54 protein-coding genes and 1 riboswitch (2 of these 55 cut by a window edge) are annotated in these 52,157 nt (G+C 29.7%); of the genes, 27 read left to right on the forward strand and 27 right to left on the reverse strand.

The window, feature by feature from the left end:
* Both B6F84_RS12300 and B6F84_RS12305 read right to left on the reverse strand, forming a co-directional pair.
* Window positions 1–1,534 carry the 5' portion of an alpha/beta hydrolase family protein gene (locus B6F84_RS12300; RefSeq protein ID WP_148692507.1) on the reverse strand. It extends 89 nt beyond the left edge of the window, so the window shows 1,534 of its 1,623 coding nt (coding positions 1–1,534); the start codon lies at window positions 1,532–1,534; the stop codon falls past the left edge of the window.
* 80 nt (window positions 1,535–1,614) lie between these two features.
* The gene (locus B6F84_RS12305; RefSeq protein ID WP_236748968.1) at window positions 1,615–2,283 is read right to left on the reverse strand and encodes an HAD family hydrolase; all 669 of its coding nucleotides are present in this window, start codon (window positions 2,281–2,283) and stop codon (window positions 1,615–1,617) included.
* A gap of 198 nt (window positions 2,284–2,481) precedes the next feature.
* Here B6F84_RS12305 and B6F84_RS12310 point away from each other — a divergent pair, with 198 nt between their 5' ends.
* The 9 genes from B6F84_RS12310 (at window position 2,482) to B6F84_RS12350 (ending at window position 10,856) form a co-directional block, all read left to right on the forward strand.
* Window positions 2,482–3,456 (forward strand): NAD(P)/FAD-dependent oxidoreductase, encoded by a 975-nt coding sequence (locus B6F84_RS12310; protein WP_148692508.1) that lies wholly within the window; start codon window positions 2,482–2,484, stop codon window positions 3,454–3,456.
* Between the two features lie 274 nt (window positions 3,457–3,730).
* Window positions 3,731–4,525 carry a hypothetical protein gene (locus B6F84_RS12315; RefSeq protein WP_148692509.1) on the forward strand — a complete coding sequence of 265 codons (795 nt, stop codon included), beginning with the start codon at window positions 3,731–3,733 and terminating at the stop codon, window positions 4,523–4,525.
* Window positions 4,522–6,102 carry an ABC transporter ATP-binding protein gene (locus tag B6F84_RS12320; protein WP_148692510.1) on the forward strand — a complete coding sequence of 527 codons (1,581 nt, stop codon included), beginning with the start codon at window positions 4,522–4,524 and terminating at the stop codon, window positions 6,100–6,102. The genes B6F84_RS12315 and B6F84_RS12320 overlap by 4 nt, the downstream gene beginning before the upstream one ends.
* Window positions 6,077–7,066, forward strand: a complete 990-nt coding sequence (locus B6F84_RS12325; protein ID WP_148692511.1) for an energy-coupling factor transporter transmembrane component T family protein — start codon at window positions 6,077–6,079, stop codon at window positions 7,064–7,066. Before B6F84_RS12320 ends, B6F84_RS12325 begins: the two co-directional genes overlap by 26 nt.
* Window positions 7,067–7,088: 22 nt before the next feature.
* A complete protein-coding gene (locus B6F84_RS12330) occupies window positions 7,089–8,663 on the forward strand; it encodes a phospholipase C (RefSeq protein WP_148692512.1) in 1,575 nt (524 codons plus the stop codon).
* Between the two features lie 4 nt (window positions 8,664–8,667).
* Entirely contained in the window at window positions 8,668–9,195 is a 528-nt protein-coding gene (locus B6F84_RS12335) for a hypothetical protein (protein ID WP_148692513.1), read from the forward strand.
* Window positions 9,192–9,764 (forward strand): hypothetical protein, encoded by a 573-nt coding sequence (locus B6F84_RS12340; protein ID WP_148692514.1) that lies wholly within the window; start codon window positions 9,192–9,194, stop codon window positions 9,762–9,764. The genes B6F84_RS12335 and B6F84_RS12340 overlap by 4 nt, the downstream gene beginning before the upstream one ends.
* A gap of 54 nt (window positions 9,765–9,818) precedes the next feature.
* Window positions 9,819–10,526, forward strand: a complete 708-nt coding sequence (locus tag B6F84_RS12345) for a class II glutamine amidotransferase domain-containing protein (RefSeq protein WP_236748969.1) — start codon at window positions 9,819–9,821, stop codon at window positions 10,524–10,526.
* 87 nt (window positions 10,527–10,613) lie between these two features.
* On the forward strand, window positions 10,614–10,856 hold the full coding sequence (locus B6F84_RS12350) for a hypothetical protein (protein WP_148692515.1): 243 nt from the start codon (window positions 10,614–10,616) through the stop codon (window positions 10,854–10,856).
* Window positions 10,857–10,859: 3 nt separating this feature from the next.
* Here the strand turns inward: B6F84_RS12350 and B6F84_RS12355 are convergent, their stop codons facing one another.
* Window positions 10,860–11,846, reverse strand: a complete 987-nt coding sequence (locus B6F84_RS12355) for a hypothetical protein (RefSeq protein WP_148692516.1) — start codon at window positions 11,844–11,846, stop codon at window positions 10,860–10,862.
* 342 nt (window positions 11,847–12,188) lie between these two features.
* Window positions 12,189–12,270, forward strand: a riboswitch (Fluoride riboswitch).
* 16 nt (window positions 12,271–12,286) lie between these two features.
* Here B6F84_RS12355 and B6F84_RS12360 point away from each other — a divergent pair.
* From B6F84_RS12360 to B6F84_RS12385, 6 genes are read left to right on the forward strand one after another with little or no spacing between them, the layout of a single operon-like run.
* Window positions 12,287–13,600 carry a proton-conducting transporter transmembrane domain-containing protein gene (locus B6F84_RS12360; protein ID WP_187152697.1) on the forward strand — a complete coding sequence of 438 codons (1,314 nt, stop codon included), beginning with the start codon at window positions 12,287–12,289 and terminating at the stop codon, window positions 13,598–13,600.
* Window positions 13,597–14,727 carry an NADH-quinone oxidoreductase subunit D-related protein gene (locus B6F84_RS12365; protein WP_148692517.1) on the forward strand — a complete coding sequence of 377 codons (1,131 nt, stop codon included), beginning with the start codon at window positions 13,597–13,599 and terminating at the stop codon, window positions 14,725–14,727. The genes B6F84_RS12360 and B6F84_RS12365 overlap by 4 nt, the downstream gene beginning before the upstream one ends.
* Window positions 14,724–15,341 carry an NADH-quinone oxidoreductase subunit B family protein gene (locus B6F84_RS12370; RefSeq protein WP_148692518.1) on the forward strand — a complete coding sequence of 206 codons (618 nt, stop codon included), beginning with the start codon at window positions 14,724–14,726 and terminating at the stop codon, window positions 15,339–15,341. The genes B6F84_RS12365 and B6F84_RS12370 overlap by 4 nt, the downstream gene beginning before the upstream one ends.
* Window position 15,342: 1 nt before the next feature.
* Window positions 15,343–17,097 (forward strand): proton-conducting transporter transmembrane domain-containing protein, encoded by a 1,755-nt coding sequence (locus B6F84_RS12375; protein WP_148692519.1) that lies wholly within the window; start codon window positions 15,343–15,345, stop codon window positions 17,095–17,097.
* Window positions 17,094–18,035 (forward strand): respiratory chain complex I subunit 1 family protein, encoded by a 942-nt coding sequence (locus tag B6F84_RS12380; RefSeq protein ID WP_148692520.1) that lies wholly within the window; start codon window positions 17,094–17,096, stop codon window positions 18,033–18,035. The genes B6F84_RS12375 and B6F84_RS12380 overlap by 4 nt, the downstream gene beginning before the upstream one ends.
* Complete coding sequence (locus B6F84_RS12385) at window positions 18,028–18,654, forward strand: hydrogenase (RefSeq protein WP_148692521.1); 627 nt, start codon at window positions 18,028–18,030, stop codon at window positions 18,652–18,654. Before B6F84_RS12380 ends, B6F84_RS12385 begins: the two co-directional genes overlap by 8 nt.
* 7 nt (window positions 18,655–18,661) lie before the next feature.
* Here B6F84_RS12385 and B6F84_RS12390 read toward each other — a convergent pair whose 3' ends face one another.
* The 4 genes from B6F84_RS12390 to B6F84_RS12405 form a co-directional block, all read right to left on the reverse strand.
* A complete protein-coding gene (locus tag B6F84_RS12390) occupies window positions 18,662–19,123 on the reverse strand; it encodes a hypothetical protein (RefSeq protein WP_148692522.1) in 462 nt (153 codons plus the stop codon).
* 93 nt (window positions 19,124–19,216) lie between these two features.
* Window positions 19,217–20,863: an ABC transporter permease gene (locus B6F84_RS12395; protein WP_148692523.1), complete on the reverse strand. Its 1,647-nt coding sequence runs from the start codon at window positions 20,861–20,863 to the stop codon at window positions 19,217–19,219.
* Window positions 20,864–21,808 carry an ABC transporter ATP-binding protein gene (locus tag B6F84_RS12400; RefSeq protein ID WP_148692524.1) on the reverse strand — a complete coding sequence of 315 codons (945 nt, stop codon included), beginning with the start codon at window positions 21,806–21,808 and terminating at the stop codon, window positions 20,864–20,866.
* A 5-nt stretch (window positions 21,809–21,813) separates the two neighbouring features.
* Entirely contained in the window at window positions 21,814–23,229 is a 1,416-nt protein-coding gene (locus tag B6F84_RS12405; protein WP_148692525.1) for an ABC transporter substrate-binding protein, read from the reverse strand.
* Between the two features lie 220 nt (window positions 23,230–23,449).
* Between B6F84_RS12405 and B6F84_RS12410 the strand changes: the two genes are divergently transcribed.
* Window positions 23,450–24,397 (forward strand): alpha/beta hydrolase-fold protein, encoded by a 948-nt coding sequence (locus B6F84_RS12410; RefSeq protein ID WP_148692526.1) that lies wholly within the window; start codon window positions 23,450–23,452, stop codon window positions 24,395–24,397.
* 12 nt (window positions 24,398–24,409) lie between these two features.
* On the opposite strand, the gene B6F84_RS12415 is transcribed toward B6F84_RS12410, so the two are convergent.
* Entirely contained in the window at window positions 24,410–25,165 is a 756-nt protein-coding gene (locus B6F84_RS12415) for a sulfite exporter TauE/SafE family protein (protein ID WP_148692527.1), read from the reverse strand.
* A 23-nt stretch (window positions 25,166–25,188) separates the two neighbouring features.
* The gene (locus tag B6F84_RS12420) at window positions 25,189–25,884 is read right to left on the reverse strand and encodes a phosphorylase family protein (protein WP_148692528.1); all 696 of its coding nucleotides are present in this window, start codon (window positions 25,882–25,884) and stop codon (window positions 25,189–25,191) included.
* 253 nt (window positions 25,885–26,137) lie between these two features.
* On the opposite strand from B6F84_RS12420, the gene B6F84_RS12425 reads away from it, so the two are divergent.
* Window positions 26,138–27,163: an SLAC1 family transporter gene (locus B6F84_RS12425; RefSeq protein ID WP_187152698.1), complete on the forward strand. Its 1,026-nt coding sequence runs from the start codon at window positions 26,138–26,140 to the stop codon at window positions 27,161–27,163.
* Here the strand turns inward: B6F84_RS12425 and B6F84_RS12430 are convergent.
* Complete coding sequence (locus B6F84_RS12430) at window positions 27,160–28,335, reverse strand: MFS transporter (RefSeq protein ID WP_236748970.1); 1,176 nt, start codon at window positions 28,333–28,335, stop codon at window positions 27,160–27,162. The two genes, B6F84_RS12425 and B6F84_RS12430, sit on opposite strands and share 4 nt — an antisense overlap.
* A gap of 176 nt (window positions 28,336–28,511) precedes the next feature.
* Here B6F84_RS12430 and B6F84_RS12435 point away from each other — a divergent pair, with 176 nt between their 5' ends.
* Genes B6F84_RS12435 through B6F84_RS12445 form a run of 3 tightly spaced genes read left to right on the forward strand, consistent with a single transcriptional unit; the run spans window position 28,512 to window position 30,249 of the window.
* Window positions 28,512–29,294, forward strand: coding sequence for an aldose 1-epimerase (locus tag B6F84_RS12435; RefSeq protein WP_420807180.1), 783 nt, complete (start codon window positions 28,512–28,514; stop codon window positions 29,292–29,294).
* Between the two features lie 2 nt (window positions 29,295–29,296).
* Window positions 29,297–29,833, forward strand: a complete 537-nt coding sequence (locus B6F84_RS12440) for a hypothetical protein (protein WP_148692531.1) — start codon at window positions 29,297–29,299, stop codon at window positions 29,831–29,833.
* A 5-nt stretch (window positions 29,834–29,838) separates the two neighbouring features.
* Entirely contained in the window at window positions 29,839–30,249 is a 411-nt protein-coding gene (locus tag B6F84_RS12445; RefSeq protein ID WP_148692532.1) for a PaaI family thioesterase, read from the forward strand.
* Between the two features lie 16 nt (window positions 30,250–30,265).
* Here B6F84_RS12445 and B6F84_RS12450 read toward each other — a convergent pair whose 3' ends face one another.
* The 6 genes from B6F84_RS12450 to B6F84_RS12475 form a co-directional block, all read right to left on the reverse strand.
* Window positions 30,266–31,588, reverse strand: coding sequence for a glycosyltransferase family 2 protein (locus B6F84_RS12450; RefSeq protein ID WP_236749124.1), 1,323 nt, complete (start codon window positions 31,586–31,588; stop codon window positions 30,266–30,268).
* Between the two features lie 222 nt (window positions 31,589–31,810).
* A complete protein-coding gene (locus tag B6F84_RS12455; RefSeq protein WP_148692534.1) occupies window positions 31,811–32,155 on the reverse strand; it encodes a ferritin family protein in 345 nt (114 codons plus the stop codon).
* Window positions 32,156–32,206: 51 nt separating this feature from the next.
* Entirely contained in the window at window positions 32,207–32,488 is a 282-nt protein-coding gene (locus tag B6F84_RS12460) for a hypothetical protein (RefSeq protein WP_148692535.1), read from the reverse strand.
* A 180-nt stretch (window positions 32,489–32,668) separates the two neighbouring features.
* A complete protein-coding gene (locus tag B6F84_RS12465) occupies window positions 32,669–33,397 on the reverse strand; it encodes a TIGR00266 family protein (RefSeq protein WP_148692536.1) in 729 nt (242 codons plus the stop codon).
* Window positions 33,398–33,578: 181 nt separating this feature from the next.
* Window positions 33,579–33,797: a hypothetical protein gene (locus tag B6F84_RS12470; protein WP_148692537.1), complete on the reverse strand. Its 219-nt coding sequence runs from the start codon at window positions 33,795–33,797 to the stop codon at window positions 33,579–33,581.
* On the reverse strand, window positions 33,784–34,179 hold the full coding sequence (locus tag B6F84_RS12475) for a hypothetical protein (protein WP_148692538.1): 396 nt from the start codon (window positions 34,177–34,179) through the stop codon (window positions 33,784–33,786). The genes B6F84_RS12470 and B6F84_RS12475 overlap by 14 nt, the downstream gene beginning before the upstream one ends.
* 169 nt (window positions 34,180–34,348) lie before the next feature.
* Between B6F84_RS12475 and B6F84_RS12480 the strand changes: the two genes are divergently transcribed.
* From B6F84_RS12480 to B6F84_RS12490, 3 genes are read left to right on the forward strand one after another with little or no spacing between them, the layout of a single operon-like run.
* Window positions 34,349–35,158, forward strand: coding sequence for a hypothetical protein (locus B6F84_RS12480; protein WP_148692539.1), 810 nt, complete (start codon window positions 34,349–34,351; stop codon window positions 35,156–35,158).
* A 36-nt stretch (window positions 35,159–35,194) separates the two neighbouring features.
* Window positions 35,195–36,028 carry a hypothetical protein gene (locus B6F84_RS12485; protein ID WP_148692540.1) on the forward strand — a complete coding sequence of 278 codons (834 nt, stop codon included), beginning with the start codon at window positions 35,195–35,197 and terminating at the stop codon, window positions 36,026–36,028.
* A gap of 8 nt (window positions 36,029–36,036) precedes the next feature.
* Window positions 36,037–36,624, forward strand: a complete 588-nt coding sequence (locus B6F84_RS12490) for a ParA family protein (protein WP_148692541.1) — start codon at window positions 36,037–36,039, stop codon at window positions 36,622–36,624.
* A gap of 241 nt (window positions 36,625–36,865) precedes the next feature.
* Here the strand turns inward: B6F84_RS12490 and B6F84_RS12495 are convergent, their stop codons facing one another.
* The 10 genes from B6F84_RS12495 to B6F84_RS12540 form a co-directional block, all read right to left on the reverse strand.
* Entirely contained in the window at window positions 36,866–38,797 is a 1,932-nt protein-coding gene (locus B6F84_RS12495; protein WP_148692542.1) for a 4Fe-4S binding protein, read from the reverse strand.
* A 249-nt stretch (window positions 38,798–39,046) separates the two neighbouring features.
* Window positions 39,047–40,687: a proton pump complex cytochrome B SoxC gene (gene soxC, locus B6F84_RS12500; RefSeq protein WP_148692543.1), complete on the reverse strand. Its 1,641-nt coding sequence runs from the start codon at window positions 40,685–40,687 to the stop codon at window positions 39,047–39,049.
* A 45-nt stretch (window positions 40,688–40,732) separates the two neighbouring features.
* On the reverse strand, window positions 40,733–41,710 hold the full coding sequence (gene soxL2, locus B6F84_RS12505) for a Rieske iron-sulfur protein SoxL2 (RefSeq protein ID WP_148692544.1): 978 nt from the start codon (window positions 41,708–41,710) through the stop codon (window positions 40,733–40,735).
* Window positions 41,711–41,754: 44 nt separating this feature from the next.
* Window positions 41,755–42,708 carry a cytochrome b558/566 subunit B gene (cbsB, locus tag B6F84_RS12510; RefSeq protein ID WP_148692545.1) on the reverse strand — a complete coding sequence of 318 codons (954 nt, stop codon included), beginning with the start codon at window positions 42,706–42,708 and terminating at the stop codon, window positions 41,755–41,757.
* A gap of 94 nt (window positions 42,709–42,802) precedes the next feature.
* On the reverse strand, window positions 42,803–44,170 hold the full coding sequence (cbsA, locus tag B6F84_RS12515; RefSeq protein ID WP_148692546.1) for a cytochrome b558/566 subunit A: 1,368 nt from the start codon (window positions 44,168–44,170) through the stop codon (window positions 42,803–42,805).
* A 582-nt stretch (window positions 44,171–44,752) separates the two neighbouring features.
* Window positions 44,753–45,541, reverse strand: coding sequence for an aldo/keto reductase (locus tag B6F84_RS12520; RefSeq protein WP_148692547.1), 789 nt, complete (start codon window positions 45,539–45,541; stop codon window positions 44,753–44,755).
* A 2-nt stretch (window positions 45,542–45,543) separates the two neighbouring features.
* Window positions 45,544–46,812 carry a TldD/PmbA family protein gene (locus tag B6F84_RS12525; RefSeq protein WP_148692548.1) on the reverse strand — a complete coding sequence of 423 codons (1,269 nt, stop codon included), beginning with the start codon at window positions 46,810–46,812 and terminating at the stop codon, window positions 45,544–45,546.
* Window positions 46,813–48,192 (reverse strand): TldD/PmbA family protein, encoded by a 1,380-nt coding sequence (locus B6F84_RS12530; RefSeq protein WP_148692549.1) that lies wholly within the window; start codon window positions 48,190–48,192, stop codon window positions 46,813–46,815. It lies immediately after the preceding gene.
* Between the two features lie 127 nt (window positions 48,193–48,319).
* On the reverse strand, window positions 48,320–48,835 hold the full coding sequence (locus B6F84_RS12535) for a hypothetical protein (protein WP_148692550.1): 516 nt from the start codon (window positions 48,833–48,835) through the stop codon (window positions 48,320–48,322).
* Window positions 48,836–49,095: 260 nt separating this feature from the next.
* Window positions 49,096–49,614, reverse strand: a complete 519-nt coding sequence (locus B6F84_RS12540; protein WP_148692551.1) for a TRASH domain-containing protein — start codon at window positions 49,612–49,614, stop codon at window positions 49,096–49,098.
* A 92-nt stretch (window positions 49,615–49,706) separates the two neighbouring features.
* Between B6F84_RS12540 and B6F84_RS12545 the strand changes: the two genes are divergently transcribed.
* The 3 genes from B6F84_RS12545 (at window position 49,707) to lrs14 (ending at window position 51,012) form a co-directional block, all read left to right on the forward strand.
* The gene (locus B6F84_RS12545; RefSeq protein WP_187152787.1) at window positions 49,707–49,874 is read left to right on the forward strand and encodes a YHS domain-containing protein; all 168 of its coding nucleotides are present in this window, start codon (window positions 49,707–49,709) and stop codon (window positions 49,872–49,874) included.
* A gap of 352 nt (window positions 49,875–50,226) precedes the next feature.
* A complete protein-coding gene (locus B6F84_RS12550; protein ID WP_148692553.1) occupies window positions 50,227–50,580 on the forward strand; it encodes a hypothetical protein in 354 nt (117 codons plus the stop codon).
* Window positions 50,581–50,634: 54 nt separating this feature from the next.
* The gene (gene lrs14, locus B6F84_RS12555; RefSeq protein WP_148692554.1) at window positions 50,635–51,012 is read left to right on the forward strand and encodes an Lrs14 family HTH-type transcriptional regulator; all 378 of its coding nucleotides are present in this window, start codon (window positions 50,635–50,637) and stop codon (window positions 51,010–51,012) included.
* Here the strand turns inward: lrs14 and B6F84_RS12560 are convergent.
* Window positions 50,996–51,154 (reverse strand): YHS domain-containing protein, encoded by a 159-nt coding sequence (locus B6F84_RS12560; RefSeq protein WP_148692555.1) that lies wholly within the window; start codon window positions 51,152–51,154, stop codon window positions 50,996–50,998. The two genes, lrs14 and B6F84_RS12560, sit on opposite strands and share 17 nt — an antisense overlap.
* Window positions 51,155–51,375: 221 nt before the next feature.
* On the opposite strand from B6F84_RS12560, the gene B6F84_RS12565 reads away from it, so the two are divergent.
* Window positions 51,376–52,157: the 5' portion of a histone deacetylase family protein gene (locus tag B6F84_RS12565; protein WP_148692556.1), read on the forward strand. The gene runs 250 nt beyond the window's last position; only the first 782 of its 1,032 coding nucleotides appear in the window; it begins with the start codon at window positions 51,376–51,378; its stop codon lies off the right edge, out of view.

A 52,157-nucleotide genomic window follows, 5' to 3' on the forward strand; every position in this document is an offset into this window, starting at 1 on the left:
TATAAACCTTATATTTGACTTGCTTACCTAATTTTTCTAATTCTTTTACAATTTGTAATGTTTCTTCTACTGGGCATCTAGGATCGTTTTCTCCAGCCAATATCATTAATGGAGACTTTATTCTATCTATAAAGAATATGGGAGACCTATCTCTTAATAAATTTTCATCATCACCCATTTTAATCTCATCGTATTGCCTTAATACTTCTCTTTCAAACTTCTTTTCAGTAAACCAATTAACAAAAGGAACTACTGCTACTGCTGAACACCATAAATCTGGATATTTCGTTATAGCCATCATAGTCAGATATCCCCCATAGCTTCCTCCAGTTACGGCAACCTTTACATTACCTAATAACTTAACTGAATTTATTACATCTATTAAATCTCCACCGCCTAAATCTTTATCATTCAAATGATTGAATTTTCTACCGTAGCCTGTAGATCCTCTAAAATTTGGGCAAATAACTTTAAATCCATTTTGTACAAATAATTGTATCTCAGGATTAAAATAATCTATACATTCCCAATCTGGACCACCATGAATATATACAACTCCTTTTGAATCATTCTCTGATTTCTCATATAGTAACGCATGAATTTCTATACCATTACTATCATATTTCACTTTTTTAGGTTTTACGAAACCTCTGTTATCTATATTCTCCATAGAATTGGTTAATTTTTCTACTTTTTCTTTAAATCTAAAGATATCAAAGGAATGATTGTAACTGGAACCTAAAAAATATAGGTATCCATTATCGCTTTTTAGCTCAGAATTATAGCCTTCTGCTAAGATGATGTTGTTATTGTTTAAAATTTCATATTCTCCATTATTGTCTCTAATATAAGTTATTCCATTGTAAGGAATAGCTTCGTATATTTCATGGTTTTCTTCTATCAGTGTAGAAATCTGTTTAGTTCTTATGTTATATTTATATAGACTTAGATAATTTTTATGGTTAGATAAAAACATAAATTCTTCATCATTAATAAAGCATTGAGAGCTTGAAGGGTATTGTTCAGAGTTTGGAAAAGAGATTTTATCAATTATATTTCCGTATAAATCGGAAATGAATATATCATTATCATATATTCCTTGACTATACACTACATATTTTCCTGAAGAACAAAAATTTGATACCGGTAGCTTTCCTTTGCTTATCTTTATTATTTCTTCGTAATTTTTCATATAATATAAATGAATAGTATCGTCCTCTCTATTTGAAAGAAATAAGAATCCAGAATTTATAGGATAAGGAGAATTATTATCGAAAGAATCATCTAATATAGAGTTTATTTTACCACTTTCCCATAATAATATTTTTCTTTTTTCTTCACCTGTTGGATCCAAAGTTATCAATGCTTTATTTTTATTTATCCATTTTACTGAATCTGCATAACCATTTAAATTGATTTTTTCTCCATTAATTACAACTATAGGTTTATTTTCTCTTACTACATAAGCTAGATTTGAATTTAGAATATCGTACTCATATATAGGCTTTATTTTAAATAAATCATCGTATTCCATTTTTGATCGATAAATAAAATGATTGTGAATTAATAAACGTTGAAACAAACATGCATAGAGCTTTTATATTTTCTATGTATTTAGATTTCTAACGAATTTATTTTATTTTCTTCTCTTATTAATTCTTTTAAGCTTTTTACCTTATTTTCTCTTATGTCTGGATAAAAATTCTGTCTATCTATTAACATTCCTTGTATTCCCGCTCTTTTTGCTCCTATGTAATCTATTTCATAAATATCGCCCAAATGGAAGTCTGGATATTCTTTGGATTTTTCTAACGCTTTGAAAAATATTTTAGGATGAGGTTTAACTAGTTTTACTTCAAATGAAAGTACTAGTCCATCAAAATATTTCATTAATTCAAACTTATCTATTAGTTTGTAAATTCCTTTACTGGCATTACTTACTAAAATTATTTTATATCCAAGAGATTTATAGCTCTCTAAAAAGTCAATAGTATCGTCATATAGAAAAGGCTCTCCATCTCTTATTCTTGCTTTATCTAATTCTTTTAACAATTTTTCCCTAGGAGTAATGCCTAAATGGTAAAGGAAATCTTTTAGATCTACTACATCCCTTCCTTCTTCGTCAGGAAAGTTGTTTTTTGACATTGCTTTAACGTAAGCTCTAAATACTTTATCTAATGAGACATTATTATTGTAATCTTTTATAATATCATAAACTTTCTCATAGAATGATGGTTTAAATCCTACTAGTGTATATCCGAAGTCTACAAAGATGCTTGGCATAATCAATTTTTATTATTCTTTTTGATATTTAAGGTTTCTGATCTAGAAATTAAAATAAGTTTAATATGCTTATACTTTATGCTAAAGATAATGATAAAAACTTTCATTTTATAAAAATTTTTTTATCTATAATAAATGAAAAAGAAATTTATAAGTATAGTAAGAAATGCTTAAAAAATCTGAGTTGAATATAAACATATGAGGACAGTTATTTTAGGTGGAGGATTTGCAGGCCTTTCCGCATTTAAAACGCATGATTCAATACTGATAGATGATAAAGATTACTTTGTATTAACACACAGACTAGTTGACGTAGTAAAGACAGGAAATCCAGAAATAGCTAAAATTCCATACAAAAACGTTTTGAGAGCTACTGTAAAAAACATAGATTTTAAAAATAAAAAAGTAATAACATCAGGGGGAGAACTAAATTATGATAAGTTAATTATATCTTTAGGTTATACTCAAAAAATATTTCCTAACACGGATAAAATAGAAAATGTTGAAGATGCACTTTATCTCAGAGAAAAAATCATGAATGCGAGAAAAATTGCGATAATTGGTGGTGGTCCATTAGGAGTAGAATTAGCCAGTGTAAGTATACAATTAGGAAAGAAGAAGGACAAAGTATATCTAATTGAGGGACAAGATAGACTATTAAGTTTTATGAATTATAAGGCTTCTAATTATGCTTTGAATAAATTACAAGAACTTGGAGTAGATGTCATGCTAAAAACTAAAGTAGATTCTATTTCGCAGGGAGTAATAGAAACATCAGAAGGAAAAATAGATGCCGATATTATAATATCTTCAATAGGATTTAAAGGATCCCCACTTATATCTGAATTAGGCTTAAGTAATATAAATAGTAGAATGCTTGTTGACGAATATTTACAATCAGTAGATTACGAAGACGTTTATGGAGCAGGAGATTCAGCTACTACTAAATCATTTATTCCGATGTCAGCACAAGTGGCAGTACAAGCAGGTAGAAGAGCAATGCTTAACGCAATAGGTATAGAGGATAAATTCAGATTTAAGCAATACGCAATAATAGTTAGAATAGGAGAAGACTATTTCGGAGATTTACTTGGAACATTCGTTCAAGGAAAAATAGCTAAATTAGCAGAAGAATATGGAATACACAGAGCTGTGAGATTACTAAATCAATAAACATAATATAGACAATATTAATAAAATAATAATATATCTTTAAATAGTATTTCTATTATAATATCTATTCAATATATTTTGTTTTCTTATATAATTCGCTTCTTTATCTAGTCGTAAAATAAAATTGTAATTATAAAAAATGCACAACAATTTCGTTCTTAACATGAGTATTTTCAAAAATGAGTAATATTTAGTCTATATAGTATTTTATAATTGACAAGAACTATGTAAGAAATCCTTATTATCTGTTTTTAAAGTAGTAGGATAGATAATTATGGGTTTTAATGGTATAAGCGGAATAGTAAATGCCCCTGGAGAATTACCTTGGGAACTAGTTCTTTTGTATTTTGCTGTTGCAATAGCAATAGCATTTTTATTTGGTAAGAAAACTGGAGGACTTAGAGGATTTTCAACATTAGACTTAGTTTATATAGGAATTGGTGCAGCGTTTTCAGTAGTTTGGGAATTCTATATAGGTGCATTTCTAGGAAAATTTATTCCAAGTAATCCTTTTATTAATGTAGGATTTTTAGGCAGATTATTAATAGTATTTATAGTAGCTGGATTAGTAAGAAAAGTAGGAACAGGCATATTAAGTCTAGCTATTTTTGATATTTTAGGAGATTTATTCCATTATGGTTTTGGTGGAGAACCAATTTTTCTAATATACGAAAGTTTAACATATGGATTATTTGTAGATCTGTTAATAGCAGCTACAGGTGGACAACCATTTGGAATATCAAGTTTCAAGGGAATAAGTAGAGCACGAGGTAAAACAACGATAGCTAAAGCCTCATCAGGATCGGAAGAGGAAGAAGAGTATTCCGGAAACATGTATAAGCCTATAGCTTATGGTTTAGGTGCTATAGAAGGTGCTATAATTGGAGCGTTATGGGCGTTTCCTGATCCGTTATTTTATGATGGCTTCTTTAAGCCATTTTTATATGGTGGTTATGTGAACTGGGGTAAGATAATATTTACTATAGAGGCTTTCTTACCTGGAGATATAATAATGGGAATTATAGCTGGAGTACTTGCAATAATTATTGCAAGGGCGGTAGGGCAATGAAATTTATACAAATCAAGAATTTGGAGGTTTATTATCCAGGTAGGATGAAACCATCGCTAGTTATAGATGATTTAGAAATTGAGGATGGAGAATCAGTATTAATAGTTGGTAAATCAGGTTCAGGAAAATCTACTCTAATAAATTCAATTAATGGCGTAATTCCTAACATGATAACAGCTGAAGTTGATGGTGAAATATATGTTTATGGTAAAGATCCTAGAAAGCAGCCTATCTATGAAACTGCCAGGCTAGTAGGTACTTTATTGCAAGATCCCGAAACTCAAGTATTTAATTATACAGTAAAGGACGAAATAGCCTTTGGTCCTGAAAATTTTATGTTACCAAAAGATGAGATAGAAAAAAGAGTAGAACTTTCTGCTAAAATGACTGGTGTAACTGAGTTATTAGATAGAGATATAAGTAATTTGTCTGGAGGAGAATTACAGAGAACAGCTTTAGCTTCAGTATTAGCTATGCAACCAAAAGCATTAATTTTAGATGAACCAACATCTAACATTGATCCTAAAGGTACAGCTGAAATTTTTTCCTTAATAAAAACTTTTAGAAGTGAAAGAAGGAGCTTAATTATAGTTGAGCATAAGTTAGATAGAGTATTACCTTATGTTGATAGAGTTATATTAATAGATGGAGGAAGAATTCTATTTGATGTAGAGAAAAACGAGTTAATTGATAAGGCCGATTTATTATATTCAGCTGGAGTAGAAATTCCAGAATATTATTTATATTTAAAAAAGATAGGTGCAACTAAATTAGATCCTAAATATTTGAAAGATTTTAGATATTCTCCTCCTCCTAGGAAACAAGGAGCAGAAGAGATTCTTTACGCAAAGGCAAAAGTTTATACAAAAACTGGTGAAGTTTTAGTAGACACTGAATTAAAGTTAAGAAAAGGAGAAATTGTTGCATTGATGGGTAATAATGGAGCTGGCAAATCTACTTTATTAAAGGCAATTATGGGCTTGCTAGATAAGAAACTTAAATCAGATGTTACATTAATAGTTAAAGGGAAAGATCTAAGTAAGAAAGGATTAGCTGAGAGAGGATCATATATCGGTTATCTACCACAAAACTTTGATATTATGTTTGTAAAAAGATCAGTTGAAGGAGAAGTTTCATTTGCAATGAAGAATAGGAAGAATTTTAACCAAGAGAAACTAAATAATATTCTAAAAGAATTTTCTTTATATAAAATAAGGAAAGAAGATCCATTATTATTATCTATGGGACAAAGGAGAAGGGTAGCTATGGCATCAGTAATTTCTTCTGGTGCTGATATTGTTCTAATGGATGAACCTACGAGTGGCCAAGATTGGTATCATAGGCTTATGCTAGGGAAGGAAGTTCAAGAGATGAGAGAAAGAGGCTATACATTTCTAATAGTTACTCATGATTCTAGATTTGTTGATAAATTCTGTGATAGAGTATTAGTCATGAAAAAAGGAAAAATAGTTTTGGATGGAAAGCCAGAAGATGTTTTTTCTAGATCAGACCTTGATATTTATCCACCAACTGAATATTTGGTGACAAAAAATGGTGTTTTGGAGTTTTCTCTATGAGCAGTCTTTAACCCAAAACGTGTTAAGCTGGTTTTTGTTTTTCTATGGGGTAGTTTTTCCTATTCTTTTACTTCTCTCAGTATTAGGTTTGAAGGGATTTTTGGAAATAACTAGATATGAATCCGGCAAAACGTTTCTTTACAAACTTAACCCTTTAACTAAAATCATATTTGGCGTTGTAGTAATGATAGTAGCTTCTACTACTATTTGGTGGATAGGAGCTATTTTGACTTTAGCTGTTATGTTTCTTTACTTTACATTAACTAATGGAGTTAGAAAGTTTGTATACATTACAATATTAAACGCCATAACTATTATAGGAGGTACATGGGGAATAGCACCTTATACTCCAACAAGTATTTTGCAAATGGTTTTTCCTAATCCTTCATCTTATACTACGGTATGGGTATGGCCATCATATTTTACAATAATGGGATATGAACCAACATTAACTTTGCAGGCATTAATATATGGATTACAAATTTCTTTCAGAATAACAGCTGTATTAGATTCTGCTTTACTTCTAATATTAAGTACGACTACTTCAGACATATTTAGAATGTTTAGTAAGATAAAAGTACCATTAGCTGTAACTTTTTCAATCTTAGTAGGATTAAGGACAGTACCTAGAATATTTGAATTATTCGATACTTCAATAAAAATGCAATTTGCTAGAGGATTAGGTTATAATAAACCAAAAATTGTTAATGCATTTTACTTCTTATATGCAGGAATTTTAGCTATAGTTCCTACAATGGTTTATCTTCTAAGAGGAGCAAAGAATCTAGCAATATCAGCTGATACTAGAGGATTTAGAGCTTATAATAGTAGAACATCATTAGTTCATTTAAGTATAGGAAAAATGGATTATATAATGTTTGTAATTATAATTGGTCTTATTGTTTTAGACATTTTAGCAAATATTTATGGATTTGGAAGAAGCATTCCATACGTTGGGTTCTAAAATGAACTCATATAATTTCTGTATGATAAGTAAAATAAAAATAGATAAAAAAATATTATCCCTATTTTTTGTTCTTTTTCTTTTTGTTCTTCCTATTTATCATTCTCAGTCTACTCAAACTCCGATAAAGCATGTTGTTATAATAATAGAGGAAAATCATTCATTTGATAACATCTTTGGAACTTATCCATTTGGATGGCCTCCTAAGATAAATAATATAACACTTTCAGTTATGGAGCCAGAAGGGCTGTACAATAATTATACTCAGCTAGAGAATTCGAAGAATGGAGTTTTAGGTTATATAACTGTTCCTAATGTTCCATGGTTCCCACTATTTGGGAATTCTCATCCTTATTATGCAGATGCATGGGATACGGTAGATCCTTACGAAGGCTGGACATCATATCATGGAGATTATTGGTTTGATACTGAAGATGGTTTCGTTTATTATTCTGGTCCCCAAAGTATGGCATATTTCTCTTATCAACAAGTTGGTCTGTTATGGGACTATGCTGAAGAATATACATTAGCAGATAATTATTACTCTCCAGTTCTAGGATTAACAGAACCTAATAGGATAGCTTATATGATAGGACAACCACCAAACTTCTATAGTGATGACGTTTGTAATGCAATTCCATTTAAAGAAAGTATAATGTACCAATTACAAGAATATAATATAACCTGGGGATATTTTGCTTATGGCTATAGTGGTCAAATACCATGGCCAATAGGAGCATTCATAGGAATAAGTCAATATCAAAATCACTTCCATTCCCTAACTACATTTTATGAGGATTTACAAGATGGAAATCTTCCAGCAGTAAGTTGGGTAATGTACATAACTGGATATGACGATCAGTATGACATGCATCCTCCCTATAATATAACTGCAGGCGCAGTAGAGTTAACTCAAACTATTAATGCTATTATGGAGAGTCCTTATTGGAATTCTACTGTAATTTTCATAACTTTTGACGAAGGTGGCGGATATTATGATCAAATTACTCCTCCATCAATTAATCACTACGGATTAGGACAGAGGATTCCTTTACTTATTATATCTCCATATGCTAAAGAAGCATGGATTAATAATTATACATTAAGTGGATATACTTTATTAGGCTTCATAGACTATAATTGGCATTTACCATACTTTACAAAATGGGTAGAGGAAAGTGATGTTCAAGGTTTACTTAAATCCTTTAATTTTAGCAAACCTAGGCCACCAATAATTTTAGGACCAAACAATTGGACATATCCTATACCATTACAATATCCAGTACATTATGGATATATTGCTTTGGTTAATCCTCATGTAGGATTTGCTCAGGTATATTCTGCACCAGAATTAGATTTACTTCTGCCATTAGAAATTATAGCATTTGGATTGACTTTTGCATCATTCAAAATTAAAAAAGTGTTATTGCCAGGATTATTGCTTATGTTAATAACCTTAGGAATAGCAGGATTTCTAGATTATTCAAATAACATTTACTCTTTCGTAACAGAATATTACATGTATTCGTCTTTAATTGGATTTTTGATTTCCGGAATATTAGCATTAAAAAGATATAGAGTGTACTTAAAAAGGTAATAGCATGGATACTGTAGCATTTTTAGCATCTTTTTTGCCTTGTTCTTTTGAAGGATTTGAAATGTCTCTTTTTTCTTATTTAGGATATTCTTCAAATAGTAAAATGGGAAATTTAGGTACTATAGCTGGAATTATTGGTATACTTCTTTTAATTTATATAACGTATCTCTTATTACCGATATTAATTACCGATACAAGTGAATATATTATCAAAATGCTCCTAGGTTTTTTGCTTATAGCCATGGCTAGCATATTTTTCTTTAGGGATTATCCTGAACCTAAAGGAGCTTTTCTTACATCTTCTATTGGAATAATTGCGGAAGGTATAGAAGTTGATATTTTTACTGTAAGCGCATGGATAATGACTGGTGATGCATTAATGTCAATACTTGGTGGAATAACGGGATTTTTATGGACTCTAACACTTTTTAGACTTTTTACATTTAAATTTCCTAGAAAAATTATGAGAGGAATAGCAATAACACTATTATACACAGTGGGTTTTGTTATACTAACTAGTGGTTTGATTTGATTTCTAGATATTTATCTATCATTTTTCATCCATCAGTTTCAACATTTATAGGTTTTTTAATATTAATTTTGGGAAAAGGGTACAGATTGTATGATTTAATTGTACTTACGTTTTTCTTTTCAATATATCCATTTCTAGTGACTTTAGTTTTAAAGAAAATGGGTAAGTTATCAGATTTGCTTATACGAAGACGAGAAGAAAGATTTTTACCAATACTGCTTTCTTTAATAGGTTATATCCTTGGAATTATATTAGCTCTTCCTATAAATTTGATTTCATACATAGCTATTTCCTACGTTATAAATACTGTAATTATTCTTGGGATAACCACTAAATGTAAAATAAGTATTCACGTTGCTACGATAACTGGTATGGTAGTTGCGATTATAATGGTATTTTCAGACATCATTTTTCTGCCATTATTATCTTTGCCAATAATTGTTGGTTGGGCTAGAATAAAGGAAAAAGCTCATACTTTAAAACAAGTAATCATGGGAGGTATATTGTCATTCCTATTAACTTTTATCGAATTATCTTTATTCTTTGCTATATTTAATCACTTAAAATAAAAGAGTGGAGATCTTTGTTTTAAGATATAAATATTATTAAAATAAATTATACTTATGTGTAGAATGTTTGCTTATTACGGTTTTTCTAGTCAGAGAGTAAAAGAATTATTTGAATGTTTAAAGAAATCAGCATCAAACGATGTATATTATCCTAAGCCTCATGAAGATGGCTGGGGATTTATTCTTTTAACTAAAGATAAATTAATTCATTATAGAGATGTAAATCCAATATTTTTTGTTGATGATTTTCCTCTCAATCTTAAAGATGAAGAGATGATGATAATAGTTCATGCTAGACAAGCTTCTGACAAGAAACTAGTATCTTCCTTTTTCTCTCATCCATACTTAGAAACTAATGAAAAGTATATTTTCTACTTAGCTCATAATGGAAGTGTAGATAAGGAGAAAATTGCAAAAGAATTGAATATTGAATCTAATTACTTAGTAGATAGTGAGCTACTTCTTAAGTATTTAGTGCAAAGAGAAAATTATGACAAAATAAAAGAATATACTAAATCATCTTTAAACATAATTTTATTAAAAATAAAAAGAGAAAATAGAGAGGCAGAATTATCTTTTATGAATTATTATAATGAAGAATATATCAAAACTAAAAATGTTAATGAAAAATATTATGTAATGTTTTATAGTAATAAAAATGGTAATGCAGTATTTTCATCTACTTTAGCTCACTATTGTGGAGAAGGAAAGGAAGTGGAAAAAGGAAAAATGATAGAACTTGGTAAAATGTTTATCAGATAAGTTAGGCTATATATGAATATATATTCTACATAATTTATGAATAATATAGAGAAAAAATATATAGTTCAGGAAAAATTCTGTCAATTTATGAATAATTTTATTATAATAACTAGTTTAGCCTTAGTTGTAGAGCTAATTCTATTCTCTAGGTTATACTTTCCTTTTATTATAGTGCTACTATCGATTTTTCTATTAAGTCTTAAATTTAATAGGTATTCGATTCCTCTTGCAATATCGTCATTATTTATTCCCATGTTTTTGCATAATTTAATATATTTTGGATTATCATTAGAAGTATTTTTAGCTATAGTATGTAAAAAGAGGGATTGATAATTATTTTTTGAATTTTTTTACTAGATATTGAGCTTTCTTTATCATTTCTTCAACATCAAAATTCCATTTTCCTTCAATATATCGATTTTCTGGAATCGGAAAAGATTTTATATAATTATGCGGAATAATATTTAAATCTATTTGATCTTTCCTTTTTATTCTCGTAATGTATTCTATATATTTAAATAATATTTTATTTTGACCAATAATATGAGCTAAATATCCATTTCTGGTTTGATAAATTAAATAAAGCTCTGGGATTCTAGATATGTAACTTATAGTGTCCTTTTCTTCAAAATAAATAAGCAAAATAAATTCTGGCTTTTGTAAAGTTAATACATAAGATGAGATAATTCCATTAGGGATTATATGTTCCATAACGCGATTTTTAGCTTCTAAATAAGGAATTTCTAGTTCTTTTGATATTTCTTTTAATGTATATGATGGATACATTTGTTTTTCCTTTATAATTTTTAAGTCTTGACTCTCGATAGTCTTGGTTGGATCAAAGTTAAAGGAAAAATATTCTCTAGGCGTATCTCTTATTTGGAATTTCCTTTTTTCAAAATTAAACGAAGAATAATCTATCGGATACGTAAAATGATCGTATATTTTATCCATATTATAATAATATATTACGTCGTAATCTTGCAAATAATCAAGTGGTTTAGTAAAAAAATGTTCTTTTAATGGAGTAGAAAGAAGAATATTTACAGAATATGGATTTAACAGATTTCTATAAATAAATAAAACAGAACCTTCAAAAAGGTCATAAATATCGCTTGTATTTAAAATATAATTCGAATATATTGTTATAAAATATCTGTTTAATCCTATGGTTTCAGTTCTTAATATAGGATATGATGAATAATGAAATGTATTTCTCAATAGTAAAAAAGTATTTGAGATATCCTGCATATTGTCATATAATAAATCTCCTGATTTCTGCAATTCGTATAAGGTCTTGATTATGTCTGCATTAATCACTATTATCAGATAAGTTATTGTCTAACATAAATAAAAAATTAGATTATTGAATACTTAATAAGTATATAATTTAATCGTTTGGTTGAGTAGATATTTTTACTATGCTTAAATACTTATCTGAAAACAAGATATGAAGAATACCATTTACTATTACTTGGTACGTTAGTGAATTATTTTATTAAGAATATAAAACTTTGGTAAGATTACGAGTTAGAAGTTAATTTTTGGAAGAATATAAATATTGCTAATATTAGTAAATATCGTTAATAACTTTTGACCTCTACTTTTTGATATTAATTTGTAATTATGGTTATAGCAAAAACTTATAAATCATTTTATGAATTATCTTATGGGAATGGCGTCTCCCAGAGGGTAACTCCCTCAAACCGCCAGATTAATGATGGCTGATGACGCCTATCTCTATGAGATAGGTGAAGTCATTGGAATCAGATTTAATCATATGTTTAATTATTATACCATTAATAGCAAATGTATTTTTCTTTTTTAAATATATAAAATACTCTACAATAACAGCCAGTGTCTTTGATATATTTATTTCTCTATACTTATTGCTCTTTCACGTTACTGTTAGTAATTCTCTCTTTTTTATAAATGATATAACAATTTATTTTATAATAATGGTATCTTCAATATACCTATTATCTTCTCTCTTCTCAATAAACTATCTTAAAGGGATTAAAACAAAGATAAGTGAAAGAGAATATTTTCTTTTATTAAATTTCTTTACTTCATCAATGTTTTTTGCATTAAGTATAAACAATATAGGCTTAATGTGGGTAGGGATAGAAGCAACCACAATTTCTACTATACTTTTAGTAGTTACAGAGGGAACTGAAGCTTCTTTGGAGGCCGGATGGAGATATACTATTCTCGTGTCTGCAGGAGTTACTTTTGCTTTTATTTCAGTTATTTTAATTTACTATTCTTTCCATACATTATCTATTTCTACTCTATTAGAAGAGAGAAATTCTAGCTTAATTTTGAAGTTAGCATCAGCTATAGCATTAGTAGGTTTTGGAACTAAAGTTGGAGTATTTCCAGTAAATACTTGGTTACCAGATGCTCACAGTGAAGCTCCTGCTCCGATAAGTGCTATGTTTTCAGGTGTACTTTTACCCGTTGCTCTATACGTACTTTATATAATTTATCTAATTTCTCCCTTACCAATATTATATTCTTGGTTTGCTATTATTTCAATAATAGTAGCATCTATAATGATGGCAAGTCAGACGAATTTCAAAAGATTATTTGCTTACTCAACAATAGAAAATATGAATTTAGCATTATTAGGTTTCACTTATGGTTCTTTAACTGGGGCAATAATTCTTCTTATTTCTCATGCATTCGGAAAAGCTGGAGCATTTTACTCATCTGGATCAATATTTAAGATGGTAGGAGATAAGAAAATTGATGAATATGGTTTATGGAGACTAAAGTTTATTCCTCATTCTCTACTTTTATCATCTTTAGCAGTAACTGGTACTCCGCCATTTGGAACTTTTATAGGAGAATTTCTTATACTTTCAAGAATTTTAGCTTTTTCTACTCTACAATTTATATTACTAATAATATTTTTGGCTATAGTATTTATATCAATTAATTTTCATATTAGTAAAATGATTTTTAAAGGTCAAAGAAATTTATCGGAAGATAAAGTAATGGGAATTATTTCTCTTGTTTCCTCTGTTATATCCCTTGGAATAGGAATCTACATTTTATGGTGGGTAATATGAGGATAATAGGAAAACTAGGTAAATATTGCCTTTATTCAGATTCAGTAGTTGAAGGTGAATGCCCTGAAGAAAATAATGTTGAAAATAAAAACAAACCTTATGGTTCATTTTCCTTTACTTATGGACCTTCGGCAGGAGGATTATTTGAAGCTGTTGGTATAGAGTTAGATACTTATGGCGAATATATAAGAGGTATAAGAGTAGATCCTTATTTTAAACTTAGAGAAATAAAGGTAACAGGCAAGCAAGTAAATGACGCAATTTTACTTATCGAGAGGATAAATGCTTCATTTTCAGCATCTCATTCCATTGCTTTTATTTCTGCTATAGAAAAAATTTCAGATATTCAAGTCAATCCTAACATAGCTTATGCTAGAATTTTGGAGTTAGAATTAGAAAGAATAAGAAATAATCTATTTGTAATAGAAAGACTATCAGAGTCAGCAGGATTTCAAGTTCCTTTGAATCAGTTATTATATTTAATAGAGAAAGTAAATAGAAAGATTGGTAAAATATTTGGACACAGATATTTCTTTGGCGCAAATTCTCCAGATAAAGTTAGAATATTAGATGGAAGTATAAAATTCGATGATATTGAAAGAGAATATAGAGAAATTTATCATGATTTAATAGAAAATAGAATATTCATAGATAGATTACAAGGCAATGGAGTAATAAAAGATGCAAGAAGCATTGGTCCAGTAGCAAGAGCATCGGGATTCGAATATGATGCTAGAAAAGAAGATTCTCATTTACTTTATAAAGATTTTGATTTTTCAATTCCTAGGTATGATACTGGTGACGCTTTTGGTAGATTAATAGTTAGAGCAGAAGAAATATTCGAATCGTTAAGAATTATTTCTCAAATAAAATTAATAAAAGAAGAGCAGAATATAAAAATAAAAGATGGGGAAGGAATAGGAAGAGTTGAAAGTCCTTCTGGGGATTTAGCTTATAGAGTAGTAGTTAATTCAGGAAAGATAATTAGCTTGGATCTTTTATCACCTTCAATGATAAATATTAAATCATTTTCTAAATCAATGATTAAAAATATTTTTACAGATTTTCCCTTTAATTGGGAAAGTTTTGGAATTTGGGTTTCTGAAGTAGGGGTGAAGTTTACATGAATTGGTTTATAAAAGGAATAAAGAAAGGAATAAAAACTGAAAAATTTCCACAACAAAGTCCAGAAGATGTAAGTATATGGTCTACTAAAATAGTTAAAAACCAAGGAGGAACAGTAGAATGTCCAACTAAATCAATAGAAGAAGAAAAATGGAATCCAAGCAGATGCATATTTTGTGGCAGATGTTATCCTCAGTATTCCCCTAGTAATGATATTGGTATTTTTGAAATAAAACAAAATAATAAACTATTTAAAAGATCTTTCTATCTTTATCCAATAGATATAGGAACTTGCGGAGGCTGTAATTTTGAATTAAAATTATTAACTTCTCCACAATACGATATGAGTAGATTTGGTATATTTTTTACTAATACTCCAAGACATGCAGATGCATTGTTAGTAATGGGAGTAATAACAGAAAGAATGAAAGAAGTTTTAGAAAGGGCATATGATGCTATGCCCAATCCAAAATTAGTTATTGCATTAGGTACGTGTGCAATTTCCGGAGGATTAATAGGAAACAATCCTGAAATAAAGCCTGATGTAATAATCTATGGTTGTCCTCCTAATCCTTATACGATTTTGAAAGCATTGATAAAGGCAAAAGGTGAATGATATGTTACCTCAATTTTATCCTTATTATATTTACATTGGCTTTATTATCTCTATAGTAATCTCTATACTAAATAGGAAAGCTGGATACATACTTTCGTCAATTTTTTCTATAGTATTCTTAGGATATGGAATAATTGTTCGTAACATCTATACTGATTTCTTCATTATAGCTAGCTTAGTTTGGTTCTTTTCGTCAATTTTTTCCATTCTTTATGATAATTACGGAAAATGGCTTGCTCCATTATTTATTACATCAATTTTAGGCATGTCAATCGCTCTTACGTCAAATAATTATCTAGACTTTCTTGCAGGCTGGGAAATAATGACCATTCCCGCTTATGCAATAATAGGATTAAACAAGAAAATAGACTATCCTGCATTCACTTTTATGGGATTTGGAGAGTTAAGCACAGTTTTAGTTCTTTCAGGCTTTCTATATGCTTACGATACTACTGGTACTATAGAATTTGTTAAATTGTATACTATAATTCCATTAATAATCTCTACCTTTGGTTTTATAATAAAGATGGGCATTTTTCCATTTTTTGTTACTGAATGGCTACCAATAGCTCATGGTAATAGTCCTGCTAATTCTTCAGCTATATTAAGCGCTTCAATGACTTTAGTGGCATTATATGGTATAGTTAAGATGACTTTACTCTCCCCTATTTCGCCAATTTTTGGATATATAATCATGAGTATAGGAGGTTTCTCAGTATTTTTCGGGGCATTATATGCTTATGTTTCTAACCACGTAAAAGGATTGCCTGCGTTTAGTACTATAGAAAATAATGGAGCTATATTAGCGTCAATAGGAGCTTACATGATTGCTCCTAACAGTGTCATAGGAGACTTTGCATTATTTACTACAATAACTTATGCGTTCGCTCATTCTTTAGCTAAGACAGGAATTTTCCTAATATCAGGTAGCGTGGAAGGGGAAGATTTTGATTCTATTAAAGTAATAAGGAATAAAATAGGTGAAATAGGCGGGATTTTTCTTACATCATCTATGTCTGGATTATTACCTAACATAGGTGGCGTAGCTACTTGGAGCCTTTTAGAAACTCTGTTTATGGAGTCTTATGCTTTGCATTCAGTTCTTTCTTCAGTTCCTATAATAGCAGGATCTATAATAGCTATGGGAGAAGGCTTTGCTACTGCAGCAATGGTAAAATTTATTTCTTATACTCAAATATTCAAGGGATTTAGAGGAAATAATACAAAAATAGTTATTCCTTCTATAGTAGGTATTATAGTTCTTTTATTTGGTTCAATTACATACTTTCTTTACCCTGGATTTGTAGGGGGAGATGAAAGTTTAGGAATGCTTAATGGTTTTATAATTTTCTCAAAAATTTCTTCTACTCAAACTTTTGGAGGCATATCTCCATTTTACGTATTAGTACTTATTATTATCTTTAGTCTCGTTACTTTAGGTATTTTTGGAAAACCAAAAGTTAGAAGATCTGAAGTATGGAATAATGGAGTAAGACCAAAAGAACAGTATTCGTCATTTGCTTTTGCAAACAATATTAGAATGATGTTGGCTAAGCTTTTGAGGACGAAAATATCTCCTAATGGTTTAGAAGTATCCTCAGATATTTTCTGGGAAATAATGTACTTCATAGCAAAGCAATACACAAAATTCTCTAGATTATTTGCCATAACTTATATGAATAGTAACATTACTTGGTATATGATTTATATGATAATTGCTTTTCTAATAGTAACTATTTTAGTGGTGATTTTATGATTTCAGCCATAATAGAGGCAATAATTCAAGTTATTGGCGTTATACTACTTTCTCCATTATATGCAGGAATACTAGACAAGTGGAAAGCCAATGTGTCTTCGAGAAGAGGACAGAGCATATTTCAGCCTTACTATGATATTTTCAAATTAATTAGGAAAGAGACAGTAGTTTCCAATTACGCATCTTCCCTCTTTATTTATACTCCTTATGTGATATTTTCCGTATATATTGTTATATCTTTTGTTATTCCAGTAGTATACCCAATGCCAGTGTTCTTTACTCCTACTGTAGATTTCTTAGGTGGTGCTTTACTCTTTTCGTTAGCGTCTTTTCTGAAGATAACTTCTTCTATGGAATCTGGAAGCAATTTTGTTGCTTTAGGTTCTGCCAGAGCTACTTCATTCAGTTTTCTTGGAGAGTCAACATTGATTACTGTATTCTTTGCTGTAGCATTAATTACTGGGACAAATAATCCATACATAGAGCATGAATTTGCCGAAATACCTAAGTATTATTTAGCTATAGATCATATTTTAGCTACTATTGCTTTCTTTATGCTCTGGTTATTTGAAACTGGAAAATTACCAGTAGAGAGTTCTGGCCTAGCTGAAATGGGAATGATAGATGATGGTTTAATTTATGAATATAGTGGAAAGCCTTTGGCCTTACTTAAATGGGGAGGATACATGAAACAATACTTGTTAGGTTCAGTATTGCTGAATGTTTTCTTATTACCTTGGGGAATGCAATTAGGAATAATAGGAGCAATAGAAGATCTAGGAATAATGTTCCTAAAATGGATTTTTCTAATTTTTATCGCATTAATAATAGATACCAGCTTAGCTAAGTTGAGGTTATTCAAAGTTCAAGATTTTTTAGCTGTTGCTTTTGTTCTTTCTATTTTATCCCTATTACTTTCGGTGATTCAAAATGTCTGAAATAGAAAACGAGATAATAGAGTTAATTTCTGTAGGTATAATAGCAATAGCATTTTATATTCAAGGTCAAGCTTATTATAAGCCTTTAATAGAAGGTAGTGGATTTCAGTCAGTTATTATTGGTGGACTATCATTATTACTAGGAATAATGACTGGTAAAATTGATTATTATATATTAGCTATAATAATTATATTACTAAGAGGTTATATAATTCCTGCTGTCTTATTACGTACTGTTAAAAAATATGGAGAAAGAGAAAAAATTACTGGAGTTGCTTCATTACTTGTAATCGATTTAGCATTTTTCTTCACGGCTGTTATAATAATTTACGAGATCATTATAGCGAAAATTATACCAAATGGAATTTACTTAATATTTCCATTTTCCCTATTCTTCCAAGGTTTATTTTTAATTGCTTCAAGAAGAGCCACACCAGTTCAGATTATTGGATACATAGAAGAAGAAAACGCATTAGTTATTCTAGGTATTTTTCTCATACCAATTCCTTTATTAATTGAGGCTAGTGTATTTCTTGATGTATTAGGTTTAACTGTAATTTCTACAATCTTAATTCTAGAGAAAAAAGAACATTATCCAATAGATGAATTAAAAGGATGAAATCAGTTTATTTTTTCTTATTATTAGTCTTAATATTGGTTTTTGCTACTTTATCATAGATTACTAAAACTATTCCCGCTATTATGCTTGCCGGTCCTATTACAAACAAATACTCAGAGTATAATCCTAAACCACTAGATTCATACAATGAATAGTATAAGATTGAAGTTACATTATTTGGATTAAATACTTCTATTTTCCCTGGATCAGTTGAAAAGAAGCATATTACATAGATTTTACTATCGTTAGTAGTAGTTGCACTAGAAGGATATCCACTCACAGTTACTGGTTCAGAAAAATTATAACTAAAAATTATTTCTGAGCTACCATTGTAAGGAATTACAGACGTTTCATTTGAAGGCAATATTATAGTATTTTCATATTTAATTGAGTGAGAAGAAGTTACAGCTATAGAAATGAGAATTATTCCTAGAATTATAACTAGTACTCCAATTATAGTTTTACGCATAATGATGAATTAGAAGTTAAATTTAATAAAATTTTTTATTTTTAAAAATCTACGGCTCTATAGGAAATTGGTATTGAAACTCTAAATAAAAAATTAGACGAATTTTATTCCACTACCATATTCTCCCTTTAGTACTCTATCTAGAGAAATTATAGTTACAATCATCACTGGAAGTGCTGCTACTAGAGCAGAAGAGGCTAATAATCCCCAATTAACAGTTTCATTTCCTATTGCTAATAAAGCGAAAATAGTTATAGTCTGAGCGCCTTGAGGTGGAAAAGAGTAATTATAAGGTGTCATAGACAATATAAGCGGATAAAATAACAAATGCCAATTAAATATGAACGAAAGTAAGAATGCTGAAAATAACGCTGGTCTAGAGAGTGGCATAATTATTCTAGTTAGCTTGTTCTTAATATTAAATACTTCAGCTGCATCGTCATAAGCTTTAGGAAATCCTAGAAAATAATTATAAAATATCCATACAGCAAATGTAGCTGTAAAAATTGGTGTTGACAAAATTAACGCTTCCCATGTATTTAATAATCCTTCATTAGCGAAGAACAAGTATAATGGTATAATGAATGAAGAAGAAGGTAAAGAATAAAGATATATTGATAATGGTAGTATCCATTTACTTTTTCCTTTAGATATCTCATAAGAAGATGGAAGAGCTAAAAATATTGTTAATAAAGACGCTGATACTGCTATAACAGCACTAGAAATTAGATACGGTACTGCTGAAGATGCTGCAGATGCAAAATAGCTTCCAGTTAGATGTTCAGGCAAAAGAATTGGTGGATATTTAAAATCCAAGAAAGAACTTCTAAACGCTACTAAAAACATCCAATAAACTGGAAAATCTAAGAATACTAAGAATATGGCTAGCAAAGCAAACATTATTCCCTTAAATATTTTATCAGGAATTTTTATACTTATTGACTTTAAACCAGATTTTTTACTTTTAAGTAATAATAACAGAAAAATTGAAGGAATAGTTGCAAATACACTCAGAAGAGCAGCTGCCAAAGAACCGCCGGAAAATTTACCTAATTGAAATATTTCGTAATAAACTAGAAGTGGCAATGTAGTTGTAGAAAAACCTGGGCCACCTTGAGTTAATACATATGGCAGATCAAAATTTCCTAATGCTAATATAAATTCTAGGAGAAACGATAACCAAAATGCTTTTCCTATCATGGGAACGGCTATTTTTGAATAATATTCTGATAGTTTTATTCCGTCTACAGCAGCTGCTTCTTTTACATAATTTGGTATAGATCTTAGAGACGAGAGTATAATTAGAAAAGGTAATGGTATAGAACTCCAAACACTCACCATTGTTACAGCATATAATGCGGTAGAAGGGAAGTAAAGAGGATCATATTTAAGTCCAAGAAAGTAAGTAAACCATCCATATCCTCCGAAAAGACTTATTGCCCAAATTAACGCAGAGGATGTGAAAGGAATAGTATACGGTAACATCACTAGTAATGATAGTATTCTCTTTCCTCTACCTATAATATCTATCGCAATTGCTAACAAAAGCCCTATTAAGGAGGATAAAATAGCAGTAAAGACAGAAAAGAACAAAGTGTTATATATAATTTGATCTAAAGGAACTACTGTTAATCCTCTTATTGCAGAGTTATAATTAACACCAAATAGAACAAAAGTGAAAGCAAAAGGTAAGATCCCAAATCCTATGATATATGCTAAATAAGGAAAAGAATACTTCATTTACTCACCTATAATTTTATATTTAAAATCAAAATTAATTTCACCACCAATTTTAAATTTAACGTTAGAAAAAGCTCTAATTTCCTCATCATTAAAAGATATGTAAATTAAGTATCTATCTCCCCAGAACTCTACATCTTTAATTGTACCCTTAAACTTACCTTCACCTAACTTTACATCCTCAGCTCTTATACCAATTTTTCCTTTAATATCTAGCAATTTTCCATCTATGATACTCATAGGGGGATTTCCAAAGAAAGAAGCAATAAATAAGTTTGCAGGATTATCATAAATTTCTTCTGGAGTACCAACTTGAACTATTTTTCCGTTAGAGATTATACCTATTCTATCTGCAATAGCCATAGCTTCTGTCTGATCATGAGTAACATAGAGGGTAGTAATAGAATTTTCTAGCTGAATCTCCTTAATTAATTTTCTAGCGGAAATTCGCTGAGGAGCATCTAAATTTGACAAGGGTTCATCCATTAAAAATACTTTAGAGTTTTTTACTAATGCTCTAGCTAAAGCTACTCTTTGTTGCTGTCCCCCAGAAAGTTCACTAGGAAATCTATTTAGGAGTCCATCTATACCTAGTCTTTTTGATACACTTTCAATTAATTTCTCCCTATCTTCTTTTTTCATGTATTCTATAGGCATAGATAAATTTTCGAAAACTGTTTTATTTGGATATAATGCAAAATTCTGAAAAACCATTGCTACGTTTCTACTTGCAGGAGGTAAATTAGTTACATCTTGATTGTCAATAAATATTTTTCCTTCATCAATTTTTTCTAAACCTGCAACCGAACGCAAAATTGTGGTCTTTCCTGATCCGGAAGGACCTAAAATAACAAAAAATTCTCCTTTTTCAATTTTTAGGTTTATATCTTTTATAGCATAATTTTTTCCGAATTTTTTTCCAACAGATTTTAGTTCAATACTCATTCTATCTACCCGTAGTACGCAGATAGTTCAGTAAGCCAGTTGGATGCTGCAGTATTTAGTGCAGTCATAGGATTAGAAGTTGTCCCTTCTAAATAGTATAATACTTGAGTATTAAATGCTGAAACTAACTCAGTATCTGTTATTGGTATATTAGGAGGATTAGCCCAGGCATTTAATGATGCTATATATACTTCGCTTAACCACTGTCTTTCATATGCTGGTAATGATGTGTTGCTTTCTAATTCCTTAAATGCTGTTTTAGAAATTGGGAATTTTCCAAATAGTATAAATGCATTCTCTTGAGCTTGAGGAGATACTAAGAACTCTAAGAACTCTTCAGCCAATTGTTTGTGAGTTGAGTATTCATTTATTCCTAGAAAGTCGGTTCCAGTTTCCGCGTAGCCAGAAGGTAAAGGCGCTAAATATGTAGATGCTGCTTCAGTAGAGTTTAAGTATGATAATTGTGATGTAAATAAAAACATTCCAGCTGCTTGTGGATAATAATCGGCAATATTTCCATAGCATATTTGCACACTAGAAGGCGAAATTTCATAAGATACTAAACTCTTGTATGTCTCTAAAGCTTCTACTCCAGCAGTAGAATTAAATGAAGGCAAAGGATACTTATATCCAGGTAATATTTTTCCTTCAAACATTATATTAAATCCAGGAATTCCTCCTACTAATCCATTATTAAGGCTTGAATTTCTTTCATAATAATATCCGTATATTGCTGGAAATGCATCTATGATTCCGTGAGCTTCATGATCATCAATTAAGAACCCATATTTAGTAATTCCATGCGAAGTTAAAAATTGATCAACATCTATTACTACAGTCCAGTTTTGCCAAGTAGTAGGAGTGAAATTCATGTGATATTCATTATAAAATTCTGATTGAAGAGTTGAATTATCAAAGATCGAAGCTTTATATGCCATTAAGTATACTGCGGTTTCGTAAGCTATTCCTATTGTTTCATTTTCGTGAGTAGTAGTATTATAGATAGTTCCTCCAAAGGCTTCTTGTGGACCTATTAAATCGCTCATATTGAAGGCGGAAGTGTTTAATGGAACTAGATAAGGAGCTACTGCTTGAGCTGATGTTGACGTAAATCCTATCAAGTCGTACTCTGAAGAATGCGCTTTTAATGACGTTAATTCATCTGTTATGTAATCGCTAAATGGTTCTTGGATAACTTCCACTGTAACTCCAGGATGAGTTTTGGCGAATAGATTTCCTTCATATTGTATAAACTTAGCAGATTCTCCAGAAAATGTAATTACAGTTAACGTTACTGGAGTTGTTGTTGTAGTAGTAGTTGGTTTTTTAGTTATTTCGTAAGCAGCTATAGCAGCAATTATTACAATGACTACAATGATTATTGCCACTACAGTTTTTGATAAAGCTTTATTACTTTTCATTTGCATCAACTTTTTATATCGCATTATAAATGCTTATTTCTTTTATACATTGAAGATTATTTTAAAAGCTTAGAAAATAAATATTAAAATTAGACTGTTTCACTGTATTATTCTAGGATTATAACTTTGATATTCAATTGTATTTAAAATTCCGAATGCAAATATAAATTTACCTTTAAAAGATTAAAACTTTTTAAAGGATTTAGTTAATATAAAGTCTATGAAATACGAGATCATCAAGATTGAAAGCGAATCATTGAAAGATAACTATTTAGGAGATCCTTATACTAGAGAAGTTCTTATTTACACGCCAGATATTATAGATGATAATTTACCTCTTTTTATTGAATTAGCTGGGATAAATTGGTCTGGCAATGTTAATAATAGATTTCATCAAATAATGAAAAATATAATAGATAAAAAAGGAATAAGGGCAGTTTTTGCTAATCCTAACTTTAGAACACGCTATAGCCTTAATCAATATATTAATTCTCCTGCTGTTGGAAATTATGAAGATTTTATAATAAAAGAATTAATTCCTATATTGAAAGAAAAATATCACACAAGAGAAGTAGTTCTATTTGGAAAATCTTCTGGCGGATTTGGTGCATATACGTTAGCAGTCAATCATCCAGACGTTATACAAGCGTTTGCTGATCATTTTGGAGATAGTTGCTTCTATTTTATGTATGCATCAGATTTTATATTAACAATAAAGAATTTATATGGAAAAAGAATAGAAGATATATTAAATCTACTATTTACTAAAAAAGATTTGACTGATGACGATATAAAGATGCTGAATGTTTTTGGTAGTTCAGCATTCTATTCATATAATTTAGACTCAAAGGTTGGTTTTGATTTACCTTTTGATATAGAAACTGGAGAACTTATTGAAGATATTTGGAAAAAATGGCTATCTCATGATCCAGTTAGAAATGTAGAAAAGTTTAAAGATAATCTAAAGAAACTCAAAGCAATTTATTTAGACGTAGGAAAAGATGACGAGTTCAATCTTTTCATAGGTATGAAGAGTTTGCATAAGAAAATGAGTAATCTAGAAATAGATCACTATTATGAAGAATTTAAAGGAGGACATTTCGGAAATTCTAATAGGTACTGCAAATCAATACCATATATTTATAATAAGTTACAAAATTTTAAATAGATAAAAAAAGAGTTATACGACTTTGAAAAATTCGCTAATTGAAGTTATTACAAATACACTACCAAGGAACATGTAAATATAAGCAGGATTCATTTTATTCGCTAGCCTAGCGAAATAGTATCCAGAAATTAAAGCTATAATACCAATTACTAATGAGGCTAAAACATCAGTTCTACCAGCTAATAGGTAAGCTGACGCACCACTAGTAGCTGATAGTAACATAGCTAAAGTTGCTGTGCCTATCATTCTTTTTACGTCTATGGAAAATAGTAACATCATGACTGCGATAAACATTATCCCTCCACTAGCTCCTAAAACTCCCGTTACTATTCCTATTAGCATACTTAGAAGTACAGCAATTATAAAAGATATTTTGTTTAATTCTATACGCTTAATGTTTAGTTTAGGATTTTTAGATCTTTTGAAAGAAACGTAAGCCATATAAGCTGTAAAGATTGTGAAAACTGCTTCTAAAGCCCTTTCTGGAGTTATTAACGCAATTCTAGATCCTAACTGAGCTCCTATTATTGCACCCAATCCTAAAATTAAGGAAATTTTCAAATCCACATTTCCATGTCTAAAATATACAAAAATTACCGAAATAGTAGTAATTACATCAACTAATAAACTAGAGCCTATAGCATAATAATATGATAATCCTAGGTAGGATAATGCAGGGACTACTATTAGGACTCCACTAGAACCAGTTATTCCAGTCAAAGCTCCTACTGCAATACCTATAATTATTAAAATATAGATTGGAATCATATCTAAAAAACCAAAAAATGGATTTAAAGACTTTCTAAAATAGCTTCTCCTATTTTCTTCTCTTCTTCGTTAATCTTGTCTTGAGATATCGAATCTCCAGTTAATCCATTTCTATATATTAAATGAATTGATACTGCTTTAAATCCTAAGAGATTAGCTAAGAAGTATAGTCCAGCTCCCTCTAACTCCACTGCTAAATGATTTCTAGCTGATAATTTTTCTAAATACTCTTTAGAATGTGTCATAAGCGCATCACTAGTAAATACATTTCCTACTTTTACACTTAATGATTTATTTTTCAAATTCGCTACTACCTTATTTAATAACTCATAGTCAGGAGTTAATGCATAACTAGTAAATTCTCCTCCTAAGTATTGGTAGAATGTTCCTCCTAGATTATATGAATAACCTATTGGAACTACTACTTCTCCTGCTTTTACGCCCTTTAATCCGGTAGCTGATCCAAATCTTATTATTTCTCTTACTCCTAGGTTAAATAAGTCATGAGTTACTAGCGTTAGTGATGGTATTCCTATTCCGTGAAATACTACGCTAACTTTTTCTCCTTTATAAGTTCCTACATATGTAGTATATCCTGCAAATTCACTTACTAACTTAGGATTTTCCAACAGTTGCGTTACAGTTTTCATTCTTTGTATATTTCCTACAATAATTGACTTTGTGCCTAATTCTCCTTCTTTAGCCGTTATTAGAGCCATAAAGGCAGATAGGTAACAAAGTTATATATATCTAACTTACCTATTTAGCAATGTTAATCTTTTTATTAGATACGAGTATAGTAACTTATAAATTAAATTAGAAAAGTTTTACTCATTTTTAGTGTAGATAATAGTAAAAAATGAATTTATTAGATAATCATAATGTTGTTAATTTACGAAAAAATTATTTATAATGCTATTTTTCTCATATTATATAGATAAATTTTTAATATACAAAGTTTTAGTAAAAAGCATGAACATCAAAATAACTGCTGAATGGTTTCCTATAGTATTAGGTACAATGGTATTGTCTTTAATTTCATGGGAAAATTCAGTCATATGGAACAATTTGTACTTTTTTGATATAGGAAAAATCATATATTATATTGGACTATTCTTATTTATTATTTTTCTTATTCTCTTTTCTTATTCTTATTTATCAAATCCTCCAATGATTAAAGAGGATTTTAATAAGATAAATAGAGTTGCTTTTACAGCCTTTATCGGAGTTCTCCTATTTGTTTTTGGATTTTTCACAACAGTTTACATTAAATCTTCTCCGTTAATGATAAACTTTCTGTACTACGTATATATTTTTGCATTTCTATTTGTACTTTCTATAAATATAATTGTAAGTTATAAACTATTCTCACAATCAATAAAGCAAGAAGAATTAAACTATTCCGTATTAGTTCCTTCAATAGCTTTATCAGCAAACGTTATATTAGGCGCTCCAATACTTCCTCCATATTTTTCTTACTTAACAAAAGAAGAAGCAGAAATAGCTTACTTTATTATGCTATTTTCTGTTGGAATAACATTCTTTCAATTTATTTTTATAGGTACTGCTGCGTTCCTCTCTCACGTTTATACTAAATCTTATCAAACATCTCCTGCTATTATGATCCCATTAGGCGCATCAAGTATAATAGCAATTAATCTACTAACGTTTCCTTCATATAATTATTTGAATTTATTCTATTTTCCAACAAAATTCGCAATAACTATTTCCATAATATTGTGGGGATTCGAAGTATGGAACTTTATTGTGGCTGCAATATTGGCTATTAAAAACGTCAGAATGAAAATGCCATTAACAGTTTGGGCATATGTATTTCCAGTAGGTATTGCTTCCTTTGCAGACTTTATGCTCTATGAAGAAACAAAAATTGCCATATTCTTTGTTAGCATAGATATATTGTCTATTGCGATAATATTATTTTACATTTATGCAATGTATAATACAATAAATACTATAAGGAGTTTAAAGAGCAGTTAATTTTCCTTTATAGATATTTTTATCTTTTTATATTCTCTTAACATGAGGAAAAATAAGATTATACTCACAATAGCAAGCATACTAAAAGAATATCTTAATCCTATTTCCTCTACAGAATATCCCATAATTATTGGAATGACGCCAGCTAATCCTATAAGAATTCCAGAAAAGTAACTATTAGCAATACTTCTTTCTCCTTCATCCTTAAAATTTCTAGATAATAGAATAAGTGAAGATGGATAAGTTAATCCATGAGGTATGCCAAGAATTAGTAAAGAAAAAATGTACATATAAATGTTATAAGCTATAGACGCTAAAAATAGTCCTATTATTGTAATTCCTACGTTAAGAAAAATAATTCTTAAAATATTATTTGCAGGTCTAAATGTAAAAAGCCCTCTACTAATAAAAGAAGTCAAAAAGTATAGAGTAAAAAGTAAAGTTGACAACGAATAACTAGCATGAAACAAGCTTATAGCATAAATTCCTCCAAAAGTCTCTATCATCCCAAAAGGAATATCATACATCATGTTGTTAAATAAAGAAGTTAAAAAAGCTGGAGATTTTAAAATATTTTTAGTAACTAGATTTTTACTTTTATTTCCACTCCTTTCATTATCAAAATTTATTTGAAAAGAAACAATTGGAACTAACAGACTAAAAGCAGAGAAGAATAAGAACGCCTGAGTTAAGGAAAATCTAGATAAGATTAACGATTCTATACCAGGACCAACGATTAATGATAAACTCAAAGACGTAGTATATAGAGAGATCATTCTTTCTTTACTTCTTTGATCTCCAATAGATCCTGCAAATGTAATAATGTTAGGAAATATTATACCCATAGAAAATCCTGCAATAGCAGTAAATAGCCAGACTAACAAAGGATTTACTAAGTAAAACAAAGGGAATGTTATAGCGTAAAGTATAGAAGAAATTTTCATCATTTTATTTCTTGAAGTTACTGAAAGTTTAGAATTTATAAATATACTAGATAAAAAGGAAAATATTGATGTAATTGATGAAACTAATCCTACTAAAAATACGGAAAAATGAAAATAGTATTTGGCAATTAATGGAACAGTAGTTATTAACATATTATTTGAAGCTCTAATAGCAAAAGTAATTGAGAAAATAATAATAGCTAATATAGTAACTTCCCTCTTTTTCATACGATAATGCTATTAAACAAGTTTTTAAAATCGTTCTCTCATTCAAATGACTTAGTTATCTGAATATTTACTATACAATTTGCTTTAATTCGAAATAATGGATAAATATTTAATATAATCGTTAATTATATATTGAAAATAAGGTTTAAATTACATCTAATGCATTATACTTTATGATTCATATTGTTAATCAAGATATGGTAGCAGAAATAATGGAAAATGGAGCTTATCTCTACACATTCGCTAAAGATGGAAAAGAAATCATTTTGAAAGGAAAAGAAGAGAGAAAAACTCATGGAGGTATGGCGTTACTTATACCATTTGCAAATAGAGTAAAAGACGCCAAATATACATGGGAAGGTAAAGAATACTACTTACCTAAGAATAAAGAAGGAAACGCTATTCATGGACTAATAATGGATAAGCAATTTTCAGTTATTGATAAATCGGAAAATTATGTTGTATTACAATATACCTTAGATCATCCAGGCTACCCTACAAAATTACTTATAAAAGTAACATATTCACTTAATCAAGGATTAGAAACTAGAATAAACGTAAAAAATTTAGGAAATTTAAAAGCACCATTAGTAGTGGGAGCTCATCCTTATTTTATAGTAAAAGGAAAATGGTCAATAAAGCCATCGAAAGTAGAAAGGTGTATACTAGAAAAAAATATTCCTACTGGAAAAATAGAAGAATATACAATAACTCAAAAAGACTACGATGACTGTTTTATCATTCCTTCTGATGTAACTTTAGAATCAGAATATTCTAAGATAACAATAAAAAAGGATGAAACAATGAAGTATATCCAAATATACACTGGAGAGCCTAATGCAGTAGCTGTAGAACCTATGTCTGGAGCACCAGATGCCTATCACAATAACCTAGGTTTAGTCAGCATACAACCTAAAGAAATTAAAGAATTTTATTTTAAGATAGAAGTTAATATATAGCTATGCCTAGAAAATTTAGACTAAATCCAAAACCATACCAATTATTAAGGATAGCAGTACTATTCCTTTTATTTTATTCTTTTACATTTTCTTTTACTCAATTTCAAGGAATTTATGCTTATTTATCAGCTATAATATCTTCTTTGCTAATATTACTTTTTGGCAATTATACTAGAGTAGCATTCAACCAAATGAGCGAAGAATATTCCTTACTAACTAAGATATTTCCAATAATAATAGTAGGTCCAATACTTTATATTCTTGGAATTTTCCTAATTGCAACATATCCAATTCTCTACCTATTACAATATGCAGGAATGATTTTAGTATTAGCATACTTATTAGAATTTGCTATGGAAGTAATGAGATTAGGAACTCATTTTGCTAGGAAAGAAATAAAGATATCATCTTATATAATATTTGGATCACTGATAGCTTTTGTTATTCTTGGAGTTATACCATATGCATTTTTATTGACAATATCATCTGCTCTACTATACCTTGGAATAAATAATATTTTATATTATTTGAATAAATAGCTGATATGGACTATGATGCAACAAAAATAATTTCTGTAGAACCGGTTTTTTCATTATTAGGTGCTAAGATAATAGAATTAAAAGAAGGCTATGCTAAAATAGCGATAGAATATAAGTCAGAACTAACTAGAAGAGGAGGAGTTCTTAATGGAGGAATAATAATGACTACAATGGATTTTGCTGGAGGTTTAGCTACTCTTACGGTAAATGACGGTATAGACCAGGTTACACAAGAGTTAAAAACGAATTTTCTAGAACCTATGAGCAAAGGTCCATTCTACTGTGAAGGAAGAGTAGTAAGAAAAGGCAGGACTACAGTAGTAGTAGAAATCAAATTTTTTGACTCAGAAAATAAACTAGGAGCAATAGGATTAGGGACATGGTATATAATAAGAGATAGAAAAATTCAAAAATAAACATATAAATGTATTTTTATCTTGTCCTCCAACTATCTGGCATCCATAATGTAAAAATACTATAGAAAGCAGCAAATAATTGAACTGCTAAAGCGATAGAACCCAATACTAGAACTTTTGTCTTATCCCTTTCTATCATTCTAAACAATGCTATGACAAAAGGTAATGACGATAGAGAACTAGCTATACGAATACTCTTATCAAGATAATCTAAATGATGTGAATTTATTTTTGTGATAGATAAATGAGAAATATTGATATGAGCATGCACTATATGGCTGTTAGTATATAATAGGTGATTTATTCCTAAAATTGTAGGAATAATTAGCATATAATGAATAATTTTGAATATCATACCAAATAATATTTCTGGATATTCTAATATGGAATTAATGTCAAATATTCTAGTTCCACCAAGGCTTACTAAAGATAAAATTAAAAAGAAAAATGGTAAAACATTAGTATAAACAGAATTAAAGATATATAAGGGGCCTTTCTTTACTATTGTACCTTTTGCTATATCGTTTATAAAATATAGATAATTTGATTTAGTCCATCTTATAACTTGATTAGTGAATTTCTTAATATCATTAGGAGGTTCAGTAAACGCAATTACATCATAGTCTATAAAAGCCTTATATCCTTTATTTAAAATATAATTTGTTAATTGTCTATCATCGCCTATTATAAATTTCCTACCTAGAATCTTTGGTTCTTTAAAATCTCTAGATAATACAAGGTCTTTTATTACATTAGTCCTATATAAGGCACAGTGCCCATATAAAACTGCTGCCTTTCCATACTTACTTAATGCTCTTTGTAAGATTTCTGACATTCTTTCAAAAAACTCCGAATAATAATATGCAAATTTTCCATTATTTAGCATTAAAACTCTGGGACTCACTCCACCAGTTTTATCATCCATTACGCTTAGCATATGAGATAAAGATTGCTTTGGTAGTATAGTATCACTATCCAAAAACAGAACGAAAGGAGTCTTAACTAATTTTAAGCCTTCAGATAAAGCATTTCTCTTCCCTGATCTCTTACTTATGGCTATAAAAGTTCCATCATATTTTTTTGTTATAGAATTATAAGGCTCTACACATCCATCTCCTACTACGATGAATTTGATATATGATATTGTCTTAATAACTTGTTCAAATAATTTAGGATCCTCATTATAGACAGGGATAACAGCTGTAACATCCTTTAAACTATGCGAAGATTTAGAAGAAAATTTCGGCGTCGAAATAGCTAAATAGGAATTTATTAAAAAGTACAAGAAACCAATAAATAATGAAATAGTCAGAATAAAAATGTAATTCTCTTCATTCATCACGTTTTATATATATTGTAACTAGGTTAAAATGTTTACTATCATGCTTTTTTAGGTTATAACTAGGTTAAATAGAAGTTTAAATAAAAAATAAAGAAAAGATTTTATATAATCTTTTATTGAGGCGATAATTAGTGAATTTTTAGTATAATTTTTCTTGTTCCTCTGTTATTTTAGAAAGCATAAATTAAGATTATTGAAAGCTAGTATTATAAATATCTGTTAAATTTTCATATGTTCTCTCTCTTGAGCAAGAATTTCGGAAATTCTCTTATCTGTTAAGTCAAAATTTTTCTCATAAAAATTGATGGCACCTCGTTCTACCCTTTTTATAACTCTTTTTGTAAAACTAAATCCAAAAAGACTTACGAATATTCCAAAAAGAAAAAGAGAATAATAAACTGGTAATTCTAAGTGAGATCTCCTAAATTTTCTAAAATAATTCCAATGAGACACTTCTTGCTCATATGCTTCTTTTAAGGATTCCTTCTTAAAACGTAAGTAAAAGGCCTTAGCTAATCCAGAAGCTCCTGCTTCACCTAATAACGCAAAATAATATTTATCCATAGATGAAGGAAAGGAGAGAAAGAAAATAAAAAGATGCTAAGATTTATTTAATTAATATAACTCTTTAATAACTTCTTTCAAAGCTTTTTTAGTATATTTATCACCAATACTTTCTACTAAAATTGAAATACCTATAACTACGAAGCCTAATTCATTAATAACTTCTTTCTTTTCAATATTCTTATTTTTTAATAACTTCTTTATTTCATCCCTTATCTTTATTATGTCTTTCCTATTTTCTCCGCTCTCATGAAGAGCAACAATACTAAGACTATACATCATCCTCTTCAACACTTTTCGAATATCAGATATACTCATTTCTGTAACTTCCATTACTTATAATATTCTTCATTCAGCCTAATAACATTATATTAAGATTAATTTGATATTTCCGCCTCAATTTTATCATGAGTTATATCTTTCTATAGGATTAAAAACCGATATATACAAAATTATCAATTTCTTTATTTGTAAGAAGATGATAAAATATAAAACATTTACATAAATAAAAAATTATAGATTGATATCAATACCTCCTACGTTAATACCAGGTCCACCTTGTTGTCCTCCCGTTCCAGTACCTCCTCCTATATATCCAGCTATTTCTTGAGCTAATTGTTCTATCGTTAACGTATGTATCCATACTCTACCTGGACCTTCAATCCTCACAAAGAATAAGCCTTCATGTGCAAATAATATTGATCTTAATCCTCCTACTCTTTGTATAGAATACTGCATCCCATCATCCATTGCCATCAAATGCGATGCTTCTACTTGAATAACTTCTCCAGGCTGTAAATTCTTAACGTACAGACCACCATAAGAATGTATAAAGACATTTCCTGCTCCATAGAAGTGAGCTAAAAATAATCCTTCGCCTCCAAATAGTCCAGCTGTTAATTTAGCCATTTTCTCATCATAGTTTATTCCATCTTCAGCAAACAAGAAAGTATGCGATTGAGCTAAAATACCATTCCCTGCTAAAGGTAAGCCAATAATTTTACCTGGAAATATTCCTGCAAATACTACTTCTCCTGGACCTTGAAATTCAGTAACGAAGAACGATCCGCCTGTTATTTCTCTTTTTATTCCTGCAAAGAAACCTCCCCTCATTCTTGTTTGCATTTGTGTTGAGTCTGATTTCATTACTACGTGTCCTGCATCCCCATAAATTTTCTCGCCTGGATTTAGATACACCTTTACGTATTGAATATCGTCTCCTACAACTTCATATTGAGGCATGTATACACTATTAATTAGTAAAATAAAAATTTTTCTGTAATGTTAAGGATTAAAGAGGTATAGAATATATAATAATTTTTATTGGGTATGATAAATTTAGATGAATTAACTCTAATTTAAAAAGATTAGACTAGAGCTAAATCTATGAATTGTATTTTAAAAAAATAACTTCATAAAATAATTAGGTTGGAGGCAATGGAATGTTACTTGATGTTGCTACATTATCTCCTAGATATACTGTAATTGTTGTAATAGGACTTGATGTAGGTCCAGGCAATGGTGTAGTTGGTTGAACTAAGAAAGATATGTAGTATGTTCCACTAGCTAATGTTATAGGAGTGGACGGGGTTGAAGCTTTACCTCCGCTAATTATTTGCATTGTATATTCAAGTGGGATCACTAGAAGTTCCTATGTATATCCACATGTTGTTTATGTATGTAGAACTTTGAGTAATGCTTACGTTAGTTACGTATAGATTTAATGCTTGATTTGCAGTTAGAGTTACTGCTTCGTAGAAATATGCGTATGATGAGTTTGTAATGTTTATGTTAGCTGTAAAACTATTAGTCCCTTTTGGAACTGTAACATCTATATAATATCCTTTTCCAGAACTAGAAGGTAATGTAACCACACCATTTGGTCCTGTTGAAAGTGTTAGTGGTGACGAAGTAGTTGTTACGCTTATAACTCCTGAGTAATAGTATATTACGTCTGCAGTTATTACTGGTATAATAAAGGCAAGAATTAAAAGCGGTATGAGTAATTTTCTCTTGCTTATCATAGTCTCACCTACCTCTTTTCTAGAAGATAATATAAATTTTTCTATATGTGCTTCTTGTAATTATATTTAATAATGATAATATAATTACTGTCTCTTATATTTAATGATTAAAAATTTCTTAGATTCAATATTGTTAATAGTAACATATCTAATTTCTAGGTAGATAGTAATGTCTTTAATATTGAATTTAAATAGCACTAAACTTAAGATTCAATTAATGAATAAAGATGTTAAGATCTTCGTAGTTATTGTTATTATGCTACTTTTAATATCTATTATAGGAACATACGAAGCTAGTAAGGTAATTGTTAAGCCTGGTAATATAAATCCACCTTATGCTAAGGTAACAAATGCATGGATTGTAAATGGTAAAGTTATAATTCAAGTAAAAGTCGTAAATAATGGTTATAATTTAAGTTTGACTGGAGGCTATGTTGAGATATTAAATACTGGGCAAAAAGAAAATGTAACTCCTTCAAATTACTTGTTTAATGTTTCTTTTCCTTTATCTTACGTTTTAGCATCTATATCGCAAATAACAGTAGACGGTGTTTTAAAAGGGAATATTGATGGTAGCACTGTTTATATAACTTTTTCTAGTCCAGCTTCAATAATGATCGTAAATAGCATAAAATTATTGAATTTTTCTTATAGTAATTATACTTTATATCTTTATCTAAAAGTTTTCAGTCCTTTAAATATTTCTTTACATGAAATACAAGACATAAGTCTTGTTAATTATAATTTATCTCGGTTTGTAGCTACTGTTAGTTTAATTCCTTTAAACTATTCTCTTTCTCCTGGTGTTCATTATTTGAATTTAACTTTTAATTTAAGAAATTATACTTCTAACATATATTTCTCTTCATTATCAAAAGGATATACATATTACTTAGAAGGTTATGTATTATCTACAATCTACTATTCTCCACCACAAAATTATACTTTTATTATTCGTTGTATAGAAACTTTTAGCTAAAAAATTTATATCCATAAAAAATAATCGTTTTTGACAATGAAGTATTATGCAGAAGTCTTAATATTTGAGATTGTCATGTTGTCTAGTATTTTAATATGGTTATTTACTCCCGTATATGAATTGAAGGGTGTTAATTATTCTCAGTTGATCTCTCCTTTGGGCTTTCAAATTAGTTTGTTTAAATCTACGTATATTTTAGTATCACCTTTGACAATTTTGGCTTTGTTTTTCTTTATTTTTTCAGCTATCTTACCTTTAATTTGGAAATCCAGTAGATATTCTCTTTATTCTTCTACAATTTCAGCAGGATTTGGTATAGTAATGATTATCAATTCATTCATATTTGATGAAAGATATCTGCATTATTATGGATATTCCATACTGCCAACTCCTACAGGTTCTTTTTATATTTCATTTCCTTATATCGCAGTTTATGGTTTTCCTTTTTACTTATTTATAGGAGCTTCAGCAATTTCGGCATTAAATTCTGCTACCAAGGCAAGATGGCTTTCATTTAGGAGACTTACTTTACTAGATAAACTTAAACTAGATTTAGAGAGGGGAGAAATAATTAAAAGTCTCATGTCATTAGCAAACTCATTTTATTTAGATTACGCTACAATTGGTGACTCTACTTTGAAAATAAATGATCTGGTAGTGACTAAAGGTGATGAACCCAAGATTTCTTTATTGTTTTCGTCAGGAGAAAAAATATTCTTTGGAAAAAATCACGTACTTTATCAAGATAGAGAAGGAGAATTAAGATATTATGATTCTTTAGAAGGTTTAAAACTAGCTATTCAAAAGATTTTAGAAAAGAGTAATTTTAATACTGGATTGAGAAAAGATAGTAATGAATTATATAATTAGTGATTTGTATGATCGTCAAAGTACTTAGCTTAAAAGGAGGAGTAGGGAAATCTATTATTGCATTATATTTAGCTAAATATATGGCAGAAAAAGGTAAAAAAATTCTCCTTATAGATAATGATAATATAAGTCTATCCAGCACTTTAATAGAGAAGTCTCAAATTAATGGTGTAGATATAAGAAAAGACATGCAATCAATTCCCTTTGATTTATTAAAGAATTATGATTTCATAATTATTGACTACCCCACATTATTTAAGGAAGATAAATTAGATAATATGCAAGATGCAGTCACAATATTGATATCAGATATTACTACTTTAGACGATGCTTATGACTATTTTAAAAATATTTCTGGTAAGAAAGTTTTTATACTAAATATGGTTCCTCCATTTCCAGATTATATTGAAGCAATGCTAAAGAAAGTAAAAGAAGTCGATATTTGTCCAAGTATAGTTATTCCATTTATTCCAAACATGTTTCTATCCGTAATGAGAGAAAATAAGATAAAAAACGATATTAGATGCTTAAAAACTCTCTCAGAGTTATTAATACAAGGAAATTTGAATTGTCAACTTATATCTCCATTATCTTAAATAATGTTATATAGTTGATAAATTAATAGCAGTTAGCTATACAGAAGATTTCAAATACTATAAAAATTAGGCATTTTTTAAGCTTTTATGAACTAAAAATTTTGTAAATTCTTACTATAGACTATAAGGAAAATGTTATAATAAGGATAACATTTCAAGCTATTTTAAATAAGTTTCACTAAGCTAGATATTTATTATCTCTAAAATATCCTCATTTCTTTATATTGAAAATAAAGAAAAATTAATGATTAAAAAGTTTCCTTATTTTATGTCTTACATCGTAGAAGAAAATATTATCATAAGGGCAAGCCTCTACGCAGTCTCCTACTCCAACGCATTTGTACGCTTTAAATTCACCTTTCTTTATGAAATTGCCTGGCATATCAGTTAATCCTACTGGACAAGCTTTTGTGCAATCTTTTGTTTTACATTTTACACACTGTTGTGGATCTCTAACTTTTAGTCTGAAGAATCCTAGCCTCCCAAAGAATTGGTTAAATGCACCCCATGAGCACCAACCTTGTGTTACACAAGCATAAGTTCCCATAAATGGTATTGAAATAAATACTACATACCATAAGAAATTGAAGTAAAATGAATATAAGAACACTGTAGGGTCATTTCCTAGTACTGTTATGTTTAACACACCTATTTGATCTAAATACGAAATTAAAGCCATAGCTAATAATGAACCCCATACTATGCCAGTAATAATTTTGAACCATGATTTTAGTCTACTGCTTAACGTTTTTCTCCCTAATTTCGAGGTTCTATTAAAGGTTTTAAGTGAATCATAAAATGTTCCTTGATACATTAAAGGTGCAGTACAAGTTACTGAACATATTTGTCTAGAACCGAACAGAAAAGATAAGCCTGCACTTACAATGTAAGTACCTATTATCCCTGTTAATAATACGGAAGGAGAAACTGGACCTAAAGTTCCTAAACCCATGCTCCACATGTAAGGTATGTATTGTACTTTGCTAGCTATAGGAGAGAATGATGGTAAATAAATTGTGTAAACAGCATAGGCTGTAATCATTAGAATAAATCTAATCTTATTTTCAGTATTCTTTAAGTCTTTAATTCTAAATACAGCTAACATTCCCATTTCAGTTCCCATCATTAATAAAAACCATACTGATCCAGTAATAGTGCTTACTATAGAAAGAAAATCAAACAACGAGCCTAAACCGAAGTAGCTAGTTGGAGAGACATATCCTAAAGCTAACGAAGACATGAATCCAGATAATCCTGAGGAAAAAACGCCAGAAGCGAAATCTAATACTCCTCCCATAAACCATTCCATGACGAAAGTTAGAAATATAAACGCAAAAGTCCATTTTGTATCTCTAACGTAGTTTCCTTTAATTTTACTAGGTCCTGCAATTGCTCTAAATATAAACCAAGACATACCAGTAATCATGGAAAAATCAAATAAATACCAAATTCCAGTAAGGAAGAACATAAATTCGCCAGCCATCATTAATGTATAAATAATCATTAGCTCGAACGAAGTCATAGTCTCTTGATTTTGTTTTAATCTACTTCTGTATAACGTTTCGTAGATAACTATTGTTCCTATGATCATTAAACTTGATGACACCCAAGTAGTATCATAAATATATGTTGAATTAGAGGGAAAGATAACTGGCGAAATAATCATTAAAGGTAATAAAATGATTAAAAATTCCCTCAAAGGATAGGAAGTCTGTTTGAAAAAGTAAACTAGAGTAAACAACATTTCTGAAGCCATTACTGCAAAATAATAATAATTTTCAACTCCAAGTAAAGGATTTCCTATAGTTTTTGTTTCAATAGAATAGAAAGTTTCTCCCATTAATGCTTCTGAAATCGCCATAATTACCGCGAATAAAAAGAGAGTATAGGAATTTCTGACATTATCCAGCTTCTTTTTTGACAGTGCTAAAATAGCGAATAATCCTAAAATCATATAAAACGAATTAGCTAAAAGCGTAATAGCTTCAGTAATCTTGTTCTGAGTAGAGAAGAATATTGGTAATGTAGCAAACATAACTACCATGCTACCAGCTAAGTATAGAACAACTAGAAAGCCCAATCCATTTATCCCTTTTTTAATTAAATAAATTAGGTAAATGGAAAATGCAGTCATTAATGTTGCAATTAAAACGAATATCAGGTTAAATTCCATAATTATAATGATGATAAGTGCAGTTAAAAGCTTTGTCTTTAAGTTTATTAAAGCAATTTTATTTTTCTTTAAAAAAATTATCTTCATATTGATAAAGATTCATACTTTTATAAAGTAAATAACTTATCTGAATATTATGTAAATATTTCCTTTTTTATAGATAATTTAATTATGAAAGAGTTCTAACTTGGGTTTCTTACTAAAAAGAGGATAAAAAATTATATATTTTTTAATTCTTTCTTAAATTGTTTACTCTTCGTGCTCATCTGGTTTCTTGTATACTATGTAATGATATAATGAGATACTTTCACCAAGCATTATGAATATTAATCCTAGATCTACTCCAAACATATTAGAAACATATCCAGTAGCTGGTATCGTCCATATTGTTCCTGCTAAAATGGCTGCAAATATTAAGAGAATTACCATAATAACTTGTGCCATTTTCTTTTTCCTTTCTAGGCTCATCACACTCTCTTGAGAAACGGAAGGAGTTACTGCAGATTGGTCTGCTTTAAATATTGGTGGTGTGAGTAGTTTAGCTCCGCCAAAGAATAGTATTAGTAATGGTATAAATATTCCTATAGTGAGTATACTAGGTTCATTTAGCACTGCAATCAAGCTACCAGCCATTAGTAAAGCTATTACTGTAAATAATATAGCATTTAAGGGCGTCATTTGAGCTTTCTTCATATTATTTCCTATTTTAACATATTTAAAGAAAGCTAATCCTATTGCTGTAATTATTGCAGGGGGTAAATATACTTCTATTTGCTGAGTAATTGGAACTGGTATTCCAGGCGATAAATCTCCCCATATAGTAGTCTGTATTAGATATGTTATCATTAAAATACCGAAGCCTAGGAATACTTTTCTTTTCATAGGATGTAGATATTCTGTTCTATCCAAGAATGGCACTAATATTAAGTAAAGTAATGGAATTATTACACCTATCAATAGGAATATAACTACATCGCTAGTAAAATCAGCTATTTTATAAACAAATAGGAAGAACCATGGAGGATATGTCGTTACATGAGCAGCTAGAGGGCTACTAGGTGAAGGTGCAGGTTTCGGATTTAAAAATGGATTAAATTGCTGTGGTAATCCATTTAGGTAAGCTAGAGCATTAGGAATAGCTAGTATGAATCCCCATGTTAAGAAAATTAATGAAAACATATACACAAAGTTTCTTGGCCACCATGGATTGAATTTAGACCATTCTTCTTTAGTATATACTGCAGGAGCTTTACTCTTTACTTTTCTAGAAGGCATCATTCCGTAATGTTCTGCCATAAAGAAGTGAAATACAAACAGCAAGCCTATTAATGCTACAAGTATTATGTGCCATGCTAGCACTCTACCGAATTGTCCACTATCGTAATTTCCAAATAATATAGGTAAGAGAAAAGTTAATTGCGGTATAGAAGATATAATTCCAGCTCCTACATCTACTGCGCTAGTAGCTAATACGTCTCCTATTAAGCTATATCCTAGGAACGATGCTCCTAAAACCAAAACTAACATTAACACCCCGATTATCCATAATAACTCTCTAGGTTTTTTGTAAGCACCAACAAAATAATTTCTGAACATATGTACATAAGCTAAAATTATCATCGCATAAGCTCCATATAGATGGCTATAAAGGACTACTGAACCATAAGGTACAGAATTTATTATGAATTCTGTAGAAGAGTATCCTTGATCTGGATTATAATAAAGTAATAAGATTAGTCCAGATATTACTGTATAAAAAAACGCAGCTGCAACTAGTGCTCCTAACCATTCACTTGCATGGTACATATAGTCTGGAGTTTTAAAGAACGGTAGATCATTAAGTCCTAATCTTTCCATAAACCAATCTGAGACTTTTTTTGTAACACTCATAAAATAAAAAGAGGAAAAATTAGAAAAAAATCTTTAACGTTGGACTTATGATGAAGTAAATGGATTTTCTGGTTGTGTAACTTCTGTCTTATCTCCTACAGAACTTCCAAAACTACTTCCTAGATCGGCTGTTGGATCTTTTGATGGCACTCCGTTAGCTCCTTCAGGATATATAGCTACACCTATAGACCCTAAAGCATAAAGATAATCAGTAGAACTATCCCATTCTAATACAGTAGTAGGTAATGGTCTAACTGTTGGTCCAGTTAAAGGTTGGGCTCCATGATATGGATCATAAGTTGATCCATGACAATCACAATGTATTAAAGCAGGTACATTTGCGCTCTTTGCTGCTGCTAGTGCTTGCGCAGTCAGAGTATCTGGCTCTGGGGCTGATAATTGAGCTGAATTTACATAGTTAGGTGGGTAGAAGTGAATATATGGAGGTTTACAGCCTAAGTGTTGGCATATTGCGCTATATGATACAATGGAATTATTTGGTCCTACGCCACCTGGAAATGTATACTTATCACCAGTTTGAGGTACTGTCACAGTACTAGCTGGTACTTTTACTGGGTTCCCTGACGAGTCACCTAAATTTAACAAAAAGTTGGGTTCTCCAGTTAACGGGTATTCGTATATTGTAATTATAGGACTGTTTACGGGAATTTTTGAAGCAGCTATTGGAGATCCACTAGAATCTACTAGGAGAGATTTAGGAAAAGCTGAAACAGCTGATACATTTGGTGGAACTAAAACTTTCAGACCAGGTATAATTCCTGCAACTGTTACTACTCCAATTCCTATTACTAATCCTTTTAAGAACTTTCTTCTTCCTTCGTCTATTCCTCCAACGTTTTTGTCAACGTAATTAAATAGATAATCGTCGCCTTTCTTTACAAATTCTTTCGAATTGAATTTGGTTTTTGGATTTCTCATAGTTCTAAGCAGTTTTTGGATAAAATAGAAATCTTCAGGATTCAATATAGGTTTCTCATTTTTACCTAGCTTAATTTTAATCACGTTTAGTCACAAAGAAAAAATTATCATTAATGTATTAAAAGGATTTATCGTTGGACTGATTTTTTCTTTAAATTTAGAATTTTTTGTCCTTTTCCTTCTTTGAAATTTAATAGTACATATCCAATTACTGGCGCAACCATATAAATTATTAAATGAAATCCAGTTATTCCCATAAATACAGTGGATAATATTAAAAAATATCCTAGTCCTGCATATCCATTTCCTTTTACACTTATGGAGACTATGAAGTATAAAGCTGTACTTACTAGCAGAAGAAATAATCCTAGCTGAAAAGGATTATGAAAAACAATACCAAATATTGCTGGGATTGTCATATCCATTATTATTTCCATAAATCTATTTGAAGAAACTAAAAAGTAAAGTGGTAAGAAAGTCATAGCTCCGAAAATTCCTACAATATAAGATATTATACTTCTCTTAGATATTATTTTGCCCCATAATATAGAATAAATTCCGAATCCAATTACAGATGCTAAGAAAAGATAAGTAAAACTTAGATTTAAAGTATAATGTTCAAAATCCATTGTATATCCTGCGTATAAATCCATAATTACTAGAATCATAGTAGGAATAGAAAGTAAAGAAGATAAACGGCTTTTTATAAAACTCTCTAAAATAGAAGCTATACCTATAGTTATAATTATTACTTGAAAAACTAACCAAATGTAAGATAAAGAATTTACAAATAAGTTAAGAATAGGGGAAATAAGGAGCAGTATACCCAAAGGAAGTAAAGCTTTCACTTTATACGATAGAGTTATTGCAACTATGCTTAAGGCTACATATTCTAGATATAATCCTGCAGTTCCTAAATATTCCATGAGTAACTTATTACTGAGAGAAAATGATAAAACATTAGCAAGAGGTAAGTATGAAATTGGAAAGATAAACTCAAATAAAAACTCTAGAAATGCAGATATAGCTAAAAAAATAGAATATATCTTTATATCTTTATAAAGGCTTTCTATTGTAGACATTTATCACACCTGTATTTTAAAAATGATACTACTAGAGCTATAATTACAACTAATAATCCAGGTAACATTATGTCTAGAAGAACATTCATTGTTATCACTTCCTATAAATTACATAAATTACTATTAGAGCTATTATTGCTATCACAACTCCTGCTATAGTCGTATCTGCTACTGTAGGAGGTATAGTTAATATTGGTGGAGGAGGTGGAGATGATTCTGTAGATAATTGCAATTGTAAGAAGGCTGAGGTTATTGATTTATCAAATAAAGTCTCTCCTAATGGTCCTTGCCATATAGCGAATGCTACGTAGTAAGTTGTTCCCAACGTTATGTTAGGCATGTACTTAGCATAGTTTGAAGGCACTGCTAATGGTCTTACATATTCTAATGTCCAGGATCCGTTCTGATACTTCGCTCCAGTCTTTATAAAGAATAATGATCCATTTAAACCAGAAGATTGAACTGGAGAATACCAAATACCTGCGCAGTCAACTTCATACATATTAGTATTATTAGTATATAGAGGAACAGCAAATCCATCATCATTAGGATCAGTATATGGTAATCCAGTTAAACTTTCGTTTTGCCATAAGTTAACTTTGAAAGCTGGATCGTACGTTGCATTGTTCCATGTTGCTCCAGATACCCACATCCATATATTTGCAGCTCCACCTGGCTGTTTTAATGCACCACCTGCAGCGGGCATTTTTTCTCCATCATATACTTGGCCTATGTATTTACCTCCAATATGCATTCCATCCATTGTTGGAGTACCACTACCCATGTACCACATCATAGCTGCTCTATCTGGATAGTACCACGTAGAATTAGCATAATAACCATAGAATAAACCAGACTCATACAATATTCTTTCCATAGGTCTTGGAGAATGATCAAAAAGAATAGTTCCATTTGATAATACTTGAATACTACTAGCATTTGGTAATGGAACTGATATGCCATCATATGATAAGAATATTCTGCCAGTCTGAGGTTTTCCATTAATATATGAAGTATAATTGGCATATGTAGCATTATCAACTACAGTGTACTTGGCTCCGGGTGTGATTTCTATAATTCTAAATAAACCAGGTCCGCTTGCTGGTGGATATAAGGATGCTGCTGCAGCTGACCATGCGTTAAATGCTGGATTTGGAGATGGCCATTGCAAGAGGATAATTATATCAGTACCATTCCATGCTGCCTTTACAAGTACGTAATGAGTTAATCCTGATGTTGGAGCATTCGGAATGTTTGCTGTTAATGAAATATTTGTCCAAGGTATTTTGCTCCAGAACGACTCTGAACCTGGATCTTTAAGGTTAGCTGAACCTACTTCTTTATATACTGTTATTTGAGATGACGTTTGAGCCATAGGTACATTGAAAAAAGCTAAAATTAATGCAAAAGCAACTAATGATACTAATAAAATTGGAGTAGCTCTCCTAATTACTTTACTCATTTATTCTCACATTACAAATTAAAGAGATAATTATCTAATAAGTATTAGACGTTGGACTGATTATTTTTCCTAAAAATAGAGATCAACGAAGAATGTTTACTTTAATACCATTTCTAAAATCATAGAAGACCATAAAGTTGTATTTTCTAGTTAATAAACCAGTATAGAATATTCAAATCACTGTCATTTTATTATGCGAAAAAATAAATATAATGCAAAAAGTAATGAAGGTATTTTTATTGTATACTATTTATTTTATATATTAAAATAGTATAAATAGCACACATGAGCTATAAAGTTCTTCATTAAAAGTTACAAAAAACTTCGATTTTCAAGATGTGTTATATGTTGATTACATTTTAAGACTTCTAGTTTAATTATACTAAAAACTTTTCTACGGCTAAAATATATTACTATTTTCACCTGTAATTATTTATTATTATTCATCTATTTATCTCTGTTACTATTTTATTGTTAAAAAATAGCTCTAAAAAGTTGTGCATATTTAACCCAACTAAAAATAAATGAATCATAACTAAAAATAGACTTAATTAACTAAAAAGAGTTTATTTATACATGGATTTAACTATACAGTCTTCTTATATGGTTTATATCTTCATTAGATAATTGAAATTTTGTAGATTCTATTATTTCATCTATATGTTCCTTTTTTGATGCTTTAGGAATTGGTATAGATCTTCGCGATAAATAATTTAACGCTATTTGAGCTGGTGATTTGTTGTATTTTCTTGCAATTTCTTGCAATCTTTTATCACTTCCAATTTTTCCTTGTCCAAGAGGAGAATATGCTATAATTTTTATTCCTTTTCTTTCACAGTAAGGTATAACGTCAGCTTCTGCAGATAGGTTATATAAATTGTATTCTATTTCATTTGCAACTATATTTTCTGGTGACTTTTCTAGAAGTTCAATAGAAAAATTGCTAACACCAATACAATTTACAATATTTTCTTCTACTAATTTGTTCATAGCCTTAAACGTTTCTTTTAAATCTACTTCGGGATTAGGCCAATGAATTAAATAAACGTCTATATAATCTGTTTGTAATCTTTTCAAACTATTCTTTGCTGACTGTATAACCTGTTCATATTTCAAATGGGAAGGCCATACTTTCGTAATAATTACAATCTTCTCTCTATCAAAATCCTTTATCGCTTTTCCGACTAATTCTTCAGTGTGTCCTCCTCCGTACATTTCTGCAGTATCTATAATGTTTATCCCTTTTTCTAATGCGTATTTTATTATCTCTATGTAAAGTTCGTCATTGGAATAGTCAGCATTCCAGAATCCTCCTCCCATTCTCCACGTTCCTAATCCTATTGGGCTAATAGTTTTTTTGCAGAGTTCCATTTTCACGCCCTAGAGACTTTAATATCTTTGACTAGAACATAAGGTGATAGTACTGGAATTGGAGAGTCCCACCATTTTACCAAGTATCTCTGTCTAGACAATTCTTCTATATTTTTGATAATATTTATCATAGAATCTGCAATTCTTAGCCTTCCTGCTATTCCCATAGGTTGTCCGTTTTTGTAAACTACTATAGCATCTCTTCCAACGGTAGAGAAATTCCCTTCAACATAGTTCTGGAATCTTGTATACCAATTATTATTGAAGAGAATAACATTTCCTGCAGTTAATGAGTCTTTACTAGTTTTTCCTTCATTTACTTCTAAAGTCCATGATTGAGGATAAATCCATCCTGCATTTCCAGTAGATTTTGAATTGAATAACAATGCTAATTCGTTATTTAAAAGTGGCGTTTTATATATTCCATTTTCTACTATACTTTTATTTCTAGTAAATGTAGCTTCTTGATCAAAAGATACTGATGATGGCCTATCTTCATTAGGTACATCAGAGAATGTGAATTTTTCGCTTGCTACTTTATCTCCTATTTTAAATTTAGCAAAAATTGAGTTACCCATTAATATCCTTAGTCCAGAACTCATTGAGGCTAAATAGTTCATTAGATTTCCGAATACTAATGGAGAGAGAACTAAATCATATTTTCCTTCATCTATATCTATTTTATTTGTAATTGATGCATATTCATTTGCAGTTTTTATAGTATCTTTAAGCTCGTTTTCATTGTACTTACTGTCTGCAAAACTCCATTGTCCTGAATATTCACCATTAAATGCTCTAAAGTAACCGTCTATTGAATTTCTAATATCAATTCCATTAAATCCTTTTGATGTGACTAAACTAATTGTATTTTTCCTAATGTTAAGTATACCAGATATAGGGTATTCAGACGTGTCAAGTATAGTAGAAATTGCTGAATTTGGATCAATCCTCAATTTTTCTAATTGCTGATCTATTTTTTCGAATTTATATTCTCTATCATTATCGCTTATTACTGGAGCTAATTGTGGCTCGTCTATTGATTTTAATATTTCTTGATTTATTTCTGTTTCATTCTTTCCTACTAAAGTCGATACTAAATATTTTTTATCCTTCTTTACTAGAGCGTAAGTCACCTCATCATCTAAATTTTGGGCAGTTGAAACTTTCCCAAAGACAAATTTTATTGTTGTTGCTTCAGCCTTTACTTTAAATAATGCTACTTCATCGAAGCCTTTCATTTTTTCTAAGAGGGAAAGTAGTTCTTCGTTCATTTACATCACCTTTATTCTTATGTTTCTTAATCTCATATCTGGGCCTCCCATCCATACTGGAACTCCTTGATCTGGATCTCCTTTTCCGCATACTCCTGCATAAAATCTTAAGTTATTATCAACTGCATCCACTGCTGGTAGAAAATCAGTAGTTTTTCCTTCTAAAACAGGAAATAAAAGTGGATCTCCTAGTTCTCCATTCTTTATTTCATAAGATTCTAAACCTACATATCTCTCTCCAAGTCTCATGTCATCTATATTCCATTCCATGTATGACTTTATGAAAACTCCTTCTCTTATATCACTTATCAATTCTTCAAAACTCATGTTTCCTGGTAGAAAGAAAGTGTTAGACATTCTAATAATTGGTTCTCTATTGTAGCTCATTGCTCTGGCTGATCCATTGCTTTTAGTATTATATTTTGGTGCTGAAAATCTATCTTGTAGAAGTTCGTTTATTTCTCCATTTTTTATTAAATATTTTGGTCTAGCTTTTATCCCTTCATCGTCGATCATGAATATTCCATTACTTCCAGGTAATGTAGGATCATCTATTACTGTAACAGCATTACTTCCTATTTTCTTCTTGTTAAAGTCTCTTAAGTAGCTCATTCCAGCTTGAGCAGATTCTCTTCCTAAAACTCTATCTGCCTCGAATGGATGTCCTATTGATTCGTGAGCCATAATTCCAGTAAGCATAGAACTTAAAACTACATCAGTTTTACCTTCTTTTACTGGTTTTCCTTTTGTAAGTACTTTGTCTACTTCCTTAATTTTTTCTTCTATTTTTTTCTGTGGATCCCAATTGTCAAGTAATTCTAATCCTCCGGATGCTCCGAATTCGTCTGACCATACGGTTACAGTTTTATCCATATGTTGTAAAACAAATGTGTAGTAAAGGGATATTCTTGGAACATAAGCTTCAACTAAGGAATTATCGTTAAATAATATCTTCTTTTCTTCTATAGACTCTGAATAAATTAGATTAAAATTTAATAATTTAGAATCTATCTTGAGATTTTTGACGTTTAAGTAAAGATCTTTAAGGAATTTAATTTTCTCGTCTATGGGCATAAGATCAAATTTTTTCTTTTCTTTTATTTCATATTTTCCACTGTTAATTTCTTCTTCTCCTATTTCCTCCCAACCTAACTTATCAATACTTCTTAGTTCTAAGTTATCTGGAGAACTTGAGGAGGAGAAATATAGAATGCCATTGTTGTATGCTCTTAAACCATAGCCGTCATATGTTTCTTTTGAAATTCCTAGTAGTTGACCATTCATGATCATTATGGAAGTTGACTCGTTTTTGTGATATCTAGCCTCTACATATTTGAAGTCAGAGTATTTTTTGATTATATCTTCTAAATCTTTACTCATAAAGTGTATATCTCATAAAAATAATTAAACTTATGTCCAATACTCTCTATAAAAAATATAATAACTACTTTTTTTAATGGAAATACTTATCATGTTTATGTTATTTCAATTTAGTATAAAAATAAAATTATGGTGGTGGAGTAGGAGGAGTTTGTGATTTTTTCCTTCTTCCTAAAATGAAACCTACAACGCTTAAGCCTACTCCAGCAAATAATAAGATTAATGAAGCTATTCCTTCTATATCAATTAATGTAATATTTAATTCTGATTCATATCCGAACGAATAATAAACGTTTTGAACAGAAGTTTGATTATTTATAATTTCTACGCTCCCTGTAGAAGGCAGTATATAATATACGTATGTATAATTGCCTAGAAGGGTTGGTGCAGATGTTACTCCTTTAATTAATAATGGTAAATGGCTAGACGTATTATATACTAAAATAAATAGACTATTATTATCTTTTCCATCATAATTAATTGTTATGTTTTTAGTTGGTGCTAGAGAAACTGTGTGTGCGTTTGATGCAATCTCATTACCTATTCCTCCAGCATAAAGACTAACTATTACTGGAGAAACTATAAAATATAGTATAGCTCCTACAATTAAAACGATAAGGCCTATCTTAAGTAACTTATGCATTAAGTATACTCATTCTTTATATTAAAATATCTTTTGCAAACAGTAGTTATAATCTTGATAGTAGAAATATAAAATAAAGAAAAATATAATATTTTGTAAATTATAATAAAATACTATGATAATCTAATTAAAGTCATGGTTTAACTTTCTATATAATTTTTAAGAATTTCCTCTATAAATTAATCATCTTAGTTTAAACTTACTAATATTTACGAGCAGTTTAAATGAGAACTAAAATACATAATATATTTTTATTAGTTTTATTTATTTTTTATATTAAAATCTATTTTTCTTTTTAATCCATCTAAACAAGCTTTGCAGCAAGTATAATAGATTTTCTTTCCCCTTTTATATATTATTGGTTCGCTCTCTATTTTACCTCCGCAATAATCGCAGTATAAAGCAGATTTTACTATTCTTTTACCTAAATGATGAGCTATGATTATATTTTTTATGTTATGGTTCTCTAGACTCTTCTCTAATTCCTCAACTGAATCTGCTCTAACTAATGAAACGTAATCTCCGGTTATTGTTTTAAAGCATTCTTCTGACAAGCAAGAGTCAGAAGTAATTATTCCAACTAAATCTTTTTCAACAAAATTTACAGAAAATTTAATTCCCTTATTTTTTAATGATTCTATTGCTCTACTAACTGTAACTCTGCTTATTCCCAATTGTTTAGCTATTTGTGATGCAGGAGTTCTAGCGTCTGTTTTTAGTATTTGGAGTATTTTGTATTCGATTTCTGAAAGTCTTATTTCGTTTGTTTCTTTATTCACGTTATATAATTAGCTTAATGTAGCTTATAAACTTGAATAATAGTTACAGTTTGATAATAGTAAAGCATAATATATAATCAAAATAATCTTAAATTATGATTGATCCAGTCTGTGGAATGGAAGTAGATGAAACGTCAAAGTATAAAACAATGTATAAGGGTAAAATATATTATTTTTGTAGTAATGGATGTAAAAAGGAATTTGAAAAAGATCCAGAAAAATATCTAAAAGAAGGACCAAAAGGTATGCCAGAAATGTAATTACTTTTTTTATATAGTTGTAAGTAATGTGTAATTTAAGATTGATTAGAAAAATATGTAAAATTGAGTAAGTATACACTTTTGAGATAAGTGATAGTAAAGCGTTACTTCATTTAGAAGCTATTATATGCATTTAGAATTTCATAATTGCATTTGAAGACCAATCTTAATAAGGGCAATTTAATGCCTAACATTATACATGTTTACTAAAAAATAAATTGAAATAATAAGGAATAAATAGGATAGTTAGTAATTGTTTCTATTTGGAGTAAACATATAACTTTATCTTATTTGTTTATCTTAACTTCACTTTGGAACATTTTAAATATAAGTTAAATATATATTTTGATAAATGTCATCTTTGGAAAATGAAGCAAAAAAATTAGCTTCTACATATGCTCGTTGGTTAAGAAATCCTGAGGATGCTCTATTTGGTTCTGAAGGAAGAGGAGTAGTTTTACAAATGTATTCAAAAATTAAAGAAGCAAAAAGCAAAGAGGATATAGATAAAATTCTTAATTTATCGCAGTATAAAATGCTAACTCCTACTTTGAATGACATGACTAGATTCATAAACGCATTGAAAGAGAAAATTACTCCAATGTCTGATGAAGATGCTGTAAAATTTTCAATAGAAGTTTTTAGATATTTTCAAATAGCTTTGTTTACAAAACTAGATGATATGAGAAAAGGAGTATGGGCTTAACTTTTTACTAAAAAAAATTTAAAAAGAATATACTATTAAGTTAATAAGATAGATATGGAAGTTAAAAAACTTAAAATAAAACTTCCTTCAGGTAAGGAAATTTCATTTTGTAATGTTCTTGAATTTTGTTACGGAATAAACGATACAGAATATAGTATACTTCAAATGCTTATCCAATTGAAAGAAAGTAATGAGGACGAAATATCATCAAAACTAAAGTTAAGCAGATCTACTGTGAATAGAAGTTTAAATAAATTAGTTGAAGTAGGTTTCGTTAAAAGGATAAAAGATAACAAATCTATAGGTAGGCCAAAATACATTTATGTTGTACAAGAGTTAAATAGCATAAATGAAAAAATTTTGAAAGATTTGAGTGAATGCGCTAGGATATTCGGAGAAATTCTCCCAAAAAATTTTACTTTCCACACTTGAAGATAAATCTTTCTGGCTCTTTCGAAAAGGCAATTTGACAAATTTCAGTATCAAAATAATACATGATATCATTATAAACCAACTTATAAGGTGTGCATTCTGCTTCGAATAGCCTATTGCAAACTGGACAAACAACTTTCATAACTCTATCCATGACAAAATATTATTTAGAATTAACTCAGCTAACTCATGCGTTACTATTCTGTTTTAAAATATGTAAAGAGAATATTATTTTTATTTACTAATGGACTTACTGTAAACTATTTATTTAGAATTTAGAAAACTATAAAATTTTACAGACAAAGAATACATCATTTAGTTAGTATAAAACACTTTTAACTTTTACAGAGAAAGTTAATTGGCATGATTGGAGTAATTTGGGATGATAGATTTTTAGAAATTACATTTTCTCACCCTATGATAAGAGATATTTCTAAACAACGTTTAAGGAAGTTTTGGGAATTAATAAAAGAAGAACCAGAAGTACTCTTCATAAAACCTGAGATAGCAGATGAAAATGAATTAAAACTAATACATACAGAAGAATATATACAGAAATTAAAAGAAGCTAGTGAAGATCAGTACATAGGATTCCTAGACTCTGGAGATACAGTACATTATCCTGGAATGTTTAATGATCTTTTACTTATTGTAGGAAGTAGCAATACTGCAATAAAATATTCAAGATTTTTAGATAAAATTTATATCCCAATAGGAGGATTTCATCACGCTTTTCCTAATTCAGCAATGGGATTCTGTCCAATAAATGATATAGCAATTACTGTTAGAAAGTTACAAAACGGAAATGAAAAAAGAAGAATAGCTATTGTAGATGTAGATGCACATCATGGAAACGGTCTACAGTACATATTATATTCCGATCCTATTCTTAAAATAAATATATTTGCTTATGATGGAAAATTTTTCCCGGGCACAGGAAAAATCGAAGAAAGAGGATCTGGAAAAGGATACGGTTATAATTTCAACGTTCCTTTACCTCTAGGTACTGCAGATGATGGGTTTGAAGAAGCCCTTAAAATCTTAGATATTTTATACACCTATAAGCCAGAATATTTACTAGTGTTGGCAGGAGTAGATGGGCATAAGGAAGATTCTTTAAAATCTCTTGATTTATCTTTAAATTC

The organism is Acidianus manzaensis (genome assembly GCF_002116695.1).
GTDB classification, from domain to species: domain Archaea; phylum Thermoproteota; class Thermoprotei_A; order Sulfolobales; family Sulfolobaceae; genus Acidianus; species Acidianus manzaensis.

Excerpts from the sequence above, each read along its gene's own strand:
- B6F84_RS12460 (WP_148692535.1), bottom strand. The coding sequence starts at position 32,488 with ATGGAAGTTACAGAAATGAGTATATCTGATATTCGAAAAGTGTTGAAG.
- B6F84_RS12320 (WP_148692510.1), top strand. The coding sequence starts at position 4,522 with ATGAAATTTATACAAATCAAGAATTTGGAGGTTTATTATCCAGGTAGG.
- B6F84_RS12445 (WP_148692532.1), top strand. The coding sequence starts at position 29,839 with ATGGACTATGATGCAACAAAAATAATTTCTGTAGAACCGGTTTTTTCA.
- B6F84_RS12530 (WP_148692549.1), bottom strand. The coding sequence starts at position 48,192 with ATGAGTAAAGATTTAGAAGATATAATCAAAAAATACTCTGACTTCAAA.
- B6F84_RS12305 (WP_236748968.1), bottom strand. The coding sequence starts at position 2,283 with ATGCCAAGCATCTTTGTAGACTTCGGATATACACTAGTAGGATTTAAA.
- B6F84_RS12405 (WP_148692525.1), bottom strand. The coding sequence starts at position 23,229 with ATGAAAAGTAATAAAGCTTTATCAAAAACTGTAGTGGCAATAATCATT.
- B6F84_RS12485 (WP_148692540.1), top strand. The coding sequence starts at position 35,195 with ATGAAGTATTATGCAGAAGTCTTAATATTTGAGATTGTCATGTTGTCT.
- B6F84_RS12400 (WP_148692524.1), bottom strand. The coding sequence starts at position 21,808 with ATGAGTATTGAACTAAAATCTGTTGGAAAAAAATTCGGAAAAAATTAT.
- B6F84_RS12560 (WP_148692555.1), bottom strand. The coding sequence starts at position 51,154 with ATGAAAGTTGTTTGTCCAGTTTGCAATAGGCTATTCGAAGCAGAATGC.
- B6F84_RS12490 (WP_148692541.1), top strand. The coding sequence starts at position 36,037 with ATGATCGTCAAAGTACTTAGCTTAAAAGGAGGAGTAGGGAAATCTATT.
- B6F84_RS12430 (WP_236748970.1), bottom strand. The coding sequence starts at position 28,335 with ATGAAAAAGAGGGAAGTTACTATATTAGCTATTATTATTTTCTCAATT.
- B6F84_RS12315 (WP_148692509.1), top strand. The coding sequence starts at position 3,731 with ATGGGTTTTAATGGTATAAGCGGAATAGTAAATGCCCCTGGAGAATTA.
- B6F84_RS12345 (WP_236748969.1), top strand. The coding sequence starts at position 9,819 with ATGTGTAGAATGTTTGCTTATTACGGTTTTTCTAGTCAGAGAGTAAAA.
- B6F84_RS12395 (WP_148692523.1), bottom strand. The coding sequence starts at position 20,863 with ATGAAGTATTCTTTTCCTTATTTAGCATATATCATAGGATTTGGGATC.
- B6F84_RS12335 (WP_148692513.1), top strand. The coding sequence starts at position 8,668 with ATGGATACTGTAGCATTTTTAGCATCTTTTTTGCCTTGTTCTTTTGAA.
- B6F84_RS12425 (WP_187152698.1), top strand. The coding sequence starts at position 26,138 with ATGAACATCAAAATAACTGCTGAATGGTTTCCTATAGTATTAGGTACA.
- B6F84_RS12440 (WP_148692531.1), top strand. The coding sequence starts at position 29,297 with ATGCCTAGAAAATTTAGACTAAATCCAAAACCATACCAATTATTAAGG.
- B6F84_RS12465 (WP_148692536.1), bottom strand. The coding sequence starts at position 33,397 with ATGCCTCAATATGAAGTTGTAGGAGACGATATTCAATACGTAAAGGTG.
- lrs14 (WP_148692554.1), top strand. The coding sequence starts at position 50,635 with ATGGAAGTTAAAAAACTTAAAATAAAACTTCCTTCAGGTAAGGAAATT.
- B6F84_RS12455 (WP_148692534.1), bottom strand. The coding sequence starts at position 32,155 with ATGGATAAATATTATTTTGCGTTATTAGGTGAAGCAGGAGCTTCTGGA.
- B6F84_RS12375 (WP_148692519.1), top strand. The coding sequence starts at position 15,343 with ATGTTACCTCAATTTTATCCTTATTATATTTACATTGGCTTTATTATC.
- B6F84_RS12385 (WP_148692521.1), top strand. The coding sequence starts at position 18,028 with ATGTCTGAAATAGAAAACGAGATAATAGAGTTAATTTCTGTAGGTATA.
- cbsA (WP_148692546.1), bottom strand. The coding sequence starts at position 44,170 with ATGAGTAAAGTAATTAGGAGAGCTACTCCAATTTTATTAGTATCATTA.
- B6F84_RS12475 (WP_148692538.1), bottom strand. The coding sequence starts at position 34,179 with ATGATAAGCAAGAGAAAATTACTCATACCGCTTTTAATTCTTGCCTTT.
- B6F84_RS12535 (WP_148692550.1), bottom strand. The coding sequence starts at position 48,835 with ATGCATAAGTTACTTAAGATAGGCCTTATCGTTTTAATTGTAGGAGCT.
- B6F84_RS12330 (WP_148692512.1), top strand. The coding sequence starts at position 7,089 with ATGATAAGTAAAATAAAAATAGATAAAAAAATATTATCCCTATTTTTT.
- B6F84_RS12325 (WP_148692511.1), top strand. The coding sequence starts at position 6,077 with ATGGTGTTTTGGAGTTTTCTCTATGAGCAGTCTTTAACCCAAAACGTG.
- B6F84_RS12525 (WP_148692548.1), bottom strand. The coding sequence starts at position 46,812 with ATGAACGAAGAACTACTTTCCCTCTTAGAAAAAATGAAAGGCTTCGAT.
- B6F84_RS12450 (WP_236749124.1), bottom strand. The coding sequence starts at position 31,588 with ATGAATGAAGAGAATTACATTTTTATTCTGACTATTTCATTATTTATT.
- B6F84_RS12480 (WP_148692539.1), top strand. The coding sequence starts at position 34,349 with ATGTCTTTAATATTGAATTTAAATAGCACTAAACTTAAGATTCAATTA.
- cbsB (WP_148692545.1), bottom strand. The coding sequence starts at position 42,708 with ATGTCTACAATAGAAAGCCTTTATAAAGATATAAAGATATATTCTATT.
- B6F84_RS12310 (WP_148692508.1), top strand. The coding sequence starts at position 2,482 with ATGAGGACAGTTATTTTAGGTGGAGGATTTGCAGGCCTTTCCGCATTT.
- B6F84_RS12415 (WP_148692527.1), bottom strand. The coding sequence starts at position 25,165 with ATGATTCCAATCTATATTTTAATAATTATAGGTATTGCAGTAGGAGCT.
- B6F84_RS12420 (WP_148692528.1), bottom strand. The coding sequence starts at position 25,884 with ATGGCTCTAATAACGGCTAAAGAAGGAGAATTAGGCACAAAGTCAATT.
- soxC (WP_148692543.1), bottom strand. The coding sequence starts at position 40,687 with ATGAGTGTTACAAAAAAAGTCTCAGATTGGTTTATGGAAAGATTAGGA.
- B6F84_RS12520 (WP_148692547.1), bottom strand. The coding sequence starts at position 45,541 with ATGGAACTCTGCAAAAAAACTATTAGCCCAATAGGATTAGGAACGTGG.
- B6F84_RS12410 (WP_148692526.1), top strand. The coding sequence starts at position 23,450 with ATGAAATACGAGATCATCAAGATTGAAAGCGAATCATTGAAAGATAAC.
- B6F84_RS12350 (WP_148692515.1), top strand. The coding sequence starts at position 10,614 with ATGAATAATTTTATTATAATAACTAGTTTAGCCTTAGTTGTAGAGCTA.
- B6F84_RS12365 (WP_148692517.1), top strand. The coding sequence starts at position 13,597 with ATGAGGATAATAGGAAAACTAGGTAAATATTGCCTTTATTCAGATTCA.
- B6F84_RS12380 (WP_148692520.1), top strand. The coding sequence starts at position 17,094 with ATGATTTCAGCCATAATAGAGGCAATAATTCAAGTTATTGGCGTTATA.
- B6F84_RS12495 (WP_148692542.1), bottom strand. The coding sequence starts at position 38,797 with ATGGAATTTAACCTGATATTCGTTTTAATTGCAACATTAATGACTGCA.
- B6F84_RS12390 (WP_148692522.1), bottom strand. The coding sequence starts at position 19,123 with ATGCGTAAAACTATAATTGGAGTACTAGTTATAATTCTAGGAATAATT.
- B6F84_RS12370 (WP_148692518.1), top strand. The coding sequence starts at position 14,724 with ATGAATTGGTTTATAAAAGGAATAAAGAAAGGAATAAAAACTGAAAAA.
- B6F84_RS12550 (WP_148692553.1), top strand. The coding sequence starts at position 50,227 with ATGTCATCTTTGGAAAATGAAGCAAAAAAATTAGCTTCTACATATGCT.